Here is a 56,017-nt window from a genome sequence, read left to right as displayed (position 1 = left end):
GCAGATCGGCGGCGACGGCCAGGACCGGGCGGTCGAAGAACGCGCGGGGCAGCGGGTCGGTGGGATCGGCGGTGGTGGCACGCATGACGAGCCAGCTTAAGCCGATCGGGCCCGCGTGGTGGAATGGGCCGCCGAGACCTCGAATCGGGAGTACGCGTGGTTTTCAAGAAGTTCATGGCGAGCATGGGTGCGGGCGGCGCGTCGGTGGAGACCGACCTGCACGGCACGGAGACCACGCCGGGCGGCGTGGTCGAGGGACGGATCCGGATCCAGGGCGGCAAGGTCGATCAGCGGATCGAGGGCTTGTTCGTCGGATTCCAGGCGGTCGTCGAGGTGGAGACCCAGGACGGCGAGCAGCGGCGGAACGTGGAGTTCGGTCGGCAGCAGGTGGGTGGCGAGTTCGAGCTGCGTGAGGGGGTGACGCACGATCTGCAGTTCCGGCTGCCGGTGCCGTGGGAGACGCCGCTGACCACGTTCCGCGGCGTGCAGTTGCGCGGGACCACGATCGGCGTGCGGACCGAGCTGGCCATCGATCGGGCGATCGACAAGGGCGATCTGGATCCGATCTCGGTGGGCGCGTTTCCGGCGCAGGCGTTGATCCTGGACGCGTTCGGGAATCTGGGCTTCCACTTCAGGGCGGCCGACCTGGAGCAGGGGCGCATCCACGGGGTCGATCAGCGGTTGCCGTTCTACCAGGAGATCGAGTTCACCCCGCCGCAGGCGTATGCGCGTGGCATCAACGAGGTCGAGTTGACCTTCGTGTCGGCCGAGCACGCGACCGAGGTGATCCTGGAGATCGACAAGAAGGGCGGCGCGCTCTCCGGTGGGAGCGACGCGATCCGGCGGTTCACCGTGGATCACGGCACGGCGCAGCAGACCGACTGGAACGCCTTTCTGCACGGCTGGTTCCAGGAACTCGGACAGCGTCGCGGCTGGTTCTAGGACGGTCGGGGTCGGGCGGTCCGTGGGTCACGCGTCCAGGAGGTCGTGGACCCGGGCCGCCCAGTCCGCCTCGAACTTGGCCCGGGGCATGCCGGTCGCCCTGCCGATCGCCGCGTCCACCGCGGCCGGGGACGGGTCGGCGTAGACGGCGGTGACGAAGCCGTACACGGCCGGCGAGCCGCCGATCTCCTCGATCCGGCGGATCGCCAGGTGGGCGAGTTCGTAGGCGGCGGCGTTGCCGACGGTGTCGGCCTGGTACAGCTCGTTGTCCGTGGGCAGTTTGCCGCTGAAGCGGTTCGCGGCGAGGTAGGTCCTGGCCTCGTACAGCTCGTCGGTGCCCAGCAGGGTTCGGCCGCGCAGCGCGAGCCAGTCGGCGAAGCCCTCGACCACCCACACGGGTTGGTCCTGGTTGGGCACCTCGTTGCGTAGCGGGGTGACCAGCGCGTGGGCCATCTCGTGGCGCAGCAGTTCGCCCAGGCGCTGCGGGTTGGGCGAGGTGAACCAGCCCGAGGTGGTGTCCAGGACGATCCGTGAGCCGCCGAAGCGTCCCTTGCCGGCCGGGTCGATGGTGCGCAGGGCGTAGGTGAGGCCGGATTCCTCGCCGTGTTCGCCGGTTCGCCCGCCGTACAGCCGGTAGAAGGTGTCGCGGTCGGCGACCGGGACGATCACGAAGCCGGGGGCGGTGCCGGGTGGGCCGCCGTCGGCCCAGATGTCGATGTCGGCGCGCGCGGCCTCCTCGGCGTCGTCGGCGAGTCGTTCGGCGCCGGCGGAGGTGGCCGGGTCGGCGAGGACGACCACGTGGTCGCGGCGGACCACGGTCAGGTCGGCGTGGTCCCACGGGGCGGGGTAGTCGCGGGCATACGCGTAGCCGGCCCCGTCGTAGGGGGTGCCGTCGACGGCGGTGATCAGGAGTGGCGCGCCGGGGCCGGCTCGGATGACGGTCCAGCGGTAGCCCTCGCCGACGGTGGCGGTGTCGGCGGCGGAGATCCGGTGGTCGAAGGAGACGTCGACGTAGGCGGTGATCCGGTCGTCGGAGACCGGCATGGTCTGCACGGTCTCGACGCGGTAGCCGATCCGGTCGAAGGACATCCGGCCGAGGTTGACGAACAGCCGCAGTTGGCCGGTGACCAGGTCGGGGACGTCCGGGTCGAGGTCCGCGGTGAAGCTTTGTTCGTCCCGGTCGAGCAGCGCCCGGGTGCGGCGGTCGGCCAGGGTCTGGATGTCGGCGGTGGCGATCGTGGGGCCGTGGGCGGGGGCCACCGGGGTCGCGGTGCCCGGGCGTGGTCCGCCGATCGCGCCGTCGCCGCCGCGGGGCCGCGCGCTGCCCGGGTCGCTGAGGGTGACGCCGAAGAGAATCAGCGCGGTGACGGCGAGGACCAGCGCGATCAGCGGCGCGGCGAGTCGGCGCACCACCGATCGCGGCCGGGCCGGTGTGGCTCCCGGTATCGCCTCGTGGCGGTCGGCTCGGTCGGCGGGCTCGGCGGATATGCCGGACGGAGCGTCGTCGGCGCAGTCACCGCTGTCGTGCGTCGGCTGGGTCACCCCGGATGCCTCCCCCTCGTTGGCGCGAGGATACCTATGCGATCTTCGCTGGTTCGGCCGACCGTGAGAATAGGCTCGTTCGAACGAGGTGCCCGGCACGCGGTCGGGTGCCGCCCAGCACGATCGGAGCCCCGGCGTGACCGAGCCCAACAAGCCGTCGATGCCCTACGACTATCTGCCCGAGCGGCCGTCGTTCGCGGTCACCAGCCGGGACCTGACGGATGGTCGGACCCTGCCGACCGCTCAGGTCAGCGGCGTGATGGGGGCGGGCGGCGAGGACGTGTCGCCGCAGTTGTCCTGGTCCGGGTTCCCGGCCGGCACCAAGAGCTTCGCGGTCACCTGCTTCGACCCGGACGCGCCCACGCACAGCGGCTTTTGGCACTGGGTCGTGGTGGACGTCCCGGCGGACGTCACCGAGTTGGCGACCGGCGCGGGTACGGCCGACGGCAAGGCGCTGCCCGCGGGTGCCTTCCACGTGCGCAACGACACCGGCGGTGCGGGCTACGTCGGCGCCGCGCCGCCGCCCGGGCACTACCCGCACCGGTACGTCTTCACCGTGCACGCGCTGGACGTGGACCGGCTGGGCGTGGACGAGAACGCGACGCCGGCCTTCGTCGGCTTCAACCTGTTCTCGCACACGCTCGCGCGGGCGGTGCTGGTCAACACGTACGCGCAGTGACCGCCGCGCCGGCTGCGGCCGAGCACTTTCGGCCGGCTTGGCGCGAATTCCCGTCCGGTAATTGCGTTGTCCCGGTGATCGTCGAAAAGGCACAGTGGTCGAGTTGTCCGTACTGACGGTTCGTCGAGTCGAAGGGTGCGCATGAGCGTCGCAGCACCGCCCCAAAGCTGAGCGCGTGGTCGCGCCCGGCCGGTTCGGTGCGCGTCCGGGTGCGCTCGCTTCTCCCCTCGTCGACCAGGTGAGGGGAGGTCGCATGCGGGAGACGTTGGTGCTGAACGCGACGTACCAGCCGCTGGCGACGGTGTCGTTCAAGCGCGCGCTCGTGTTGGTACTGCAGGAGAAGGCGGTCGTCGAGCATGTCGCTCCCGGCCGGGTGGTGCGGGCCGCGACTTTGGAGATTCCGCTGCCGCGGGTGATCCGGTTGCTCAAGTTCGTCCGGGTGCCGTTCCGACAACAGGCCGCGTGGTCGCGTCGGGGGGTGCTGCTTCGGGACAATCGGCGCTGCGCGTACTGCGGTGGGCGGGCGACCACGGTGGACCACGTGTTGCCGCGTTCGCGTGGTGGCGCGGACTCGTGGCTGAACACCGTCGCCGCGTGCGGGAACGACAATCAGCGCAAGGCGGCCCGGACGCCGGTCGAGGCCGGGATGCGGTTGTTGTTCGAGCCGTACGAGCCGTCGGCGACCCGGGCGCTGGTGCTCGCGTTCGGCGTGGCGGATGTCGAGGGCGCGCAGTGGTTGGCCGAGCCGGTACGGCCGCCGGTGCTCGCGATGGGCGCCTGACGCCGGACCGCGGGTGAGGACCGGGCGAGGCCGCCGGGGGCTGCGTGTCCCCCGGCGGCCTCGTCGTCCGCGGGCCCGGTGGTCAGACGGTCTTGCGGATCCAGGCCGCCCAGTCGCTGCGGAGTCGGTCCGGTGCGACGCCGAAGGTCGCGGTCAGCGCCTCGTCCACGGACACGTGGCGGCCGGTGACGACGTCCGTGTAGAACGCGCACACCCGCTCCGCGCCGAAGGTCCGGGCCAGGTAGCGCACCATCAGGTGGGCCAGGTTGTAGGCGTTCTCGACCCGATCCTCGTCGCTGGTCTCGAAGTCTTCCTCGGCGGGCGGTGTGCCGGTGAATCCGCCCCGGTCGATCAGTGCGCGGATGTTGTGGGTGACCACCGGTGCGAGCGGCCGGTCGGCCTCCGCCTGCCAGTCGGCGAACCCTTCGGCCAGCCAGGTCGGCAGTTCGGCATCGCGGCCGGACCGGGCCAGGGGGGCGACCAGGGCATGCGTCATCTCGTGCCGGAGCAGGAGCGGCGCGAAGGCCGCGTCGCCGGCCAGTTGGTCGTCGTCCACCACCATGCGCACGCCGCCGACGGGTCGGTCGGTCCCGGGCATGGCCAGTGCGTAGCCCGCCGCCCACTCCTGCACGTCGTCGCTGCTGTACAGCCTGCCGAAGGACGCTCGCGACGAGGTCAGCACGAGAGCGAAGCCGGGCGAGGTGCCGGCGCCGCCCTTCCAGGCGCCGAGCGTGTACACGGCGGCCTGTTCGGCCAGGTCCGCGCTCCGGCGCAGCGCGGCCGCGTCGGGCCCGGGGGCCATCAGCAGTACGTGCGGGCGCCGTTCCACGCGCAGGTCCCACAGGTCCCACGCGGCGGGGTAGCCGGCGAAGCCCGTCTCGGTGTCGGCGTCGCCGGCGCCGGCCAGGTCGACCAGGGTGCACGGGTCGTCGGGACCGGTGCAGCGGGCCTTCCAGACGTAGGTCTCCGGGACGGGGCTCAGGTCGACGCCGGTGATGGCGTGCTCGAAGGCGACGTTCGCGCTGACCGTCACCGGCCAGGCGGCGGCGGTGCCGGCCCGGTCCGGGCTGGAGCCGTCGGCGGTGACCGTCCTGCCGGCGCCGATCGGCCGCCAGCGGGCGGTGTCGAAGGGCACCTTCCGCAGGTTGGTGAACAACCGGCGCTGGCCGTCGAACAGGGTCGGGTCCTGCCGGTCGACCCGGGCCAGGAAGGCGGCTTCGTCGCCGCGCTCGAAGGCCGCCGACCGGTTCGTGACCAGGGCGGCCAGCCGGGCGTACGCGCGGTTGCCGATCCGGTCGGAGTACGCGGTCGCGTCTCCCGGCCCGGGTGCGGCGGGTGTGCCGGGGGCGGCGTGGTCGGCGGCCGGGTCCGACGTCGACCCGTCGTGGCCGAGCAGTCGTTCGGCGCTGTCGAGTCGGACGAACCGGCCACCGGTCGAGAGTGCGCCGAGCACGAAGGAGAACGAGAGCAGGCCGCCGAGCAGTGCGACGCAGATCGCCCACGGTCGGGAGCGCCGTGGTTCGACGGCGTGCGGCCATACACCGTACGGGTCGTACGGGTGCACGTCAGTTGCCCACCTTGGTCTTGACGTACTTGGCCCAGTTGCTCTCGAAGGTGTCCCGGTCCAGGCCGGTCGCCTCCTTGAGCGCGGCGTCCAGGGCGGCCGGGGTGGAGTCCTTGTAGACGGCGACCACGAACGAGTCGGCCTTGGCCGCGCCGTACTTCTCCGCGATGTAGCGGATGGTGAGCATGCTGTAGTGGTAGCCGACGGTCGAGGTCTTCACGTCGGGCGAGTTGACCTCGGCGTCGGTGGGCAGCTTGCCGCTGAACTTGCCCGCCCGGACCTGCTCGCGGGCGTCCGGCTGGAACCACTCGGCGAGCGAGAGGTCGGTCCAGGCGAGGTATTCGGCGAAGCCCTCGGAGACCCACAGCGGCGGCCCCTCGCCGCCGCGTTCGAACTCGGCGACCATCGCGTGGCCGAGTTCGTGTCGCATCAGGTGGGTCTGCTGTTCGCTGTCGCCCTTGGTGAACATGCTGTCCGAGCCGTCCAGGGTGATCCGGCTGCCGGCCATCGGCTGGTCGCGGCCGGTCGGGCGGGCCGGCGGCATGGTGCGGCACACGCCGGTGACGTTGGGCAGGTCGTTGCCGGACAGCGCACGGGTGAAGGTGTCGTGGTCGGGCGTGATGTAGACGACGTAGCGCTGCGGCGTGATGGTCGGGCCCTTCCACACCGCCAGGTTCTTCTTGAGGGCGCTCTCCGCACGGTCGGCCCAGGTCGCGGCCTTCGCCTTGTTCTTGGCGGGGACGGCGAGCAGCACGTGTGGGCGTTCGATCAGCGCGAGTTCGCTCTCGTCCCAGGGCGCGGGGTAGGCGTTGCCGCCGCCTCGGGTCGAGCCGCCGACGATCTTGGTGATCAGCAGCGGGGCGTCGATCGAGGCGCGCGAGAGGGTCCAGATGTAGCGCTCGGCGATCGGCTCGCTGTCCACGCCGGTCACCTGGTGGGCGAATACGACGTTGACGTCGCGGGTGAGCGGGCCCGCGTCGGTGCCCGCGTCGATGGCCGCGGTCGGTGGCCGGAATTCGACGCTGGTGAACGGGAACAGTCGCAGGTTGGCGAACAACCGGCGCTGGGCGGCCAGCAGTTCGCCGGCGGCCGGGTCGATGCCGGTGACGAACGCGTCGGCGTTGCCGGCCTTCAGGGCCTGGGTGCGGTTGTCGGTCAGGAAGGCCACGTCGGCGACCGCGATCCGGGTGACCGGGGCCTTGTCCTCGGTCTTCGAGGAGGTCTCGGCACCGTTTTGCTCCGCGATCGGCGCGGCGGCCGGGGAGGTGGGGGTGTCGAAGACACCGCCGACGGCGAGGGATGCGAGCAGCGCCAGGATCGCGAGCACGCCGGCGGCCGCGGCGAGCAGGTGGCGACGGGCGTTGCGGCGCTGCTGGTCGGGCGGCGGGATGAAGGGCAGGGGGCCGTAGAAGCCGACTTGGGCGTCGGGGAATCCGGGCGTTCGGGAAATCGGCGCGTACGGGGGTGCGGCGAGTGTCGCGGGCGCGACGGGCTGCGCGGCGGCGGGCGCGGTGGCAGGGTCGTCGCCGCCGGCGCCGGCGGCGGGTATCCGCTCCGGGTGGACCTCGGCCGTCGCCGGGTCCCGGCCCTCGGGCCGGCGTTCGTGCTCGCTCTCGGACTCGGTGGGTCCACTGGTCGATGCGCCGCGCGGCGGATGTGCGCCGTCGGCGGCTGTGGGCATGTCGGACATGCCAGTCCTCCCCTGGACCGCCGGCCCGATGATTCCGCCCCCGGCCCCGAATCGGCGATCCGATCATGTGTTCGCCGAGGTTATCGACGTGCCCGGACACCGTGGGCACGGGGTCCGCACCCTGTCGTACCCGCTGCTCGTGCATCGGCGGCCGGCCGACTCGGCCGGTGCGTGGTCCGCCCGTTCGGCCTCGAATCGGGCTCGGTCCGGACCGGTTGCCGCCTCGACCGCGAGGCGGCGACGGCGGCGGGGCCTCGGACCCGTGGCCCCGCCGTCAGGAGCCGGTGCCCGCCTCGACGGTGTCGGCGTCGGGTTCCGCGGTCGGGGTCGGAGTCGGGTCGGCGAGATCGAGGAGGTGCCAGGAGTCGGGGACGTGGTAGCCGGGCACGTCGTAGGAGGCCATCGGGTCGGCGGCCAGGCCCTCGACGCGGGTGCACGAGCCGTCCGGGTGGACCAGTTCCTCGGTGTACCGGAAGTGCAGGTGGCCGTGCGCGGCCAGGGCGGGTCGGTAGGCGTCCACCAGGCACTGGACGCGTTGTTGGTTGGGCACGCAGCGCGGGTCGCCCTTGCGGTTGAACTCGGGCGCGGTACGCAGCGGTTTGTCGTGGGTGAGCAGGATGTCGACCGGCGCGGGGTCGGCCAGGACGGCCTCCACGTCCGCGTCGGTGGCCTCCTCCTCGGGGAACCACAGGCTGCCCGCGAAGTCGCGCACGTCGCCGGGCGGGCGACCCGCGCCGCGCCGGAAGCTCTCCTTGCGCAGTGCCTTCTCGTAGCGCCGGCGCTCCTCGGCCAGCCGCTGCTCGCGGTCCAGCGAGAGCGCACCGCCGAAGGCGAGGAAGTTGGTCCCGCGCCAGGACCAGCGGTGCCCGCGGGGCGCGTAGCGCACCCGGGGGCGCACGATCGCGAAGCCGTGTTCGTCCCGCCGGTCGCCGTAGGACTGCATCAGCAGCGAGGTCTTGTCGTGGTTCCCGTCCAGGAAGTACACGTCGACGCCGCGCGAGCGGGCGGCGCGGTTGACCTCGTCCAGGTAGCGCACGCCGGACGCCTCGTGCTCCCAGAAGCCGAAGTCGCCCAGTTGGAAGACCAGATCGACGTCGAGCCCGGCGGCGGCGTCGAGCAGCCGCCGCACGTGCCCGGTATTGCCGTGCGTGTCTCCGGCCAGCAGGATCCGCATGGTGACCCCCGCCCTTCCGCCCCGTCTGCACGTGCGTGAACGCCCCGAAATCCCATCATCGGCGATCGGGCGGCGACTCGTCCGGGGTATTTCCCCCGGATCTACGCGCCGGGTGGCACAAAGGGCAGACCGGGGGTGGCGCCCGCGGTGATCAGTCGGTCCACCGCCGCGTTGTCCAGGTGGTCGGCGACCAGATCGCCCAGCGCGTCCAGCCGGCGCTGCCGGGCCGCCTCGAACGAGGTGTCGGGCGAGACGCGGAACCGTCGGCCGGCCAGTTCGGCGGTCCGGGTCAGGAACGCCCGGCGGAATCCGTCGTTCTCCAGCGCGCCGTGCCACAGCGTGCCGGTCACCGCGCCGACCCGGCAGCCGTCCAGCGCGCTGCCGTCGGCGGCGGTGAACACCGGCTCGCCGGCCTCGACGTCGACGATGCCGTGATGGATCTCGTACCCGGTCACCGGCTCGCCGTCGGCGAAGCCGCGTGCGCGGGCCAGCGTCTTGTCGGCGGCGAAGCGTATCCGGACCGGGAGCAGGCCCAGACCGGGCACGCTGCCCGCGCGGCTCTCCACGTCGTCGTGGATCCACCCGCCGAGCATCTGGTAGCCGCCGCAGATGCCGAGCACGGGCCGGTCCTCGGCGACGCGGCGGGCCAGCGCGGTGTCCAGGCCGCGTTCGCGCAGCCAGGCCAGGTCGGCGACGGTGGCCCGGGTGCCGGGCAGTACCACCAAGTCGGCGTCGGCGATCTCGCCGGGCGTGCTCACGAAGCGCACCACGACGCCGGGTTCGACGGAAAGCGCGTCGATGTCGGTGAAGTTGCTGATCCGCGGCAGCCGCAACACCGCGACCCGCAGGATGTCCGGCCCCAGCGGCGGCTCGGGCGTGCCCCGGTCGGCGTCGAGCGCGAGCGAGTCCTCCACGTCCAGCCACAGGCCGCCCAGGAACGGCAGCACGCCCAGGACGGGACGCCCGGTGAGTTCGCGCATTCGCTTCAGCGCCGGGTCGAGCAGGCGCGCGTCGCCGCGGAACTTGTTGATCACGAAACCGCAGACGAGCGCCTGGTCCTCGGCCGAGAGCAGCGCGAGGGTGCCGAAGAAGGACGCGAAGATGCCGCCCCGGTCGATGTCGCCGACCACGAGCACCGGCAGGTTCGCGGCCCGGGCCAGGCCCATGTTGGTGATGTCGCGGTCGCGCAGGTTGATCTCGGTCGGGCTGCCCGCACCCTCGCACACCACGACGTCGTAGCGCGCCCGCAGGTCGGCCAGCGACTCCAGCACGGCCTCGAACAAACGCGGCTTCAGGTCCCGGTAGTTCAGCGCGCCGACCTCGGCGATCGGCTTGCCCAGCAGCACGACCTGACTGCTCATCAGCCCGCCGGGCTTGAGCAGCACCGGGTTCATCACCGCCTCCGGCTCGATCCGCGCGGCGGCGGCCTGCATCGCCTGGGCGCGGCCGATCTCCGCGCCGTCGGCGGTGACCATCGAGTTGAGCGACATGTTCTGCGCCTTGAACGGCGCGACCTTGACGCCCTCGCGGGCGAGCCGTCGACACAGCCCGGCGACCACGACGCTCTTGCCCGCGTCGGAGGTGGTGCCGGCCACCAGGAGGGCGCCGTTCATCGCATGGCCTTTCGGAGGCGGGGTGCCGTACGGGTCCGGGCCGAGGGCGCGCCGGTCATCGACGCGTCCTGCGGGTGCGCGTCGCGGCGCGGGCGGCGACGACGGCGACGGCCAGTGCCGCCGAGGCCAGGCCGACGGCGGCACTGAGTCGGTTCGCGCGGTGGATGTCGGTGGGGCTCGGCGGTGGGCCGTCGCCGAGCGCGGGGCGGTCCTCGGTGCGGCCGGCGTAGACGTTGCGGCCCCCCAGGCGCACGTCCAGGGCCCCGGCGGCGGACGCCTCGCAGCGGCCCGCGTTGGGGCTGGGGTGGCTGCCGCCGTCCCGACGCAGCACCGCCAGGGCGCGGGCGGGGTCGCCGCCGACGACGGGGGCGGCGGCGACGGTGAGCAGGCCGGTGAGGCGGGCGGGCAGCCAGTTGGCCGCGTCGTCCAGGCGGGCCGAGGCCCAGCCGAAGTTCTCGTACCGCGGCGTGTGGTGGCCGACCATCGCGTCGAGGGTGTTGATCGCGCGGTAGCCCAGCAGGCCCGGAACGCCCGCGACGGCGCCCCAGAACAACGGGGCGACCACGGCGTCGGAGGTGTTCTCGGCGACCGATTCGACGACGGCGCGGGCGATGCCCTTGTCGTCCAGGCGGGCCGGGTCGCGGCCGACCAGTCGGGGCAGCGCGGCTCGGGCGGCGGGCAGGTCGCCGGCCACCAGCGGGGCGGCGATCAGCCGGGCCTCGCGGCGCAGGGTGGTGCCGCCGAGGACGGCCCACGTGCAGCCGGCGGTGACCACGGCGTCGGCGAGGGGGCGGCCGGCGACGGCGCGACGCAGGGCCAGGCCCAGGCCGACGCCGGCGCCGACGCACAGCGCCGTGTAGCCGAGGCCGCGGGCGCGGTCGTCGCGGTACAGGGCCTGTTCCAGCCGACCCGCCGCACTCCCGAAGCCGGCCACGGGGTGACCTCGGCGGGGGTCGCCGAAGGCGGCGTCCAGGACGACCCCTGCGGCGAGACCTACGGCGTGCGACGTGACCGGCATGCCGGGCATCGTTTCACGACACCGCAGGTCGGCGGCGAACCGGGCCCGGGCCCGATCCACGGGGATCCGCCGGACAGGGCCTAGCCGACCGCCGGTTCCGCGCGGCGCGGCCTGGGGACGAGTTCGCCGCCGCAGTTGGGGCAGGTGTCGTCCATCGTGGCGCTGCACGGTTCGCAGAAGGTGCATTCGTACGAGCAGATCCGGGCCGGATCCTGCGCACCGAGTGCCACCTCGCATCGTTCGCACTGTTCGCGCATCTCCAGGGCCATCCGGCCACCTCCCCGATTCGAGGGGGCCAGGGTAGGGGAGGTCGAACCGGCAATGCCGTCGTCACAACAGCAGCCGCACCACCGCGACCAGGCCCACCACGACGATCACCGCGCGCAGTGCCGTGGGCGGCAGCCGGCGGCCGACCTTGGCGCCGATCTGGCCGCCGATCACCGAGCCGCACGCGATCAACAGCACCACCCACCACGCGACGTCGGCGACGAGCATGAACACGATCGCCGCGACGCCGTTGACGATGCCGGCGAGCACGTTCTTCACCGCGTTCATCCGCTGCAGGTTCTCCGCGATGAACACGCCGAACAGCGCCAGCAGCAGGACGCCTTGCGCCGCGCCGAAGTAGCCGCCGTAGATGCCGGTTCCGAACACGGCCACCCACAACAACGCGCCGCCGTGCCGGGGCCCCTCCGACGCCGAGCCGTTCTCCGCCCGCCGGGCGGCCAGCCGCTTGGCCAGGCGCGGTTGCAGCACCACGAGCACCAGCGCGAGCACGATCAGCGCCGGCACGATCGCCTTGAACGCGCTGTCGGGCAGCGTGAGCAGCAGGATCGCGCCGGTCAGGCCGCCGAGCAGCGAGGCCAGCCCGAGCCGGATCAACCGGGGCCGCTGGCCTTCGAGTTCGCGCCGATACCCGATCGCGCCGCTGATCGAACCCGGCACCAGGCCGATCGTGTTGGACACGTTCGCGGTCACCGGCGAGTAGCCGAAGGCGAGGAGTACCGGGAAGGTGATCAGCGTGCCGGATCCGACCACCGTATTGATCCCGCCGGCCGCGATACCCGCGGCGAAGATCGCCAACGCTTCCCACCAGTCCATGTGCACCCGCTTCGCCGCGACGATCCTGGCGCCGGGAGGACGTCGAGCGTCCCCGCGGCCGTAACGCCAGAGATCATCGCAGCCGAGGCCGGCAGCTCATCGCGGCGGGCGATGACCCCGCTCGATGTGCGGAGGTTCGACCTCGCCGGCCGGCGGTCCACCCCGGCGCGGCGGCTCGGCCGACGGCGGGGGCACGGCGGGCGGCTCGGCGGACGGACGCGGTGCCGAGGATGCGCCGTTGGCGATCGGCGCCTTGCGCCCCGGCGGGACGGGCGTGCCCGAACCGGGCCAGGCCGGCTCCTCCTCGACCGGCACCTGCGGCACGCGGTGTGCCGGGCCGGAGCCGTTCGTGGCGAGATTGCCGACCGCGTCGCCGATGCCCTCCAGTGCGCGGGTGACCTCGCTGGGCAGGATCCACAACTTGTTCGAGCTGCCCTCGGCGATCTTCGGCAACATCTGGAGGTATTGGTAGGCGAGCAGCTTGTTGTCCACCTCGCCCGCGTGGATCGCCTCGAAGACGGTCTCGATCGCGCGCGCCTCACCCTCGGCCCGGATCACCGCGGCCTGGCGCTCACCCTCGGCGCGCAACACGGCGGCTTCCTTGTCACCTTCGGCGGTGAGCACCTGCGAACGCTGGTGGCCCTCGGCGGTCAGGATCGCCGCGCGCTTGTCCCGCTCGGCGCGCATCTGCTTCTCCATCGAGTCCTGGATGGAGGGCGGCGGCTCGATCGCCTTGAGTTCGACCCGGTTGACCCGGATGCCCCAGCGGCCGGTCGCCTCGTCGAGCACGCCGCGCAGCCCCGCGTTGATCTCCTCGCGCGAGGTGAGGGTCTGTTCGAGGTCCATGCCACCGATGATGTTGCGCAGCGTGGTGATGGTGAGCTGCTCGATCGCCTGGATGTAGTTGGCGATCTCGTAGGTGGCCGCGCGCGGGTCGGTGACCTGGAAGTAGATGACGGTGTCGATCTGGACGACGAGGTTGTCCTCGGTGATCACCGGTTGCGGCGGGAACGGCACGACCTGCTCGCGCAGGTCGATCATCTGCCGGATCCGGTCGATGAACGGTACGAGGATGTTGAGTCCGGCGTGCAGCGTGCGGGTGTATCGCCCGAAACGCTCCACGATGGCGGCACTCGCCTGGGGGATCACCTTGACCGTCTTGACCAGGGCGACGACCACCAGCAGTACGAGTACGACCAGGACGATGACGGCGGTGGCCTTCACGATCTCTCCCGAGGTCCTGCTTGCCTGCGGTTGCCTTTGAAATGCAAGGCTGTGTCGAGCCTAGGGGTTCGCGGGCCGACGTGGGACGTCAACACGATCGGCGCAATCGATCGGGCGTCACATCACCACTGCGGTGGCGCCCACGATGTCCGCTACGTCCACCCGAGCCCCGGGTTCGAACACGGCGGTGGAGTCCAGGGTGCGGGCCGACCAGACCTCGCCGGCCAGCTTGATCCGGCCGCCGTTCTCGTCGACGCGTTCCAGGACCACGGCGCTGGTGCCCTTGAGTGCCTCGATGCCGGTGCGGGTTCCGGGCGAATTGTTGTGCCGGACCACGATCGGGCGCACGAACACGAGCAGTGCGATCGACACGAGGGCGAACACGATGCACTGGATCAGGAAGTTGCCACCGGCGCCGGCGGCCGCGGCCGCGGCGGCGGCCCCGACCGCGAACATGCCCATCTCCACGAAGGAGCTGAGCACCCCGACGATGCCGAACGCCCCGACCGCGATGAGCCACCACATCCATGCGTCCACGTGTTCATCGTAGATCGTGGGCGCGCCGAGCAGCAGATGCTTCTCGGCCGAAAACGATCAGCCGGGGAAGCGGCTCGGGTCAGCCCTGCGTCTCCGGTGCCTCCGGCATCGGCAGCCCGCGGGCGGACCAACGCCCGTACTGCTGCTCGACGATCAGCGGCAGACCGAAGCAGTGCGAAAGGTTGCGCGAGTTGAGCGTGTCGGCGATCGGGCCGGCCGCCATCACCCGTCCCTGACGGATCATCAGGATGTGCGTGAAGCCGGGCGGGATCTCCTCGACGTGGTGGCTGACCAGGATCATCGACGGCGCGTACGGGTCGGCGGCAAGCGTGCCGAGCCGGCGGACCAGGTCCTCGCGCCCGCCCAGGTCGAGCCCGGCGGCCGGCTCGTCGAGCAGCAACAGCTCGGGGTCGGTCATCAGCGCACGGGCGATCTGCACCCGCTTGCGCTCGCCTTCGGACAGCGTGCCGAACCGGCGCTCGACGTATTCCGCCATGCCCAACTGGTCGAGCAGCCGGCGGGCGCGCTGCTCGTCCTCGGCGTCGTAGCGCTCGTGCCACTTGGCCGTCATCCCGTAGGCCGAGGTCAGCACGATGTCCAGCACCCGCTCGCGGCGGGGCAGCTTGTCGGTGAGCGCCGCCGAGGCCATCCCGACCCGCGGTCGCAGCTCGAACACGTCGACCGTGCCCAGCTTCTCGCCCAGCACGGCGACCGTGCCGGTGGTGGGGAACAGATAGGTGGACGCCAGTTGCAGCACCGTGGTCTTGCCGGCGCCGTTGGGGCCGACGACGATCCAGCGTTCGCCTTCCGCGACCGACCAGGTGACCTGGTCCACCAGAGGGCGACCGTCGCGCACCACCGATACGTCAACCAGTTCGAGAACGTCGCTCATCGCCTGCCAGCTCCCCATCGTGCGCTACGCCGCCGGACGGCATCCCCTTGTGTGGGATCACCGCCTCGCTCCGTGGTCCGCGTTGTTGCACCCGGTCCGGGAGAAACCTATGACACCGAGCGACCTCCGGTCGTGTCCGGGAGCGTTGTGACGCCCCTTACGCTTGTCCGCATGCTTGCCGAACCTCGCTCCGGACTTCTCGTCGCATGGGGCAATGCCCTGCTGGCCGGGCGCGTACCGCCCGACGACGCGGTGTCCGAGATCGTCGGAACGGACGAACCGCATCGGGTGACGGGCGTACCGGGCGAAAACATGCCCGTCGGCCTGTCGCTGGCCCTGGGTCGGCTGCGAGCGCTGGGCGTGACCGGTCTGCGGCTGGCCCTGCCGGTGTCGGGTGATCCGCTGGCGCTGCCCGGCCCGCCCGCCTTCAACGACCTGGCGCTGGACGCGGGCGAGGCGGCGATCACGGTCGGCGCCCCGGGCGCCGCGTACGGCCTGGTGCCCGGGGTGACCCGGCACGGCTCGAACGGCGACGCCACCGTGCGGGTCGCCTGGCAGATGATCGAGGTGAGCGACCGGCCCGCCCCGGGACCGTTCCTGGCCGAGGCGGAGCGCGAGCTGGCCGAGGCGATGCGCGACGCGATCGAGGATCTGACCCGACTGGACGTGGCCGGCGGCGGCCCGGCGGCGCAGCGCGCCCTGGCCGGGCTGTACCGCAAGGACTCGGACACCCGGGTCGCACCCGGCCATCCGGGTCGCGCCGGCCGGGTGCTCGACCAGGCGCGGCGCATCCACGCGGTGTTGACCGTGGCCGGTCGCGAGGACGGCGCGGCGGTCAGCGCGGCGGAGATATCCGCCCGGCTCGGCGCGCTCGCCCCGCTGGAGCGGGCCTGTCGCCGGGCGATGGTGGCGGCGTACGGCGCGGCCCTGGAGCCGGACCGGGCCTGAGCCGCACTCGGGCGCGAGCTTCACCGGCTCCCGCGCTTGCGCTTGGTCTTGGGGTCCAGGCGCCGGAGCATGAGCAGCGCGATCAGGCCGTAGACGGCGATCTGGCCGGTCAGGATGCCGATGTTGCGGTACCAGACCTTCGGGTCGTGCTTCCACAGCGGATCCGGCGACTCGCCGGGATTCCGCGGCAGTTGGGTGGCCAGATCTATCGTGCTGCCGGCCGCGGCGAAGGCCCAGCGGGCCGGGGCCAGCCAGGAGATCTGCTCGATGCCGGCCTTGCCGTTGAGCGGGAACAGGCCGCCGCACAGCACCACTTGCACGATGGCGATCACCACGAGCAGCGGCATGGCCAACTCCGCGCTGCCGATCGAGGCGGAGACCACCAGGCCCACCGCCATCGCCGCTATCGCGGACAGCACCACCGCGATGCCGATCTCGATGATCGGCGGGCTGATCACCACGCCCTTGGCGGGCAACTTCTCCCCGACCAGGGCGACCGCGGTGAGCACCACGCCCTGGAGTGCGGAGATCATCCCGAGCACGATCATCTTCGAGCCGAGGTAGGCGGACACCGAGAGCCCGGCGCTGCGTTCGCGCCGGTAGATGGCGCGCTCCTTGATCAGCTCGTTGACCGCGGTCGCGGTGCCCATCAGGCCGCTGATCACGAACAGCACGAGCAGTTTGGTGGTCGCCTCCTGGTTCGAACCCGGCGGCGACCCCTCCGGGCTGACCAGCTTGCCGGGGATCACCCGGCACAACATCCCCAGGAACAGCGGCGCTATCGCCAGCAGCGCCAGGTATTTGCGGTCCGAGGCGATCACCGCGAGGTAGCGCCGGGAGAGCGTGCCGAGTTGGGAGAACCAGCCCTGCGGCTTGGGCGGTTTCGCCTGCGGTCGCTCGCCCTGTTCGGCGTGCGCCCGGTCGCGGCCCACCTCTATGTATCGGCCGTAGAGTTCCGAACGGCGGAACGGACCCTCGTAGTCGCGGTCCGGCTCGTCGTCGAACATCTTGAAGACCTCGGGCCAGTCGCCCTTGCCGAAGAACGGCAGCGCCTCGTCCGGCGGTCCGAAGAAGGCGATCCGACCGCCCGGGGCGAGTACCAGCACCCGGTCGCAGACGTTCAGGCTGCGGGTGCTGTGGGTGACCACGATGACCGTGCGGCCGTCGTCGGCGAGTTCGCGCAGCTTCTCCATCACCGAGCGTTCCAGGCCCTCGTCCAGGCCGGAGGTCGGCTCGTCCAGGAACAACACGGACGGCTTGGTGAGCAGTTCGACGGCCACGCTCACCCGTTTGCGCTGGCCGCCGGAGAGGCTGCTGACCTTGGTGTCGGCGTACGGCGCGGTGGCGCCGCGCGGCATCTTGTCCAGGCTCAGCTCGGCGATCACCTCCTCGACCCGGCGCTCGCGCTCGGACGCCTCGGTGTCCTCGGGGAAGCGCAACTGTGCGGCGTAACGCAGCGCGGTGCGCGCGGTGAGCTGGGCGTGCAGGATGTCGTCCTGCGGCACCAGGCCGATCCGCTGGCGCAGTTCGGCGTTGTTCGCGTAGAGGTCGCGGCCGTCGTAGAGGATCTTGCCGCTGGCGGCGCGCCGGCTGCCGGTGAGCGCGCCGAGCAGGGTGGACTTGCCCGCGCCCGAACCGCCCACGATGGCCAGCAGATTGCGCTCGGCGAGCGGGAAGGAGACGTTGTCGAGCAGGACTCTTTTGCCGGCCGTGACGGTGAGGTTCTGCACCTCCAGCGACACCTCGCCGGTGTCGATGAACTCGCGCAACTCCTGGCCGTCGAGCCGGAAGGTGGCGTGCCCGATGCCGACCAGGTCGGCTTCGCCGAGCAGCGCGTGTTCGATCGGCTGCCCGTTGAGGTAGGTGCCGTTGTGGCTGCCCAGGTCGACGATCTCGCGCCGGCCGCCGGGCGTGGTGCGCAGCTCGGCGTGGTGCCGGGAGACCATCAGGTCGGTGAGCACCAGGTCGTTGTCCAGCGCGCGGCCGATCCGCAGGGTGCGCACCGGGAGCGGGATGACCATGCTCGGCGCCCGGTCCACGCTCGGGCGCGGATCCGCGGGCGGCCCGGCACCGATCTGCGCGCGACCCAACGGGCGTGCGCGGTCCGGCACTTGCCGGGGCGGCTCGGGCACATAGGGCGGTTCGGGGGTGCGCGGTGGTTCGGCGCGGCGCGGCGGCGGTTCGCTCCGGCGCGGCGGCTCGGGAATCTGTACGTGGTCGTGGTGCACCACGCGCGGCGGCACCACCTCGGTGGCGGTCGACTCCGGCGCGAGGCGCAGCGGGTCGCCGTCGTCCGGGTCGCCGAGCAACACCTCGCAGCCCTGGCCCACGACCACGCGATGCACCCGATTGCCGCGCATCCACGAGCCGTTGACGCTGTTGCCGTCGACGAACTCCCAGCCGTCGGCGCCCACTCGCAGGACCGCGTGCCGGCGCGACACACGGCGATCGTCGAGCACGATCGCACAGGACGGGTCACGACCGACGATGTGTTCCCGCCCGGGATCCAGGATCACGGGCGTTCCGGCGCTGGTGCCGACGGTCAGGTGCGGCACTGCCGGTCCTTCTGGCGCGTAGCTGTCCCCCACTCTTGGAGAGTGTAGGGACGCGGGGGCCGCTCGGGCAGGCTTTCTCATCCTTGAGGGCAGGGAAACCACTCTGACGGAGGATGACAACCACGCCCGGACCGCACTCGCGGGTGCGCAGTACGGCCGAATCCGTTGACGCGCGCGTCGGTGCGCTCGATAGTCGAGTTTGTCCCGCTCATCCGGCAGTCGGGTCGCACGTGACAGGAGCGGTTGTGTCCTGGAACCAGCAACAGCACAACGCACCGCAGCACGACCCGCCTTCGGCCCGACCACCGGCGGGCCCGGCGCCGTGGGGCGGCGTGGCCCCCTGGCTGCACGCGCTCGGCGCGGTGCTCGCCGCGTTCGTGGCGATGGCCGTGGCGGCGTGGCTGGCGTTGTGGTTGCTGGGCGCGAACAGCCTGCCGTCGAGCACGATGCCCGCGCTGATCGCGGCGGTGATCGCACTGGCGGTGGGTGGCACGGTCGACCTGAAGGGCGCCGAGGAGGGCACTCCGAGCAACGACATCCTCAGCCGACTCACCGGCGACGTCTCGCTCGCGCAGGGCAGCGGCAAGGTCGACATCATGCTGCTCGGCATCGGTTTGATCGGCGCGCTCGTGCTGGGCTGGTTGTTCCTGCGTCCGCTGCGTCATCGGCTGGTGATCGGCGCGCTGGATCTGGTCGTGCACGGCGTGCGGGTCCTGGTGTTCACCATGGCCGCGCTGGGCGTGGTGGTGTCGCTGGGCAAGGACTCGCTGCCGATCGACGAGTTCGTCTCCCAGGTGAGCGGCGGGCAGGCGCAGGATCTGATCGGCATCTTCGATCTCGGCGCGGCGGCCCGGTTCGAGACCGAGGTGAGCGGCACGCTGGTCTTCGGCGCGTTGTGGTTGCTGATCACCCTGCTGGCCACGGTCGCGGTGTCCGCGCGCGGGCCGCTGCCGCTCGGGTGGCTGCGGCACCGCGCGGTGCTGCGGGCCCCGATCGCGGGTCTGCTCGCGGTACTGATCACCGCGGTGGTCACCGGGATCGTGGGCACCCCGTTCGTGGCCGCCGCCGCGCCCGCGCCGAAGCGGATGATCGGCGGCATGTTCTTCGCGCTGCCCAACGCGGTCTGGTTGCTGGCCTCGCTCGGCCTGGGCATCCCGTGGAAGGCCACGACCAGCGCGCCGACCGAGGTCGGCGGTTTCTCCTTCGGTCTGCCCGGCCCGCTGGGCAAGTTGGTCAAGGCTTCCGCCGGGGACGGTCTGCCGATCCGGATCGACCGGCTGGCCGAGTTCGACTCGCGGGCGTGGTTCGTCCCGCTGTTCTCCGCGCTGTTGCTGCTGCTCGGCGCGACCGTGATGGCGCTGCGCGCGCCCGCGTCGGTGCGTCCGTTGCAACACGCGTGGCGGTTCGCGGTCACCCTCGCGGGCGGCCTGCTGGTCGTCGCCTATCTGATGCAGCTCCAGCTCAAGGTCGCGGTGAACATCCTGGGCGGAGTGGTGTCTCCGGGTGCGTCGGTGTCGCTGCACGCGGACTACCTGTGGACCCTGGTGCTCGGTCTGCTGTGGGGCGGGTGTGCCGGCTTCATCGGCGGCGCGGTCGCCGACTGGGTGCGCTACCGCCGGACCGACCCGGTCGCCCCGGCTGCGGCCTCGGGCCCGGCGCGGCCCACCCGTGCCGCGCCGCCGCCGCACCGGCCGCCGGCCGCGCCGTATCCGCCCGGCCGCCCGGCGCACCCCGGCGCGCCGCGCCCGCCCGGCGCGGCGGCGCCACCGGGCCCGCCGTATTCGAACAGGCCCGCCCCGGCGTATCGCCCGCCACCCCCGCCCGACCCGCAGGCGCCGACCCGGGACGGCCCCTGGCCTGGGTAGATTCCGCCGCCGTGCGGCCGGCCGCGGTGTTCGTACCGTGGACCGGTGACGCGCGTGCCCTCGAACGGCCGGTACCGTGAAGCATCATGAATGCGCCGCGCACTCTTCTCGTCAAGATCTTCGGCAAGGACCGGCCGGGGGTGACGTCGAGCCTCTTCGAGATCCTGGCCGGCCACTCCGTCGAGGTCGTCGACGTCGAGCAGACCGTCACCCGGGGCCGGCTCACGCTGTGCGTCCTGATCACCACGCCGACCGACGAGGGCCGGCTGCGGGCCGGCGTGCACCGCTGGGCGGACGGCGAGCGGCTGGAGGCGGAGATCCTCTCCGGTGTCGGCGACAACCGTCCGCGCGGCGAGGGCCGCTCGCACGTCACCGTGCTGGGCCACCCGCTGGAGGCCGCCGCGTTCGCCGGGATAGCGCACCGGATCGCGGCCACCGGCGCCAACATCGACCGGATATTCCGCCTCGCCAAGTACCCGGTGACCGCGATCGAGCTCCAGGTCTCCGGCGTCGAGACGGACAAGCTGCGCCTGGAGCTGGCCACCGAGGCCGCCGAGCGCCGGGTGGACGTCGCGGTCCAGCCCTCCGGCCTGCGCCGCCGGGCCAAGCGGCTGATCGTGATGGACGTGGACTCGACCCTGATCCAGGGCGAGGTGATCGAGCTGCTGGCCGAGCACGCCGGCTGCCTGGACGAGGTGGCCGAGGTGACCGCCGCCGCGATGCGCGGCGAGTTGGACTTCGCCGAGTCGTTGCGGGCCCGGGTGGCGCTGCTCGCCGGGCTGGACGAGGACGCCATCGCCAAGGTCCGCGAGCAGGTCGTGCTCACCCGCGGTGCGCGCACCCTGGTGCGCACGCTCAAGCGGCTCGGCTACAAGGTGGGCATCGTCTCGGGCGGATTCACCCAGGTCACCGACGCGCTCGTGGAGCAGCTCGGGCTCGACTACAGCGCGGCCAACACCCTGGAGGTGGTGGACGGCAGGCTCACCGGGCGGGTGGTCGGCGAGATCGTCGACCGGGCGGGCAAGGCCCGGCTGCTGCGCGGCTTCGCGGCCGACGCGGGGGTGCCGTTGACCGCCACGGTCGCCATCGGCGACGGCGCGAACGACCTGGACATGCTCAACGCCGCCGGCCTGGGGGTGGCCTTCAACGCCAAGCCGGTGGTGCGCGAGGCCGCCGACACCGCGGTCAACGTGCCGTTCCTGGACACCGTGCTGTTCCTGCTGGGCGTGACCCGGGACGAGATCGAGGCGGCGGACGCGGCGGACGCGTAGCCGGCCCCCCGCGGAACCGAATCCGGGCCCGCCCGGTCGCACCACACACGGTGCGACCGGGCGGGCCCGGACGTCGGGGGTCAGGTCGCCGGCGTGCTGAAGCGAACCAGGTGTGCCGAGCGCTCCTGAAGGTCGGCCCACGCGGTGTGCAGGCTCAGCACCGCGACCGCCGAGGTCGGGTACTTCTCCCGCAGGCGCACCAGCGTGTCGTCCTCGCCGCTGCCCGCCAACGCGTTGACCAGCGTGGCCACGCCCGGGTTGTGCCCGATCAGCAGCAGTGTGTCGACCTCGTCGGGGGTCTCCTGGACGAGGTAGAGCAGCGCCTGCGCGCTCGCCTCGTACACCCGCTCGTCGTAGACGGTGTGCGGCTTGTGGTCGTAGGCCTTGCCCGCGAGCCGCCAGGTCTCCCGAGTGCGTACGGCCGGCGAGCACACCACCAGATCGGGGGTGATGCCCTGGTCGAGCAGTCGGTGCCCGGTCTCGGCCGCGTCCTTGCGGCCGCGTTCGGCCAGGGGTCGCTCGTGGTCCGGCCCGTCGGGCCACTCGGCCTTCGCGTGCCTCATCACCACAAGATTGCGCTGTCGGTGGGATGCCATGGGTTCAGCCTCTCAGACATCGGCCGTTGTGCACTGCCGGTCGGCACCGCAGGACTCGATCGAGGAGGAGCGGGCACGCGCCGACCGGGCCGGGCGACCGCGCCCCACGCACGACGGGTCGGGACCGAGTATCCGGTCCCGACCCGTGCTTTCCTCGGATCTACGGGGTGGTGGTCGTCACGGTCGTCGCCGGCCCCGCACCGGCGACCGTGCGCTCGACAGTCAGCCGACCGGCGGGCGCGGGATCCGGCGCGAGCCGGACACGCTCTCGTCGTAGCCGTTGCCGCCCCGGTGGCGACCCGTCTCGTATGTCGGTGTGCCGTAGCCGCCGGCCGAGGCGTACGCGGGGACCGGCTCGGCGGCCGGGGCCGGCGCCTCGATCGCCTCGTCGCCGTGGTCCATCTGCGGCAGCCAGCCGAGCCAGCGGGGCAGGTACCAGTTGCGGTCGCCGAGCAGGGTCATCACGGCCGGCAGCAGCAGACCGCGGATGATCGTCGCGTCCAGCAGGACCGCGACCGCCAAGCCGACACCGAACTGCTTCATCGACTGCATCGACAGGGTGCCGAAGACCCCGAACACCGCGACCATGATCGTCGCCGCGCTGGTCACCACCCCGGCGGTGGTGCGGATGCCGTGCGACACGGCCGACTTGGTGTCCATGCCCTTGTCGTACGCCTCACGGATTCGCGAGACCACGAACACGTGGTAGTCCATCGAGAGGCCGAACAGGATCACGAACAGGAACATCGGGATCCAGGAGACGATCGCGCCCGGTGCCTCCGTGCCCACCAGCGAGTCGCCGTAGCCCTCCTGGAAGACGAGCGTCATCACACCGTAGGCGGCGCCCACCGACAGCAGGTTGAGCACGATCGCGGTGACCGCGATGGCGATCGAGCGGAACGAGACCAGCATCAGCAGGAAGGCGAAGCCGAGCACGAAGGCGAAGATCGGCAGTCGCGTGTCGTCGAGCTTGTCGTTGAAGTCCACCGACCCGGCGGTGTTGCCGGTCACCGGGGCGTCCACGCCGTCCAGCTTGCCCAGCGTGTTCGGGATGACCTTGCCGCGGAGCGTGTCCAGGGCCTTGTTGCTGGTGGAGTCGTTGCCGCCGCCGGCGAGCGGGACCGAGACCTTGAAGACGTTCGTGCCGCCCTGCCGCTCGACCTCGATCGGCTCGTGCATCTGTCCGGTGGCGACCGCCTCGGCACGCAGCTTGTCGAACGCCGCCGCGAGCCTGGGGTCGTCGGGGTTGGTCGCCTTGACCACGATCTGGGCGGGCGCCGGGCCGCCGGGGAACGCCTTCTCGATGTGCTGGTAGGTCTGCACGATGGACAGCGAGGTCGGCAGTTCCTTGTCGATCGGCAGTTCGGAGGTCTTCATGCCGATCGCGGGGACGGTCAGCGCGATCAGCAGACCGCCGGCGAGCACCGCGGTGCCCTTGGGCCGGCTCAGCACCACGCCCAGGATCTTGCCCCACGCCTTGCTGCCCTCGGTGGGACGGCGCATCTTGGCGAGCCCGGGAATCTTGCCCAGGTCCACCCGGTCGCCCAGCATCGACAGGATCGCCGGGAGCACAGTGAGCGAGCCGAGCACCGCGGTGAGCACGACCAGGATGGTCGCGGAGGCCATCGACTCGAATTCGCTGAGTCCGGACAGGAGCATGCCGGCCATCGCGACGATGACGGTGATGCCGGAGATCAGCACGGAACGGCCGGAGGTGGCGGCGGCGATCCGCAGCGCGGTCTCCGGGTCGCGTCCCTTGGCCCGCTCCTCACGCTCACGGCGCAGGTAGAACATGCAGTAGTCGACGCCCACGGCCAGGCCGATCAGCAGCATCACCGACTGGGCGCTGTCGCCGACCGGCATCAGCCGACTGCTCAACGCGAGCAGACCGCCCGCGGCCACGAACGCGGTCAGGGCCAGGGCCACCGGCAGCAGTGCCGCGACCACGGCGCCGAACGCGACGAGCAGGATGCCCAGGGCGAGCGGGACGGCGGTCCATTCGGCCCGGGTGAAGTCCTTGGCGATGGTGTCCTGGAACCACTTCTCGCCGCTGGCGTCGCCGAACTGCTCGACCACCACGTCCGGGTGCGCCTTGCGGGCCTCGGCCACCGCGTCCAGCACGGGCTGGATGTTGTCGGCGGCCTTGTCCTCCTCGCCCGTCATGTCGAACTGGATAAGCACCGAATGCTTGTCCGAGGAGATGCCGCCGTCACCGGCGAACGGAGAACGCATGTGCTCGGTGGCCGGGCCCTTGCCGCCCTTGACCTGGGTGGCGTTGACCCGGTTGATCACATCGTCGACCGCGGCGCGGAACTTCGTGTCCTCGGTGACCAGCTTGTCGCTGCGGACCAGCACCATCTCGCCCGCGGGCTCCTTGATCCCCGCGTCGTCGATGATCCGTGCGGCCCGGCCGGACTCCCCCACACCGCGCTCGGCCTTGCTGATCTCCTTCGTCCCGCTCATGTTGCCGATCACGACGGCGAGGACCACGAACAGCAGCCACCCGAATACCGCCGTCTTGCGATGCTGTGCACTCCAGCCACCGATCGAGGCGGCGAAATTACGCCTGGATGCCATTGGTCCCCGCTCCTGTGTGCTCCGCTTCGCCGAGGGTCTTCCTCGACACACACGAAGGTATTGGCGGGCGACCGGGGGCCACATCCTGCGAACCGGTGTCTTGATCGGGGGGCAGGCACCCCTGCGTAGTAGGGCTGGCCCCACCCCTGAGAAGGAGCCGGGCGGGCGATCGGTCGGGGCACGACCGGATACATGTAAGGGGAAGCTTTTTCCCCGATGCCGCCGACCTGCGACAACGCCCGGTACGGCACTCGGGGGGAAGGTCATCCTCGGTGCGGGTCCCTACGCGTGCACAACGCCCGACCGGTCACCGGGAGTTCCCGCTCGCCCCACCCCGGCCGGCCCCCGGTCGCCGTGCGACCCGCTCCACCCCACCGGTCGGCCCGGCCGGGCGGGTCTGCGAAACTCGTCCCCATGGCTGCTACATCTGGCGAATCCTCCAAGGAGCGGTACGAGCGGGCCATGGCCGCTCGCAAGGCCCGCGAGGAGCGCGCCCACGCGGAGGAAGTCGCGCGCTCGACCGCGCGCAACGAGATCCTCGCCCGCAAGGCCGCCGAATCGGGCGCGACCGACGAGCTCCGGCAGACGGTGCTCGCGCCGCCGGACCCGAACAAGTCCTCGGCCAGGCAACTCGGCGGCATCCTGGGCATCATGCTGCTGATCACCGTGCTGATCGGCATCGCCGCGACGATCGCCGCCGCGACCGGTTGACGAGGGTTTTCGCCCTCCCGCCCACCGTGCCGTTCGCGAACGGGGCCGCGGTGCACAGGCGGCCCCGCGTGCCCGTCCGCCCTCCCGGCCGACGACGACACAGCCCGACCGCCACGACCGGGTGGGTCGGGCGATCGGGCTGCGGGAGACGTTTCGAGCGTTACGCGCCGATCGCGTGCAGGCCGCCGTCGACGTGGATGATCTCGCCGGTGGTCTTGGGGAACCAGTCGGACAGCAGTGCGCACACGCCCCGGGCGGCCGGGTCCGCGTCGCGCAGGTCCCAGCCCAGCGGGGCCTTCTCGTTCCAGACACCCTCGAACTTCTCGAAGCCGGGGATGCTGTTCGCGGCCATCGTCTTGACCGGGCCCGAGGAGATCAGGTTGACCCTGATGTTCTTCTCACCCAGGTACTTGGCCAGGTAGCGCGAGGTCGATTCGAGCGCGCCCTTGGCGACGCCCATCCAGTCGTAGCCCGGCCACGCCACCTGCGCGTCGAAGTCGAGGCCGACGACCGAGCCGCCGGCGCCCTTGTTCGCCTCGATCAGCGGCAGGCAGGCCATCGTCAGCGACTTCAGCGAGTACGCCGAGACCTGGACGGCCGTGGCCACGTCGGCCCACTCGGTGTCGAGGAAGTTGCCGCCGAGCGCGTCCTTGGGTCCGAACGCGATCGAGTGCACGACGCCGTCGAGCGAGGGCACGTGCGCGCGCACGTTGTCCGCGAGGGACGCGAGGTGTTCGGGGTTCTGCACGTCCAGCTCGATCACCGGGGCGGGCTTCGGCAGCCGGTTCGCGATCCGGTTGACCAGCGAGAGCCGGCCGAATCCGGTCAGTACGACCTCGGCGCCCTCCTCCTGGGCCCGCTTGGCGACGTGGAAGCCGATCGAGGCGTCGGTGATGACGCCGGTGACGAGAATGCGCTTGCCCGCAAGCAGGTCGCCCATGAGTTCAGTGCCCCATTCCAAGTCCGCCGTCCACAGGGATGACGGCTCCGGTGATGTACGACGCAGCGTCCGAGGTGAGGAACTTGACCACGCCTGCGACCTCGTCCACGTCGGCGTAGCGCGCGAGCGGGATCTCCTTGAGGATCTGCGCCTTGCGCTCCTCGCCGAGCACCTCGGTCATCGCGGTGTCGACGAAGCCGGGCGCGACCACGTTCGTGGTGATGTTGCGCGATCCCAGTTCCCGCGCGATCGAGCGGGCGAAGCCGACCAGGCCGGCCTTGGAGGCCGCGTAGTTGGCCTGACCCGCCGAACCGAGCAGCCCCACCACCGACGAGATCAGCACGATGCGACCCTTGCGGGCCCGCAACATGCCCTTGCTCGCCCGCTTGACCACCCGGAACGTGCCGGTGAGGTTGGTGTCGACGACGCTGGTGAAGTCCTCTTCGCTCATCCGCAGCAGCAGCGTGTCGCGGGTGATGCCCGCGTTGGCGATCAGCACCTCGACCGGGCCGTGGGCGGCCTCGACCTCCTTGAACGCCTGCTCGACCTGCTCGCCGTCGGTGATGTCGCAGCGCACCCCGAGCAGGCCCTCCGGGGGCTCGCCGGAGCGATACGTGATCGCGACCTTGTCGCCGTCGGCGGCGAAGGCCCGGGCGATGGCCAGGCCGATGCCCCGGTTTCCTCCCGTGACCAGTACGGACCGGCTCAACGGATCACTCCTTCGTCTTCGTCCTCGAACGTGCTCGCCGCACCCTCGCGCGGGCCGACGGCTTGCGTCACGATGACGCTATCGGGCTACCCCGGGGTAAGGGGAATCCGGTCCGGGACAGCGTCCGCGGATCGATCGTTGTGGGAACCCGACAAGAGCGCACGATAACCGGAACGAGCCGCTCCGCCGACCGAATCCGGCCGGCCTGCGTCCGGCAGGTTTGGTTCCGCTTGTCCGGGCGCAAGACCCGTCCGACGCACGACCGTCCGGCCGGAAAACCCAGGAATGCCGGCGACATCGTGTCTGGTTGACTGAACGACGCGAGCCGACAGGCCGAACGTATGGAGGAATGGGTGCCCAACGAGATCGATCCGACGTTCCTCGCCTACCCCCTTCGGGAGCTGGCCGCCGCGGCCCTGTCCCGAGCCGGGGAACTGGGCGCCGAACACGCGGACTTCCGCTTCGAGCGGGTGCGAGACGCGTCCTTCCGGTTGCGCGACGGGCGCACCGACTCGTCCGTGGACACCACCGACGTGGGCTTCGCGGTCCGCGTCGTGCACGACGGGGCCTGGGGCTTCGCGGCGGGCGTCGACCTGACCCCGGAGGCCGCCGCGTACGTCGCGGAGCAGGCCGTGGCGGTCGCGCGGGTGTCCCGCTCGGTGAGCGAGGCGGCCGGCGCGGGCGAGACGGTCGCGCTGGCGAAGGAGCCGGTGCACGCCGACAGGACGTGGATCTCGACGTACAAGGTCAACCCGTTCGAGGTGCCCGAGGCGGAGCGGATCGCGCTGTTCGCGCGCTGGAGTCGGGAACTGCTCGCCGCCGACGGCGTGGACCATGTGGACGCCACGTGCATGGTCGTCCAGGAGAACAAGTTCTACGCCGACTCGGCCGGCACCACCACCACGCAGCAGCGGGTGCGGATCCACCCCCAGCTCACCGCGATCGCGGTGGACCGCGAATCCGGCGCGTACGAGACGATGCGCACCATCGCGCCGCCGGTCGGCCGGGGCTGGGAGTACGTCAAGGGCGAGGGCTGGGACTGGGAGGAGGAGCTCGCGTCGCTGCCGGGCCTGCTCGCCGAGCGGGTGCGGGCGCCCAGTGTCGAGGCGGGCGAGTACGACCTGGTGATCGACCCGAGCAACCTGTGGCTGACCATCCACGAGTCGATCGGGCACGCCACCGAGCTGGATCGCGCGCTCGGCTACGAGGCCGCCTACGCGGGCACCTCGTTCGCCACCTTCGACAAGCTGAACAAGCTGCAATACGGCTCGCCGGTCATGCACGTCACCGGCGACCGCACCGTGCAGCACGGCCTGGCCACGATCGGCTTCGACGACGAGGGTGTCGCGACGCAGAGCTGGGACCTGGTCACCGACGGCATCCTGACCGGCTATCAGCTCGACCGGCGGATGGCGCTGATGCAGGGCCTGGGCCGATCCAACGGGTGCGCCTTCGCCGACTCCCCCGGCCATGTCCCGGTGCAGCGGATGGCCAACGTCTCGCTCCGGCCGGGCTCGGACGACCTGTCCACCGCCGAGCTGATCGGCCGGGTGCACCGGGGTCTGTACATCGTCGGCGACAAGTCGTGGTCGATCGACATGCAGCGGTACAACTTCCAGTTCACCGGCCAGCGCGCCTATCTGATCGAGGACGGCCGGATCGTCGGGCAGGTCAAGGACTTCGCCTACCAGGCGACCACGACCGACTTCTGGGGCTCGATGGAGGCCGTCGGCGGCCCGGGCACCTACGTCCTGGGCGGCGCCTTCAACTGCGGCAAGGCCCAGCCCGGTCAGGTCGCGGCGGTCAGCCACGGTTGCCCGTCGGCGCTGTTCCGCGGTGTGAAGGTCCTCAACACGGTTCAGGAGGCGGGTCGATGAGCAGCGGGCAGACCGTGGTGACGCGGCCGAACGAGACCGTCGAGCGCGCGCTGGCGCTGTCCAAGGCGAACGGCTGCGTGGTGATCGCCGAGGAGACCTCGGCGGCCAACCTGCGCTGGGCGAACAACGCGCTGACCACCAACGGCGAGACCCGCGGTCGGCGGGTCACCGTGGTGGCCACCGTCGCGGGCACCGAGGGCACCGCGTCCGGGATCGTCTCGCGCAGCGGCGTGACGGTGGATCGACTGGAGGGCCTGGTCCGGGCCGCGGAGGCGGCGGCCCGGGACGCCGGTCCGGCCGAGGACGCGCGCGAGCTGCTCGGCGCGGGCGGCGGCCCGGACGGCGGCTTCGCCGAGGCGCCGGCGCAGACCTCGATCGGCGTGTTCGCCGACTTCGCGCCCGAGCTGGGCGCGGCGTTCGGGCGGGCCCGGGAGAGCGACCGGCTGCTGTACGGATTCGCCTCGCATCAGCTCACCTCGACCTATGTGGGCACCTCGGCCGGACTGCGGCTGCGGCACGACCAGCCCACCGGGCACGTCGAGTTGAACGCGAAGTCGGCCGACCTGACCCGGTCGGCGTGGGGCGGGGTGCCCACGCGCGACTTCCGGGATGTGGACCTGGGCACGATCGACGCGGAGTTGGCGCAGCGGTTGTCCTGGGCGAGCCGCACGATCGACCTGCCGGCGGGCCGCTACGAGACGCTGCTGCCGCCCACGGCGGTCGCGGACCTGATGGTCTACATGTACTGGCAGGGCAGCGCCCGGGACGCGCACGAGGGCCGTACGGTCTTCAGCAGGCCCGGTGGCGGCACCCGGATCGGCGACCGGCTCAGCGAGCTGCCGCTGACGCTGTACAGCGACCCGGGCTACGCCGGGTTGGAGAGCGCGCCGTTCACCATCGCGCACGCCTCCGGCGACGCGTCGTCGGTGTTCGACAACGGACTCGCGCTGACCCGGACGAACTGGGTCACCGACGGTGTGCTCACGTCGCTGATGACCAACCGGCACACCGCCGAGCTGACCGGGCTGCCGGTCGCACCGGAGATCGACAACCTGATCCTGGACGGGCCGGCCGACGGTCCGAGCCTGGCGGACATGGTCGCCTCGACCGAGCGCGGGCTGCTGCTGACCTGCCTGTGGTACATCCGCGAGGTGGATCCGCAGACGTTGTTGCTGACCGGGCTCACCCGGGACGGGGTGTACCTGGTCGAGGGCGGCGAGGTGGTCGGGGCGGTGAACAACTACCGCTTCAACGAGTCGCCGGTGGACGTGCTCGGGCGGGCCGTCGAGGTGGGTCGCACCGAGCGCACCTACCCGCGCGAGTGGGGCGACTGGTTCACCCGCGCGGCGATGCCGCCGTTGCGGGTCCGCGATTTCAACATGTCCTCGCCGAGCCAGGCGCAGTGACCCGACGGACGGCGGGCGGCCCTGCGGCCCGCCGTCCTCGAACGCCGACGGGCCGGGTTCGGTCCGTCGGCGTTCGTGTCCCCGCAGCGGGCCTCCCGGAGCCGGTGCCCCGGAGCGGGTGTCCCGGCCCGGGTCGCCGTCCCCTGCGGGGAAAAGCGCTGTCCCCGGACGGGTCTCCGTGCTTTCGTTGGGGGTCATCATGAACATCGTCAAGATTTCGAAGTATCTGTCCCGACACCTGCGGCATCAGCCGGAGCGGCTCGGGATCACCCTGGACGAGGCCGGCTGGGTCGACGTGGACGTGCTGCTCGCGGCGTGCAACGCCCGGGGGATGGCGCTGACCCGGGCCGAGTTGGAGCAGGTGGTCGAGGAGAACGACAAGCGACGGTTCGCCTTCTCCGCCGACGGCACCCGGATTCGGGCCAGTCAGGGGCACACCGTCGCGGTGGACCTGGGTCTGGTGGAGACCGTGCCGCCCGCCGTGCTCTATCACGGCACCAATCCCAAGAGCGTGCCGGCGATCCTGGCCGAGGGCCTGCGGCCGATGGACCGGCACGACGTACACCTGTCCGCCGACACCGAGACCGCCCGCCGGGTGGGCGCGCGACGCGGGCGACCGGTGTTGTTCGTGGTGCGCGCGGAGCGCATGGTCGCGGCCGGGCACGTGTTCCGTCGTTCGGACAACGGCGTGTGGCTGGTCCCGGCGGTGCCGCCGGAGTTTCTGGAGCGGCTCGGCTGACCCGGTGCCGCGATCCCCCACTCGGGTCAGTTTGCGGCAAAGGTCCCGCCCCCGGTCTCGGTCCGGCCCACCAGCGGGCGTACCGTGAAGGGCCGGGACGGGTGTGCGGACGTGGTCGGAGACGGTGGGATCGTGAAGAACGCCAAGGGCTCGGTGTACCAGATCAGTGGTGCGCGCAAGGGGCTGACCGAGGACGTGGCCGGGCGCCAACGCCGGTACGTCGTCTCGATGTCCGTGCGTACGGTGTGTTTCGTCGCCGCGGTGTTCACTCCGTCGCCGTGGCGGTGGATCTTGATCGCGGGCGCGCTCTTCCTGCCCTACATCGCGGTGGTACTGGCCAACGCCGGTCGCGAGCCCACGTCGAACGCGCCGGTGCAGTCCCAGGTGGTGCCGCCGCTCGCGCCCAAGGCGCTGGAGCCGCCGCCGGGCGCGGTGCTCACCAGCGCCGAGCGGGAGACCCTGCACACCCATTCGGAAGACTCCTGGACGATGCCCGCCGGAGCCCCCTCGGCTGCCGGCCCGGAGCCCACCGACCTTTCCTCGCACACGAATTCGGATACACACGGTGACCCCGGAGGCGCCGATCGGGGCCGGGTGGGCGACCCGACGGGCGCCCCTTCGCAGCCCGTCAAAAATTAGCGCCAAGCGCTACGCGGGTTGGTGCTTCAACCGCATGCAGGACGTGCCATACTTCGAAACGTGCTCCGTATCCCCCGTCGGAGCGACCGACGCGATGCCGGGCGGCTCCCCCCGTGGCTGCCCGGCATCGCCCGTGTCCGGGTCTTTTGACTGTCAGGCAAGTCGGTCCGTACCGGGTTTCCGCACCAGCCTGTTGCTTACTGAGCGCAGCGCTCCGGTTGGCGCCTGACACGGGGTCAGATCTCTGTCGAATGTCTTTCGGGTGTCTGTCGGGTGCGCGTTCGACACGGCGTGCGACGCACCGCGGCCGGGCGGACGACCCGGTCTGCGACACTGGTGGACATGTTCCCCACCCCCGCCGATCCCGACCGTGCGATCTGTTCGGCGAAGGCCTGTCGCGCCGACGCCGTGTGGGTCCTGGCGTGGAACAACCCCAAGTTGCACACCCCCGAACGGCGCAAGACGTGGCTGGCGTGCGACGAGCACCGCGAGCACCTGTCCCAGTTCCTGGCGATTCGCGGATTCCTCAAGGACACCATCGCGTTCGCCGATTGGCACGAACCGCGGCCGCCGGCCGGCGCGGGCTCCTGAGCGATCCGGGCAGCGATCCGGGCAGCGATCCGGGCGCAACGAACTCGCCTGCGGACGCGGCGGGTTGATCGGCGCGGTGGGTCGATCGGGGCGGCACGGCCCGGCGATGCCCGGGCACGGCGGGCAACGGGCGCGTCGGGGACGGCGGTTCACCATCGCGTCGAGCGCACGCCGTCCCGCCCCCGGGCCGAGCCACGCCCGCCCGCGTCGCTGCGGCCGGCTCAGCCGCCGATCGCCGACATCGGCCGGTCCGGCTGGAGGAACTCCGGGGCGTCGATGCCCGCACCGGCCTTCTTCGTCCACATCGCGGCCCGCCAGCGGTCGGCGATCTCCGCGTCGTCCGCGCCGCCGCGCAGCGCGGCCCGCAGGTCGGACTCCTCGCGAGCGAACAGGCAATTGCGGATCTGTCCGTCGGCGGTCAACCGGGTCCGGTCGCACGCGCCGCAGAACGGGCGGGTCACCGACCCGATCACGCCCACCGTGCCCGGACCGCCGTCCACGACCCAGCGCTCGGCCGGGTTGCTGCCCCGCGCGTCCTCCGGGTCGAGCCGGAACGCACCGCGCAGCGCGGCCAGGATCTCGCCGGCGGTGATCATCTCGGCGCGCTTCCAGCCGTGCTGGGCGTCCAGCGGCATCTGCTCGATGAAGCGCAGCTCGTAGCCGCGTTCGAGGCACCACGCGAGCAGCGCGGCGGCCTCGTCGTCGTTGACCCCGCGCATCAGCACGGTGTTGACCTTGACCGGCCCCAGGCCCGCGTCCACCGCCGCGGCGAGCCCCGCGAGCACGTCCGCGTGTCGGTCCCGCCGGGTCATCGCCTTGAACCGGACCGGGTCCAGGGTGTCCAGCGAGACGTTGACCCGGTCCAGGCCGACCTCCTTCAGCGTCCCCGCCAGCCGGGCCAGCCCGATCCCGTTCGTGGTGACCGAGAGCGTGGGCCGCGGCTCCAGGGCCGCGGCGGCCCGGACGATCTCCACCAGCTCGCGGCGCAGCAGCGGCTCGCCCCCGGTGAACCGGACCTCGCGCACGCCCAGCAGGGTCACCGCGATCCGGACCAGGCGGGAGATCTCCGCGCCGGTCAGCAACTCGGGCTTGGCCAGCCAGTCCAGCCCCTCTTCGGGCATGCAGTAGGTGCACCGCAGGTTGCACCGGTCGGTCAGCGAGACCCGCAGGTCGGTCGCCACGCGGCCGAATCCGTCGACGAGTCCTCCGGTGTGGTGCTGTGTGCTCACCTTCGAACCCCTTCTCCTGGTTTCGGCACATCTCGTACGTTCCGGCAAGTTCCCAGGCTACGCAGGTCACCCGAGTCGGTAGGCCCTCCAGATTACGAGCGGGGCGGGCGATCGGTTGCAGTGGCGTATCCCACACGGGCATCGACAACCGCGAGTCGAATACCGGACGTGATCCACGAGAGGATCCAGGCTCACTACGAGGAGGCTTCACCGGTGAGACACGCAGCGGGCAGCGGTCCACAGCCCGACGAAGGGGGCACACCCGACGGAGCGCACTTCCTGGACACCTCGTGGCAACAGCACACCATGGGTACGGCCGGCACCTCGGGCGCAGCCGGCACACCGGCCCCATCCGGCAGGTTCGACGCGGCGACCACGCCGGTACCGGCCGACTGGTACCAGCGCGAGCAGCCGGCCGCCTCCGCCGCGCCGGCCGCGGCCGAGCCGGCCCGATCCGCCCGTCAAGGCGACGGAGACGACCCGGAGCCGCCGCGGCGCAGCCGCCGAGGGCTGGTCGTGTGGGCTCTCGCGGGCTCGCTGGTGCTCGGCGGGCTCGGCGTCGGGGCGGTGCTGTTCCTCGGGGGTGACGACGACAAGAAGGACAAGGCGGGTTCGGTCGGCGCGCAGGTGCCGCCGGCGCCCACGACCGCGCCGAACACGACCGCGGCGCCCACGACCGCACCCACCACCAAGGCGACATCCTCGACCAAGCCGTCCTCGACCAAGTCGGCGAGTTCGTCCGCGACCGCGAAACCGCCGGCCAACGACGTGGACTCGCCCAAGGACCCCAAGGCGCTCAAGCCGGCCGCCTACGCCGCCTGGAAGCGGATCGACACCGCGATGGCCGCGGAGGGCATCACCCTCAACCTGAACTCCGGCAAACGCGGCTGGGCGCACCAGCAGCGGCTGCTCGACGAGAAGATCGCCGAGGTCGGCTCCCGCGAGGAGGCGCTGCGCTGGGTGCTGCCGCCGGAGAAGTCGATGCACGTCCAGGGCGTCGCGATCGACATCTACCCGGCCAACGCCCAGGCGTGGCTGCAGGCCAAGGGCAGCAAGTACGGCTGGTGCCGGATGTACGACAACGAGGAATGGCACTTCGAGTACAACTCCACCTACACCTCCGGTTGCCCCAAGCGCCTCCCCAGCGCCACGGAGTGACCGGGCCCGCCGCACCCGCGGGCGCGGGGCCATGGGAGTGACCTCGCGATACTCGCTTCCGCTCCGATCGTTGTACGCCGTGTCCGCCGACGAGTCTCGGCGGGCGCGGCGTCGGGGCGTGGGATCTCGGGGCCGTCGTGACGGAGAGGTTCTCCCGTGCGAGGTTTGGCCTTGATCGCTCCCAGCCCCGACCCCCATCACCGCCGCCCGTTCGGCATGGTGCGATTGCCCTATCCGGTGGCCGAGGCGGCGCCGCGCATCCCCGTCGCCCTCCCGCCCGCGTCGCCGCCGCTGCTCGCGGCGCCACTGCCCTGGTACCGGGCCGACTGGCGCTGACGCGCTCCCGGGCGAGCGCTCACGGCCGGTACGGCAGCGAGGGAACGTCGTAGCAGTTCGTGGTCATGTCCGGCACCTGGCCGACCCAACCGCCGGGCGCCGCGTCCTGCCAGCGGGCCACGTCGAAGCAGGTCCGGGTGGGCGCGGCGACCCGGTCGGCCGGTTCGGCCTTGAAGTCGACCGGGATCAGCAGACCGTGCGCGTCGTAACCCTCGGGGCGGTTGACGAAGCCTTCGACGCACGCCCGGGTGACGTTCGCGCCGCACGAGGCGATCGCGTCGGTGAGCCACATCGCCGAGGCCCAGCCCTCCAGTTCCCACTGGGAGAGCTTGTCCTCGCGGTCGGGGTAGTACTTCTTCATCGCGGCCCGGAACTCGGCCACCGCGGGCTGTGCGGTGTCGGTGTAGCCGCGGCTGTTGCTCGTCGCGTAGATGCTGTCGCGGCAGGTCGGGGACGCCTTGAAGTCCTCGCCGACGCGCGCGTTCCAGTTCTGCACGTTGGTCACCTTCGCGGTCACCCGCAGTCCGGCGCCGTCCATCGCCTTGCACAGTTCGACGTTGCCGCGCGTGTCCACCGCGTCGAAGACGATGTCGACGCCCTTGTCGCGCATGTCCACCACGGCGGCGGCGAAGTTCGGCAGGGCGAAGTCGACCTGTTTGTCGAGCACGGTGTAGCCCTCGGCGCGCAGCCCGGCGGCGATGGTCTGCGCGTAGCGCGCGGAGTCGGCCTGGTTGTACGACACCACGGCGGCGGTGCGCGCGCCGAGCTTCTCCTTGAAGTGGCGGTAGACCTCGGTGCTCGCGTACAGGTCGCCGTTCCAGCCCACCTTGCCCTGGCGCGGGGCCCGCGATCCGTAGATCGAGTACAGGTGCGGATAGGTCTCGTACGCGGTGCCGATCGGTTGACCGCCGACGTCGGGGACACCCTTGTCGCTGACGTATCCGGCGGCGTTGTAGCTGTAGATGCTGTTGCCCGCGAAGGCGAACACCTTGTCGTCCTCGACGAGTTTGCGGGCGCAGCGCTGGTTGGCCACGCCGTATCCGGTGTCGTCGCACGCGGACACCCGGATCCTGCGCCCGTTCACGCCGCCGCGGTCGTCGAGCGCCTTGAACCACGCCTGGGCGCCGTACATCGGCCCGGAGAAGGTCTCGTTGCCCAGGATGCCCTGGACGGTGTCGATCATCCCGACGGTGATCCGGGTGGGGCTCACGCCCACGTCGGACGCGGTGTTGGCGTTCGGCGCCGACGCGCCGGTGCCCACCGGGGCCGGTTCGCGGTCGTGGAAGTCGCGTTCCGGCAACCGTGAACCGCACCCGGCCAGTACGCACAGCAGCAGGGCCACCGAGGCGCACGGCACGCCCCGTCGGTGGAAACGACGTCGCATGCGTGCTCCTCGGTGGCCCGGTGGTGGCGGCTGTAGGCCCGTTCGGGGGTGCGGGTCAGGCCTTGGGGCAACCCTCGACCACGGTGCCCGGCTTGAGCGCGGTGACCAGGGTGCAGACGGTGGTCAGGCTGACCTTCCAGGTGCCGTCCTGCTTGACGGCCTGGCCGTTCTGGCCGGGCAGCGCCGGGTTGCCGGCGAGCAGGATGTCGAACGACACGGCGGCCTTGTCACCGCTGATCTTGACCGCGGTGGTCTTGGAGGTGACCTGCTTGGCCAGCGGGTCGTTGGCGAGGGTGTCGACGAGCGAACCCACCTTGTCCGCGTTCTCCAGGACCGCCTTGCGGTCCGCGAGCGGCGTGGCGTTGTCGAACAGCTTGTCCCAGTTGTCGGCGACCTTCTTCTCCTCGCCGGTCAGCGTGGTGCCACCGGCGGCCGGCGGTGCGCTGGAGGCGCCGCCGGGCGCGGCCGGCGTGCTCGCGGCGGGCGCGGGCGTCGTCGCCGCGGGGGCGGCCGGCGCGGACGCCGACGGTGACCCCTTCGCCTTGTCGTCCTTCTTGTCGTCGTCGCTGCTGCAACCGGACATCACCAGCACCGCCGCCACCGGCAGGGCCAGCCATGCCCGACGCGTCCCCTTGCGACGACCGACGCCGGAACCCGTTGTCGCCCGCTCGTTGATCATGTCCACGCTCACGTGCATTCACCACCCGTTCCGCCGGTCGCCCGGCGTCCTGTTGCTGTTGATGTAGCCAGGTAGTACCTGGGTTACCGGCAAGTCATGTTGCCACGTGCGACTCGGTATCCAATCGTGTTCCGAGCCGTATGACCAGATCCCGGAGAACTACGCTGAGGCACGGATACGCGATCGGGCGGACTCGACGGGTGGACCCTATGGCAGGTTCGACGGACTCGGCAGGTTCCACGGGAAGGGCGAACTCCCCTATCGAACGACAGCGTACGACCGACGCGGCGGCGACCCTGGAGGGTTTGCGGCGGTTGTTGCGCACGCATGGCGGCTGGCTGGTCGGGTTGTGCGGCGCGCTGCTGTGCGCGCTGGGTTGGTACGGCGTGTCGGGTGAGCGGTACGAGGCCCGCCAGTTGCCGTATCTGGCCTCGGCCACCATCCCGGGCGCGGCGCTGATCGTCGCGGGTGCGGTGCTCGTGGTGGGCACCCGGCGCGGTGCGTCGGGCGAGTCCGGTGCGGTGGACGCGGAACTGCGCGAGATGGTGGGCCGGTTGTACGAACTGCTGGTCGAGCCGGTGCCGGTCGCCGAGGCGGGACAGCCGGAGCCGGCCGCGGCGGCGTGGGTCACGGTGCCGGGCGGAGCGCGCTACCACCGGCCCGAGTGCTCGCTCGTGCTGGGCAAGAACGGCGTGTTCCCCGTGGACGAGGCGACCATCCGGCTCAAGGACCTGCGGCCGTGCCGGTTGTGCGACCCGGGACCGGTCTCGGCACCGTCCGGCGGGGTCGACGACTCCGGTCCCGGCGGGCCGATCGCGCCGGCGACCGGCGGCTGAGCCTCGTGCTCACTCTGGAACTGGCCCTGGCCGGACTGGGCGTGGGCGCGATCGCGGCGCTCGCGGCGGTCGGGATGATCACCTCGTACCGGGCGACCGGCGTCTTCAACCTGTCCTTCGGCGCGCTGGCGATGATCGTCGCCTACCTGGTCTGGCAGCAGGTGCGGGTGTGGGGCTGGCCGCTGTGGGCGGCCGTACTGCTCGACGTGGGCGTGGTGGCGCCCGCGCTCGGCCTGGTCCTGGAGCGCTTCGTCTTTCGCGGGCTGCACCGCGAAGGGGCGGGCCCGGCCCGGATGCTGGTCGCCTCGCTGGGCGTGTTCGTGCTCCTGGTCGGCATCGCGACGCTGACCTGGGGCACCCAGGCGCGGCTGGATCCGCCGTCGATCGTGCCGACCGGATCGGTCGGGCTGCCCGGCGACACGTCGGTGCCGACCGGCACGCTGGTCGAGTTGGGCGTGGTGATCGCGGTCGCCGTGCTGGTGGCCGGGGTGACCCGGTACACCCGGTTCGGCGTGCGACTGCGCGCGGTGGTGGACCGGCGGGCGCTGGCCGAGCTGGCGGGGGTGCCGGCCGACCGGGTGGCCGCGGCGGGTTGGGCCTTCGGGTCGATGCTGGCCGGGTTGACCGGGGTGCTGCTGGCACCGCACCTGCGGCTGGATCCGTACGGACTGACCCTGCTCGTGCTGGAGACGATCGGCGTCGCGGTGGTCGCCCGGCTGGCCAGTCTGCCGGTGGCGATCGTGGCGGCGTTGGCGATCGGGGTGGGGCAGAGCGAACTGTCCCGGCTCGAACTCGACTCGTGGGGGCTGATCCAGGCACTCCAGGCGAACCTGTTCGTGGTGGTGATGCTGGTCGCGCTGCTGGTGTTGCCGCGGATGATCGAGGTGGGCGGCTCGGACGGCACACGCGCGGCGACCCGGCTGGGGACCGGGCGCGGCGAGAGTGCGCCGGCGGGCTGGTGGGTGCCGTTCGTCGCGGTCGCCGCGGCCCCCCTGGCCCTGGGCGCGGAGCATCTGCGGATCGCCCAGCAGGTACCGGCGCTGGCGATCGTGTTCGTGTCGTTGGTGATGCTCACCGGGTACGCGGGGCAGATCTCGCTCGGCCAGGCCGGGTTCGCGGGGCTGGGCGCGCTGTTCGCCGGGCAGCTCATGGGCCGGCAGGTCCCGGGCCTGCTCGCGCTGTTCCTGGCCGCGCTGCTGGTGGTGCCGGTCGGCCTGTTGACCGGGTGGCCGGCGATTCGCCGGCGCGGGTTGACGCTGGCGCTGACCACGTTCGCGGTGGCCGCGGTGGTCAGCCGGTTCGTCTTCGCCCAACCCCGCTTCGGCACCGACGCGGTGCTCGATCACCCCTGGCCCTTCGAGGGCGAACGGGCTTTCTACGCCCTGGAGTTGGCCTGCCTCGGCTTGGTCCTGCTGGTGATCCGCCGGTTGCATGTGAGCCGACTCGGCCGGATGCTGGTCGCGGTCCGTGACCACGAGGGGGGCGCGGCGGCGGCCGGGGTGGACGTCGCGTCCGCCAAGGTGTTCGTCTTCGCGGTCGGCGCGGGGGTGGCCGCGTTGGGCGGCGCGCTGCTGGGGATGGGCGGCCGGGCCTTCGACGCGGCGGCCTTCGATCCGGTGCTGGGTCTGGTCTGGTTCGCGGCGGTGGTCGTGTTCGGCGTGGACAGCGCGGCGGGGGCGGTGTTGGCCGCCGGCCTGGTGGTGGCCCTGGACGCGGCGACCACGGCCGGCATGTCCACGATCGTGGTCGGCGCCCTGGCCGTGCTCCTGTCCCGGATGCCCGGGGGCGTCCCGGCCACGGTGTTGCGCCTGGTCGCGGGTCGCCCGGCCGCGCCGGTGGAGCCGATTCCGGTCCGCCTCACGCCGCTCGGTCGCACGCTGCGTGCGCGGGTGCGGCCGTGAGCGGGCCCGGGTCGCGCGCGGCTCCCGGCGAGGATGCGCTGCGGGCCGCCGGGATCGTCCGGCGATTCGGCGGCTTGCGGGCCGTGGACGGGGTGGATCTGGTCGTGCCGGCGGGCCTGGTGACGGCGGTGATCGGGCCGAACGGGGCCGGCAAGAGCACCCTGTTCGACTGCCTCGCGGGTGGTCGGGTCGACGCCGGGCGGGTCCACCTGGGCGGACGGGACGTCACCCGGCTGCCGGCGCATCGGCGGGCCCGGCTCGGGTTGGCCCGTACGTTCCAGGTGGTGTCGGTGTTCCCCAGCCTGACGGTGGTGGACAACCTGCGGGTGGCGGCGGAGAACCGGTCCGGGGCCTCGGCGCCGGCCCGACTGCTGGGCCTGCCCGACCCGGCCCGGGGGCGGACCAGGGTCGCGGTCGAGGCGGCGCTGCGCCGGCTCGCGTTGACCGAGCACGCGCACACGCCGGCGGGCGAGCTCCCGGCCGGGATCCTGCGCATGGTCGAACTGGCCCGCGCCCTCGCGGCGTCCCCCTCGGTACTGCTCCTGGACGAGCCGGCCAGCGGACTGGACGACGCGCAGGCCGACCGGCTGCGCCACGAACTGCGCGCGCTGGCCGCCGACGGTCTGGCCGTCCTGCTGGTCGAACACGACATGGACCTGGTCTTCGGCGTCGCCGACACGGTGCACGTGATGGCCGCGGGCCGGATCGTGGCGTCCGGCACGCCGGCCGAGATCCGCGCCGACGCGCGCGCCCGGGAGGTGTACCTCTGATGCCGATCGCCCTGTCGGTCACCGGACTTCGGGTGCGTTACGGCCCGATCGAGGCGCTGCACGGCGTCGACCTGGAGTTCCCGGCGGGCGCGGTGACCGCCCTGGTCGGCCGCAACGGCTCGGGCCGCAGCACGCTCTTGAACACGCTGGCCGGCCTGATCCGCCCGAGCACCGGCCGGGTGTTCTGGAACGGGGTGGACATCACGGAATGGCCCGCCGACCGCCGGGCCCGCGCGGGCCTGACGCTGATCCCCGAACGCGGCGGCGTATTCGCCGGTCTGTCGGTGGCCGACAACCTGAAGCTGTTCGCCGACGGCGGCGACATCGGCCCCGCGCTGACCGCGTTCCCGGTCCTGGCCGACCGGCTGACCCAGCGGGCCGGCACCCTCTCCGGCGGCGAACAACAGATGCTCGCGGTCGCCCGCGCCCTGCTCACCCCGACCCGGCTCCTCCTCCTGGACGAACTCAGCCAGGGCCTGGCCCCCCGGGTCGCCGCCCACCTCTACCGGGTCGTCACCACCCTCGCCGCCGCCGACCGCACGGTAATCCTGGTCGAACAACACACCGGCGAAGCCCTGACCCGCGCCGAGGTCGTCTACACCCTCAGCCGAGGCACCGTAACCTTCCGCGGCGACCCCACCGAATACCGATCCCACCCCACGACATCCCACCGCACATAGCCCCCCAACAGGGTCAGCGGGGCATCACCCTGCCGCGAAGGACGACCGCGTGGGGGGCGGCCAGGACGCCGACGTCGGTGCGCGGGTCCGCCGCGTAGACGACCAGGTCGGCGGAGGCGCCCTCGGTGAGGGCCTCGCGGCCGAGCCAGGTGCGGGCGGACCAGCAGGCGGCGGAGAGGGCGTCGAGGGCGGGGATGCCGGCCGCGACCAGTTCGGCCACCTCGTCGGCGACCAGGCCGTGCGGCAGCGAGCCGCCCGCGTCGGTGCCGACGAAGATCGGGATGCCGGCGTCGTAGGCCGCCCGGACCGTGGCGTAGCGGTTCGCGTGCAGCGCGCGCATGTGGGCGGCGTAGGTCGGGAACTTGCCGCTCGCCTGGTCGGCGATGCCGGGGAAGGTGGCGATGTTGACCAGCGTCGGCACGATCGCCACGCCGCGCTCGGCGAACAGCGGGATCAGGTCCTCGGTCAGGCCGGTGGCGTGCTCGATGCAGTCGATGCCCGCCTCGATCAGGTCCGGCAGCGAGTTCTCGGCGAAGCAGTGGGCGGTGACCCGGGCGCCCTCGGCGTGCGCCGCGGCGATCGCCTCCTTGAGCGCGTCCAGGGGCCACAGCGGGGACAGGTCGCCGGTGTCCCGGTCGATCCAGTCGCCGACCAACTTGACCCAGCCGTCGCCGCGCCGGGCCTCCTGGATCACGAACGCGGTCAGGTCGCCGGGCTCGATCTCGTGCGCGTAGTTGCGGATGTAGCGCCGGGGTCGGGCCAGATGGCGCCCCGCGCGGATCAGCCGAGGGAGGTCCTCCCGGCCGTCGATCCAGCGCGTGTCGGCTGCCGAACCCGCGTCCCGCAACAACAGCGCACCCGCGTCCCGGTCGGTCCGCGCCTGACGCTCGGACGTCGCGGCGTCGACGGCCCCATGCTCGTCGATCCCGACGTGGCAATGCGCGTCGACCAGACCGGGAAGCACCCAGCCCTCCAACGTCGCATCGACCTCGACCGACCCGGGCCGATCGAAGGTGACCCGCCCACCCACGACCCACATCTCGTCCCGAACCTCGTCCGGACCAACCAGCACCCGGCCCTTCACGTGCAACACGGTCATGCCGAGACCCTACGCCCGCCCCCGCCACGAACCCGCACGCCTCCGGGCGGCACACCCACCCGTCGCCCCCGGGCCGGACGCTGCGGTTCCCACTCCGCCCGCGACCCGGGCCCACCCGCCTCACCCCCGACTCAGCACCCCCCGCTGCACCGCCGTCGCGACCGCCGCCGTGCGCGAATCAACGCCCAACTTCGCGTAGATGTGCACCAGATGCGACTTCACCGTCGCCTGGCTCAAAAACAACGCCCGGCTGATCGCCAGGTTCGACAACCCGTCCGCGACCAGACTCAACACCTCGACCTCGCGGCTCGTCAGGCTCGGCAGCGGATCGCGCAGTCGGCTCAGCAGGCGGCCCGCGATCCGCGGTGCGAGCGCCGATTCGCCCGCCGCCGCAGTACGCACCGCGGCGGCCAGCTCCTCAGGCGGGGCGTCCTTCAACAGATAGCCCAACGCCCCCGACTCCACCGCCGCCAAGATGTCCGCATCGGTGTCATACGTCGTCAGCACCAGCACATGCGGCGCATCCGGCAACGCCGTGATCGCCGCCGTGGCCGCGTTCCCGTGCATCCCGCCTTCCCGGAACCGCAGATCCATCAGCACCACGTCCGGCGCCAGCGAACGAGCCAACTCGATCGCCCGCTCGGCGCTGTCCGCCTCGCCCACCACCACGAAGTCCGGCTCCGCCGCCAACACCGCCCGCAGCCCGGCCCGCACGATCGGATGGTCATCGGCCAACAACAACCGAATCACCGCGCCGTCCCACCCTCCGAACCCGAACCCGCCGCCACCGGCACCACGGGCACCACCGGCACCGCGGCCACCACCGGCACCGAAAACGTCACCGCGATCGCCGCCCCCTGCCCCACTCCGGACTCCACGGTCAGCACTCCACCCAACTCCGCCGCCCGAGTCCGCATGGCCGCCAACCCGAACCCGGTACCACCCGACCCACCCTCACCACCGCGCCCGGGCCCGCCGAGCCGCCCCGCCGGATCGAACCCCCGCCCGTCATCCACCACGTCCAACGTCACCGACGCGTCCATGTGACTCAGCGTCACCTCCACCCGGGACGCCCCCGCGTGCCGCACGGTGTTCCCCAGCGCCGACTGGGCAATCCGCAGCAACGCCACCTCGACGGCGGTCGGCAGTCCCACCGCGTCGCCCGTGTTGTGGAAGCGCACGTCCAACTCGGCCTCGGCCGCCGTCCGAGCGCACAGTCGCTCCAACGCCGCCGGCAACGAGGACCCGTCCAACTCCGGCGGCGCCAAAGCCCGCACGAACCGGCGCGCCTCGGCCAGATTGTCCGTCGCGGTGATCCGGGCCAGCCGCACGTGCCGATCCGCCGCGAGCGGATCCGCCGGCAGCGCCCGCTCCGCCGCGCGCAGCAACAACTGGATGCTGCTGAAGCCCTGCGCGAGCGTGTCGTGGATCTCCCGGGCCAACCGCTCACGCTCCGCAAGCACCCCGGCATGCCGCTCGGCCGCAGCCAGCGAGGCACGCGCCGCAACCACGTCCTCCACCAACCGGCGGCGCTCCTCGCTCTCCCGCTGGAGCGCCTGATAGCCCAGCACGGTCGCCACCGCCACCGCCGCACCCAGCACCGGACCGAGCACCATGCCCACCGCGAACTCGCCGCGATGCATCCCGTACCCCACGATCGCCAGCACCGTCAGCCCGGCCACCGCCGGCACCGCGAGCCGCACCGGCAACAAATGCGGAACCAGGAAGAACAGCGGGAAGGCAAACCAGATCCCCTCCGCCGTCAGCGCGTAGAACCCACCCCACGCCAGCGTCAGACACCCCAACCACACCATCGACGCACGCCGTGAGGGCCCCACCGAAGGCAGCAGATTGCCGGCCGCGTACACCCCGGCCGTGACCACCACACCGACGACGATCAAAGCGGCCCGCGCGCTCGACACGTCGGTGCCGACCAGCGCGCGCAGCGCCGCGAGGGCGAGCAGCAGCACCACGAGCCCGTGCATGCAGGCACGGAGTGTGCGGGGGACCTGGGTCGGGGCGATGGTGAGGTACATATCGGGTCAAGGGTAGACGGGGTGGATGTAGGTGGCATCGATCGAAAGGTTGACCCGGGGACGAACAGCCCGATCGATGACGCGGCGGCCGTCGTGGACAAGAGTCGAGAACAGAAACAAGAACCAGGACAAGAACCGGAACAAGCACAAGCGTCGAGTCGTCCCGCACACCGCACTGCCGGACAGCCGGACAGCCGGACAGCCGGACGACCCGCCCCCCGAATCATCCGTCACACAAGGAGACCCCGACCCCCCGTGTTCGTAGCGCTGCGAGACCTCGTCTTCGCCCGAGGGCGATTCGCCCTGATGATCGTCACCGTCGTGCTGATCACCGCGCTGGTCGGCCTGGTGTCCGGGTTGACCGTCGGGCTCGGCCGGGCCAACACGTCGGCCGTCGACGCGCTGCCGGCCGATCGGCTCGCGTTCGCCGCGCCCGCGTCCGGGGAGGGCATCTCGTTCGCGGACTCGGCCGTGGACGAAAGCCAGTGGCGGCGCTGGGCCGAGCAGCCCGGGGTGCGCTCGGCGGCGCCGCTGGGCATCGCGATGACCCGGCTCGGCGTCGGCGAGCGCACCACTGCCGCCGCCGCGTTCGGCGTCGAGCCCGACGGGCCGCTCGCGCCGAAGGCGTTGGCACCGGGCACCGTCGTCCTGTCCCGGCCGCTGGCCGACGACCTCGACGTCGGGGTCGGCGCCCGGCTCACCGTCGGCGCCGACACGTCGCTGACCGTCGCCGCCGTGGTGTCCGGGTCCTCGTACAGCCACGCGCCGGTGGCCTGGACCACCCTGGCCGACTGGCAGCCGCTGCGCCCGGGCCCGCAACGCGGCGGGCCGCACGCGACGGTGATCGCGCTCGATCTGGCCGGCGCGCACACCTCGGCGGCCGACCGGGCGATCGGTACCAAGACCACCTCGATCGACGACGCCAGGAGCGCGATCGGGTCGTTCACCGCCGAGAACGGGTCGCTGCAACTGATGCGCGGCTTCCTGTTCGCGATCTCGGCGCTCGTGGTCGGCGCGTTCTTCACGGTGTGGACGATCCAGCGGGCCGGCGACGTCGCGGTACTCAAGGCGCTCGGCGCACCCACCGGCTATCTGCTCCGGGACGCGCTCGGCCAGGCGTTCGTGGTGCTGCTGGTGGGAACCGCCCTGGGTACCGGCGCCGCCGCGCTGTTCGGCGCGGTCGCGCCGGCGGGCGTGCCGTTCGTCGTGGACGCGTCCACCACGCTGTTCCCGGCGGCCGTACTGATCCTGCTCGGCATGGTCGGTGCCGCCCTCGCCATTCGCCGGGTCACCGCCATCGACCCGCACACCGCGCTGAACAACACCCGATGAACACCGGCACCGGCGAACCCGTGAAGCACTCCGCAAAACGCTCCGAGAGGCACCCCGAGAGGCATCCGATGCACCCGACCCACCCCTCCCCCGGTCTGGAACTCGCCGACGTCACCCTCACCTACCCCGACGGCGAATCCCGGCTGACCGCCCTGGACCGGGTATCGCTGCGCGTGCCACCGGGCACGCTGACCGCCGTGGTCGGGCCGTCCGGGTCCGGCAAGTCCAGTCTGCTCGCCGTCGCCGCGACGCTGACCCGGCCGGACGAGGGCCGAGTGCTGATCGCCGGTGCCGACGCCGCGACGCTGTCCGCCGCCGAACGCGCCCGGTTGCGCCGGACCACGATCGGGATCGTCTTCCAACAGCCCAACCTGCTCGCGTCGTTGACCTGCGTCGAGCAACTCCAGGTGATGGCGCACCTGGCCGGACGCAGCGCCCGTCGAGCCCGCGCCCGAGCCCTGGACCTGCTCGACCGGGTGGACCTCGCGAAGCACGCCGAACACCGTCCGCACCGGCTGTCCGGCGGCCAACGGCAACGCGTGAACATCGCCCGGGCCCTGATGAACGAGCCGAGCGTGCTCCTGGTCGACGAACCCACCAGCGCCCTCGACCACGAACGCGGCGCCGCGATCGTGGCGTTGCTCGCCGAGCTGACCCGGGCGAACGGCACGGCCACCGTCCTGGTCACCCACGACCACAGTCATCTGCCGTACGTGGACCACGCGTCGGAGCTGATCGACGGCCGACTGAACGCCCTCACCACCCACCCGGACGCCATGACCCACTGACCCGGACACCTCGGCCCACCACCCGGCAACCGAAACCGCTCCGCCCGCCTAGACCCCCGCCTCCGGCCGCCACACACTCGACCCGGATCGCCCCTGTTCCCCCACCCGCTGCCCGGCCCGCTCCGTATCCGGCCGCCACGCACTCGACCCCGTCGACGTCCCCGGCAGGCTCGGCGAGCCCGGTCCGTCCGGACCGCCGGGAATCACCGGCCAGTTCGGGTCGACCACCGCGCCGCCCTCCGGATTCCGGCGATCGAAGTACTGCTGGAGCGAAGCCGCCTGCTCCGCGTACCAGCGGCTCTGCTTCTCGTGCAGCGCGGACAGCGAATCGGCGGCCAACTCCGGGAAGCGCGCGCCCAGATCCTGCGCGAGCAACAAACACGCGAGCGCGTCCCCGTCCGCGGTGTGCGCGTCTGTGAGCACCACCTCGTAGAACGCGCTGGTGGCGGCCAGCGTGCGCTTGCCCTTGCGGTAGCGGTCCAGTTGCTTGTCGATCACCAGTGGGTCGATAATCGGTGCGGTGTACGGGAGTTGCGGCAGATTGTGGCGGTGCAACTCCGTCTGCAGGATGGTCAGGTCGAACGGCGCGTTGTAGATCGCGACCGGGGTACCCGCCGCGAGGTACTCGGCCATCGCCGTACCGATCTCCGCCAGACACAGGGCGGGCGCACGCCCCTCCGCCCGGGCCTGCTCGGTGGCGATCCCGTGGATCGCGGTCGCCTCGGCCGGAATCTCCCGCTCGCCCGGGTCGAGCAGCCAGGACCGGCGGGTGCCGGCCGCGTCGACCAGCGCGGCGGTGACGATGAAGTCCGTGTGCGGGTCCACACCGGACGTCTCCACGTCGAACGCGGCCATCGGCCCGCGATGCCAGCCGTCGTGATTGCCGCGGGGCGGCGCGGCGGGCTTGGGCTCACCGCAGGTCGCGCAATACGTCACCCATTTACCGTCGTTGCGCACCAACAGGCCGTCGCCGGCCTTGACGTAGGTCGTGCAGGTGGCACAGGTCGCGCCGAACTTGTTCGTAGCCATGGAGTGCTCATTTCCGATCGCGGATCAGATTCACCTCGTCACTGCGCGAAACGCTAGTGCCCGGGTACGACGCGATCCGCGCGCCGGGTGGCCAACCGGCGCAACAACGGGCGTTCGGCGGTGGTCCACGCGGTACTGGTGAGCAGATACAGGCCGGCCGCGAGCGGCACGACGGCCGCGGTGAGCACCGTGCCGAACGGCATCCAGCGCACGAATGCGGGCGCGTCCGGGACGGCCGACGCAGCGCGGTGCTGCAGGTACGCCACCCCCGCGATCAGGGCCAACAGGCCGACGAGCACCGGGGTGTGCGCTCCGCCGAGCCCGGTCATCGGGTGCAGGCCGAGCGGCGCGCCGGCCAACGTGTGCTCCAACAGGTCGTGGTCGCCGCTGAACAGACGGTAGGTCAGGAACAGGAACGGCAGGCCGGCCAGCGCCGGCAGGATGCCGGCGAACATCGAGGTGCCGGACTTCCGGTGCAACGCCACCAGTTCGCTCCCGAGCCGCTGCGGGTCCTTGGCGTGCTTGGCACGCAGCCGACGGATCTCGGGGGCGAGCCGGGCGCGGGCCACCTCGGCCCGGGCCTGCGCGTAGCCCAGCGGAACGAGGGCGAGCCGCACGCATGCGGTGAACACGACCACGGCACCGGCCACCGAACCGGTGCCGAGCAGCGGCGCGAGCGCGTCCGCGAGGGTGAGCAGGACGTCGTGCGCGACGCCGAGAACAGGGATGCCGAACATGGAAGGGCCTTCCGTGACGCGGGAATCAGGGCTGCGTCAGGCGGCGTGCGCAAGTTCCGGTACGGATACCGAACCGTCGAAACCAAGGCCGATTCCTCGGAACGAGGGCCGAACCGTCGGACCGGGCACCGAATCCTCGGACCGAGGATCGAACCTTCCGAACGAAGGGCCGAATCGTCGGACCGCAAATCGGGCTCAGCAGGCCGCCGGGCCCGTTCCCGGTGCTCGCGGCCGCGCTCGGCCCGGCCCGTCGGGATCACGGGAGGGCAGAAAGGCCAGCCGATCGGCCTGTTCGCGCAACACCGCGCCACGCACCCGCGCCCGCTCGGCGAACGGCGCCCACGAAGCGGTGCAACCGGCCAGGGCGAGCACCACGGTCACCGCGACGGCGACCAGCCCGGGCAGGGCCCCGTCCACGAACATCCCGAACCCGACCAGCGCGAGCAACGTCGCGAACAGCGACGTCGACGCGGTGGCGGAGTTCGAGTGCATGAGCGGAATCCTAATCCACCCCACACCGAACCCGTGCGGCGACCGAAATCCGGCGACCGATCCCGTCGACCGATCCACGCCCTCCACGCCGGCGATCAAATTCACGCTCACCGCCCCCGTCCACCGATCCACGCCCGCCGACCCCGACAGCCGATTCACGCCCCACCCACCCCGGCAAACGATCCATGGTGAGCCCGGACACACGTTCGTGCCAGGATGACCCCCGTGCGCGTGCTGCTAGGGGACGGCTTCGGAGTGACGTCACGTCAGATCGCAATGGCGATCGGGCGATCAGGGCAGGACGTGGCGGTGCTCGCACCGCCCGGTCGGCCGGTTCTCGGCCGCCCGCGGTCGGTGTCGGTGGTGCACGAGGTACCGCCCTTCGGCGCGGACCCCTGGGCGTGGCTGGCCCGAACCGAGGCGGTGCTGCGCGCCGAGCCGCACGAGGTGCTGCTGCCCACGAACGCACACGTGGCGGTACTCGCCCGCGAGCCGGAGCGCATCACCGCGCACGGGGTGGCCCTGGCCGTACCGCCGTTCGCCGCGCTGCGCCGGGTCGCGGATCGGGCGTCGGCGGCGAACACGCTCACCGAGATCGCGATGCCGCAGCCGGCCGGGACGGTGGTGGTGCACACCGCCGAGGAGTTGCGCCAGGTCGCCGACCCGCCGCTCCACGTGAAGACGCTGCCGGCCGCGTACCGGGTCGAGCGACGCGAGCAACTCCTGCGACTGGCCGACACGTTGGAGCAGGACGGCGCCTTCCTGGACGGCGCCGGCGTGCTGGTGCAGGAGCCCGCCGACGGCCCGGTCCTGTCCGCCCAGGCGGTCTTCGAGCACGGCCGGCTGGTCGCGGTGCACGCGTACGAACACCTGCACGGGAGCGCGGTCAGACGCAGCGTGGTGCTGCCCGAGGTACGCGAGCAGATCGCGATGCTCGGCGGCCACCTCGGCTGGCACGGCGGCCTGTCGCTGGACGCGGTGCGGACCGCGCACGGCCCCGCCTGGCTCGACGTACGTCCCTATCTGACCGAGCCGGGCAACGCCGCCGCCAGTGGCACCGACCTGGTCGCGGCGCTGATCGCGGTCTCCCGAGGCGAGGCGCCGGCGTCGATGCCGTGGGGTCGTCCGGACGTACGCACCCGGCAGGCGCCCGGCGCACTGACCAGCGCCGCCCGCGCGGGCCGGCGTCGGGCCGGCCGCGAACTGGTCCGCGTCGTGCTGCGCCGCGGTCCGTACCGGGACACGGTCGAGGAGGCCCTGAGCCTGCGTCGCGAACCGCGCCGAATCGGCGGCGCACTCCTGCTGACCACCGCCCTGCTGACCGCTCCCGGCCGCACCCTGGCCCGGATCGACGCCCGGGAGACCCGCGAGGCCCTGTCCCCCACCGCCTGGCGTCGAATCCTGGCCGGCCCCCCGCCGCGCGTGCCCTGACCGACCACCGCACGCCACCCGAGGGCGACTTTGCCACCGGGCGCCCTCACCCCAACAGCGACTCCACCAGCGCCCGTACCGACAACACGAACAGCCGATCACCATCGGTGACGTTGCTCAGGCTCGCCGCCAGTTCCGGGTCCTCGATCGCCAACTCGCCCCGCCAGTGATCCACCGCCGGCGGTTCGGCCGCGCTGTTCTCCAGGGCCCGCTCCAGCATCACGAAGCCGGCGATCTGGTACTGCACCGCCTGTACCGCCTCGCCCGCCCGTGCGCCGTGCAGCCCGGCCGCCGTCATCTCGTGCACCAGCGCCTTGCGGGCGGGCAACATCATCACCGATTCCAGGCCGCGCTCGCGGACCAGACCGACCAGGTGCGGGCGGTCCAGGATCATCCGCCGACACGATCGAGCGATCGACACCACCCGCTCGACCGGCGTGCTCCCGTCCACCGAGATGGCGCCCATGTCCGCGATCACCCGGTCCACCAGTTGATCCACCAGCACGTCGCGGTTGCCCACGTGCCAGTAGATCGAGGTGACGGCGACGCCCAACTCGGCGGCCAGCTTGCGCATGCTGAGGTTCTCGATACCGGATTCCATGACCAGACGCATGGCGGTGTCGAGCACGGTGTCTCGCGTGATCCTGTCCATCACGTCCCATTCTCGCGTCCGGACCGGCCCGCCCGATACACGGGCAACCGCGCCGAAGGTCTTTACCTCGCCGACCCACCGGTGTAACAGTGTTACAGAGCAACCAACACCACTGCGCACGGAACCGCGAAACCGGCGAGGCCGCCGGTCCGCGCGCAGCCCTCGCACGAGCGGAAGAGGTGAGGTACGTGGCACGCATTCGATACGGCGCCCGGCCGGCGGAGACGCTGAAGAAGTCCTCCCGGGAGCGGTCCAGCCTCCCGGAGATCTGGTCCACCGGTGTGATGGCGATCTGGGAGACCGATCCCGAGGTGATCGCGGCGATCCTGCCGCCGCCGCTGGTCCCCGCGGACCGGCCCCTGGTGCGGGTGAACATCTCCGGCTGCGACATCAACGGCTACCCGCTCGGCGCGGGCGCGGTCGCGGTCCGCTGCAAGCACGGCGACATCGAGGGCGACTACACGCTCACCATGCCGATGACCACCGAGCGCGCGGTGATCGGCGGTCGCGAGGTGTTCGGCGAGCCGAAGAAGCTGGCCGACGTCAAGGTCGAGCGGGACGGCGACCGGGTCGTGGCCACGGTGAACCGGATGGGCGTCACCTACGTCGAGGTGCGCGGCACGGTGGTCGAGGAACTGGCCACTCCCGAGCCGCGACAGACGCTGAGCTTCTATTACAAGTTCCTGCCCGCCGTGGACGGCGACGGCTTCGACGCCGACCCGATGCTGGTGCACGTCACCCGCAACGAGCGCACCCGCACCGCCCACCGCCTGGACGGCGAGGTGATCCTGCGCGATTCGGACTTCGACCCGGTCGCCGACCTGCCGGTGCGCAAGCTGATCTCGATCACGCTCAGCGAGCGCACCTCGGACCAGCAGGGCTTCGTCGCCGAGCACGTCAAGGCCGACCTGGTGCTGCCGTACATCCACCAGCGCTACGACGACGTACAGCAGATCACCGACGACCCGCCGCCTGCCGCGAAGTAGCCACCCCGGCAAGGCAATACGAGCCGGGCAGAACAGGCCGGGCCAAGCCCCGGCAGAGCAGCGCAAGGCGGCAACGACAACAAGGGATCGTGACACATGCTGCAGGAATTCGACGGCAGAGTCGCCGTCGTCACCGGCGCCGCGAGCGGCATCGGACTCGCGATGGCCGAGCGGTTCAGCGCCGAGGGCATGAAGGTCGTGCTCGGCGACATCGAGCAGGGCGCGCTGGACAAGGCCGTCGCGCGGATCACCGAAGCGGGCGGTGACGCGATCGGGCACATCGTGGACGTGTCGGTGCGCGAATCGGTGTTCGGGCTCGCCGACGCCGCGTTCGAGCACTTCGGCGCGGTGCACGTGCTGTGCAACAACGCCGGGATCGGCTCGGGCTCCGAGGGCAAGATGTGGGAGCACGACCCCAAGGACTGGGACTGGTGCTTCGCCGTCAACGTGTTCGGCGTCTTCAACGGCATCCAGGCGTTCGTCCCGCGCATGCTCGCGCAGAACACCCCCGGCCACATCGTGAACACCTCCTCCGGCGACGGCGGCATCGCGCCGCTGCCGAACGCGTCGGTGTACGCGACCACCAAGGCCGCGGTGGTGACCATGACCGAGGCGCTGTACGCCCAACTCGGCCAGGTGCGCGCGCAACTCGGCGCGTCCGTGCTGTTCCCCGGCCCCAAGATGTTGCGCACCGGCCTGTGGGAGTCCTACCGCAACCGGCCCGAGCGGTTCGCCAAGTCGGTGCCGCGCAAGACGCCGTACAACACGCTCGACGCGTGGGAGAAGGCGATGCGCGACTCGGGGCAGGAGATCGAGTTCACCCCGGTCGAGTCGGTCGCGGCCGACGTGCTCGAGGGCATCCGGGAGAACCGGTTCTGGATCATGCCGGCCAGCGAGCACAGCGACGGACAGATCACCGCGCGGTCGCAGAGCATGCTCGCCCGCAGCAACCCCTCGTACCTCGAAACCTTCGTCCTGGACAAGTGAGTGACGATGACCGAAAACACCGAGCAGAGCAGCCAAGCCGACCCGAGCGAACTCACCACCCCCTACACGATCATCTCCTCCGACACCCACGCCGGGCTGCCGACCGAGCTGTATCGCGACTACCTCGCCACGAAACACCACCCCGCGTTCGACCGGTTCATGTCCGAGCGCGAGGCCCAGCTCAAGGCGATCACCGACCTGGGCGTGCGCAACGAGGACTTCGCGGCGAACTGGTTCGAGACCAACGAGGAGGTGCTGCGCAGCGGTTGGGAAGTGGACCGGCGCGACCTGGAGTTGGACAAGGACGGCGTGGTCGGCGAGGTGATCTTCCCGGACGCCGACGCGGTCGAGTCGCGTACCTGCGTGCCGTTCGGCGCGGGTCTGGGCCTGTCCGGCGACATGGATCCGGAGCTGGGCCTGGCCGGCGCGCAGGCGCACAACCGCTGGCTGGCCGAGTTGTGCAAGACCAGCCCGGAACGGCGGCGCGGGGTCGCGCTGATCCCGATCACCGCCGCGATCGAGGACGTGCTCGCGGAGATCCGCCGGATCAAGGCGGACGGCCTGGGCGCGGTGATGATCCCGGCGATGTGGATGAACCAGACGCCGTACCACGACCGCAGATACGACCCGGTGTGGGCGCTGTGCGAGGACCTGGAGCTCCCGGTGGTCACCCACTCGGGTCCGGCCGACCGCGAGGCGTACGGGAACCACCTGGGCATCTACGTCACCGAGGTCACCTGGTGGCCGTCCCGGCCGTTGTGGTTCCTGCTGTGGTCCGGCGTGTTCGAGCGCTTCCCGCGGCTGCGGTTCGGGGTGACCGAGGCGGGTTGCTGGTGGGTGGGCAACCTGCTGTGGTTCACCGACCGGCTGCTGCTGGGCTCGCGCGGCGCGGCCAAGTTGGCCGGCTTCGAGGAGATCAAGCTGCTCCCGAGCGAGTACTTCGACCGCAACTGCTTCATCGGCGCGTCCAACACCAAGCGGCGCGAGATCGGCATGCGCTACGAAATCGGTGTCGGCAACATCTGCTGGGGTAACGATTTCCCGCACCCCGAGGGCACCTGGCCCGAGACGCTCAACATCCTGCGCAAGACCTTCTCCGACGTCCCGATCGCCGAGACGCGGGTGATGCTCGGCGAGGCGGTCGCGGATGTGTACGGCTTCGACCTGGCCGCCCTCAGGCCGCATGCCGAGCGGGTCGGGGTCACCCCCGCGACACTCGGTCAGGTGAACGAGGACGGGTCGGCGAAGGACCTGACGACCAAGTGGGCCGCCGCCGCCGAGATCGGCCGGCACTGGCTCACCGGACACGACACGGGCGCCGCGATCAACCCCAACGCGGAAGCCCTGGAGGTCTGATCCCCCATGACTGACAGCACCACCCCGCTCCCCGTCCCGAGCGGCCCCCCGACCGGTGACCACCCCGAGCGGTACACGGTGATCTCGGCCGACTGCCACGGCGGCGGCGAGATCCACGGCTACCGCGACTACCTGCCCGCGCGCCTGCACGCCGAGTTCGACACGTGGGTGAGCGGCTACGAGATTCCCTACGAGGACCTCAAGGGCGATCTGGGTCCGCGCAACTGGGACTCCGACCGACGCATGCGCGACCTGGAGGCGGACGGGGTGGTGGCGGAGGTCGTCTTTCCCAACACCGTGCCGCCGTTCTTCCCCAAGCCCTCGCTCACCGACCAGCCGCCGGCCGCGAACGCGGGCGATCTGGCGCTGCGTTGGGAGGGACTGAAGGCGCACAACCGCTGGATGGTCGACTTCTGCGCGGCGACGCCCGGACGCCGGGCGGGCATCGTGCAGATCATGCTGCACGACATCCCGGCCGCGGTGGAGGAGATCCGCTGGGCCAAGGAGGCCGGGCTCACCGGCGGCGTGCTGCTGCCCGGCACCCCGCCCGGTTCCGGTCTGGTACCGATGTTCGACTACGCGCACTACGAGCCGTTGTGGCGGGTGTGCGAGGAGTTGGGCATGCCGGTGAACCACCACACCGGCTCGGCCGCGCCGCCGGCCGGGGACACCGACGTGGACAAGGTGGTGTTCCTGACCGAGGTGTCCTGGTGGGCGCACCGCGCGTTCACCCACCTGGTGGTCTCCGGCGCGATGGATCGCCACCCGGAGCTGCAGTTCGTCTTCACCGAGCAGGGCACCGCCTGGATCCCGGAGGAGACCCGGCGGCTGGACTACTACTGGCACCGGATGAGCACCGCGGTCGGCTCGCAGGAATACGAGTGGGGCAGCGCGCTGGTGGGCCGGATGGACCTCAAGCCCAGCGAGTACTGGGCCCGCCAGTGCCACGTCGGGGCCAGCTTCCAGCGCCCGGCCGAGGCCAAGCTGCGCTACCAGGTGGGCGTGGACCGGATCATGTGGGGCAGCGACTACCCGCACAAGGAGGCCAGCCATCCGTTCAGCCGCGAGGCGCTGCAACTGACCTACAACGGCATCGACCCGGTCGAGGTCGCGGCCATGGTCGGCGGCAACGCGGCGAAGTTGTACGGCTTCGACCTGGCGGCGCTTGCCCCGATCGCGGCGCGGGTGGGCCCCCGGGTCGACCAGGTGTGGGCACCGCTGGCGGCCGAGGACATCCCGGTCGGCGCGGACAAGTGCCCCGCGTTCGTGGGCGCGCTGAGCGTCAAGCCGTAACCGCGGCCACCCGGCGGCGATCCCGGCGTCCGAGATCGGAACCCATCGTTTCGATCCGGTCGACGCCGGGACCGCCGCGATGTCCGGGCGGGCGTGCCAACCGTGCGGGTGTGACGCCTTGCACAGGGCTTCCAACCGTCGAGCGGGCGATTTTTCCGGTGCATCGAGTCCGCACGCTTTAGAGTCCGAGCCATGACTCGACCGGACTGGGCTCCAGAGCACATCGACATCACGCGCGCCAGCGTGGCCCGCGTCTACGACTACGCACTCGGCGGCGCGCACAACTTCGCGGTCGACCGCGAGGCCGCCGAACTGGTCACCCAGGCGATGCCCGAGCTGCGCGACGTGCTGCGCGGGAACCGGGTGTTCCTCACCCGCGCCGTGCACCACCTGCTGGATCTGGGCATCCGGCAGTTCCTGGACCTGGGCTCGGGCATCCCGACGGTGGGCAACGTGCACGAGATCGCGCACAAGGCCGATCCGGACGCGCGGGTGGTCTACGTGGACAACGACCCGGTCGCGGTCGCGCACAGCCAGGCCCTGCTCGCGAACAACCCGAACGCGACGGTCGTGGGCGCCGACCTGACCGACCCGGCCAAGGTGATCGATTCGCCCGAGGTGCGCAGGCTGATCGACTTCTCCCAG

General features: G+C 71.7%; 54 protein-coding genes (2 of these 54 only partly in view). 27 read left to right on the top strand and 27 right to left on the bottom strand.

The genetic code is table 11. The annotated features are described in order from the left end of the window. Positions 1–85, bottom strand: the 5' portion of a protein-coding gene (locus ACH4U8_RS19200; protein WP_360305422.1) for a DNA-3-methyladenine glycosylase. Its footprint begins 593 nt before the window's first position; only the first 85 of its 678 coding nucleotides appear in the window; it begins with the start codon at positions 83–85; its stop codon lies off the left edge, out of view. A gap of 71 nt (positions 86–156) precedes the next feature. On the opposite strand from ACH4U8_RS19200, the gene ACH4U8_RS19195 reads away from it, so the two are divergent. After that, positions 157–942, top strand: a complete 786-nt coding sequence (locus ACH4U8_RS19195) for a sporulation protein (RefSeq protein WP_395778878.1) — start codon at positions 157–159, stop codon at positions 940–942. Between the two features lie 27 nt (positions 943–969). Here ACH4U8_RS19195 and ACH4U8_RS19190 read toward each other — a convergent pair whose 3' ends face one another. Next, positions 970–2,484, bottom strand: a complete 1,515-nt coding sequence (locus ACH4U8_RS19190; protein WP_395778876.1) for a hypothetical protein — start codon at positions 2,482–2,484, stop codon at positions 970–972. A 136-nt stretch (positions 2,485–2,620) separates the two neighbouring features. Here ACH4U8_RS19190 and ACH4U8_RS19185 point away from each other — a divergent pair, with 136 nt between their 5' ends. Together ACH4U8_RS19185 and ACH4U8_RS19180 are read left to right on the top strand one after the other, a co-directional pair. Further along, positions 2,621–3,163: a YbhB/YbcL family Raf kinase inhibitor-like protein gene (locus tag ACH4U8_RS19185; RefSeq protein ID WP_360305416.1), complete on the top strand. Its 543-nt coding sequence runs from the start codon at positions 2,621–2,623 to the stop codon at positions 3,161–3,163. A 253-nt stretch (positions 3,164–3,416) separates the two neighbouring features. Continuing rightward, entirely contained in the window at positions 3,417–3,944 is a 528-nt protein-coding gene (locus tag ACH4U8_RS19180) for an HNH endonuclease (protein WP_360305414.1), read from the top strand. An 82-nt stretch (positions 3,945–4,026) separates the two neighbouring features. Here ACH4U8_RS19180 and ACH4U8_RS19175 read toward each other — a convergent pair whose 3' ends face one another. The 10 genes from ACH4U8_RS19175 to ACH4U8_RS19130 form a co-directional block, all read right to left on the bottom strand. Further along, positions 4,027–5,508 carry a peptidase MA family metallohydrolase gene (locus ACH4U8_RS19175; protein ID WP_395778874.1) on the bottom strand — a complete coding sequence of 494 codons (1,482 nt, stop codon included), beginning with the start codon at positions 5,506–5,508 and terminating at the stop codon, positions 4,027–4,029. Between the two features lies 1 nt (position 5,509). Further along, positions 5,510–7,198, bottom strand: a complete 1,689-nt coding sequence (locus ACH4U8_RS19170; RefSeq protein WP_395778872.1) for a hypothetical protein — start codon at positions 7,196–7,198, stop codon at positions 5,510–5,512. A gap of 274 nt (positions 7,199–7,472) precedes the next feature. Then, complete coding sequence (locus tag ACH4U8_RS19165; protein WP_360305408.1) at positions 7,473–8,372, bottom strand: metallophosphoesterase; 900 nt, start codon at positions 8,370–8,372, stop codon at positions 7,473–7,475. A gap of 101 nt (positions 8,373–8,473) precedes the next feature. Then, a complete protein-coding gene (locus ACH4U8_RS19160; RefSeq protein WP_360305406.1) occupies positions 8,474–9,985 on the bottom strand; it encodes a cobyric acid synthase in 1,512 nt (503 codons plus the stop codon). A 55-nt stretch (positions 9,986–10,040) separates the two neighbouring features. Next, positions 10,041–11,003 carry a cobalamin biosynthesis protein gene (locus ACH4U8_RS19155; RefSeq protein ID WP_395778870.1) on the bottom strand — a complete coding sequence of 321 codons (963 nt, stop codon included), beginning with the start codon at positions 11,001–11,003 and terminating at the stop codon, positions 10,041–10,043. Between the two features lie 80 nt (positions 11,004–11,083). Beyond that, complete coding sequence (locus ACH4U8_RS19150) at positions 11,084–11,272, bottom strand: DUF1272 domain-containing protein (RefSeq protein WP_360305402.1); 189 nt, start codon at positions 11,270–11,272, stop codon at positions 11,084–11,086. 61 nt (positions 11,273–11,333) lie between these two features. Further along, positions 11,334–12,104 carry a sulfite exporter TauE/SafE family protein gene (locus ACH4U8_RS19145; RefSeq protein ID WP_360305400.1) on the bottom strand — a complete coding sequence of 257 codons (771 nt, stop codon included), beginning with the start codon at positions 12,102–12,104 and terminating at the stop codon, positions 11,334–11,336. Between the two features lie 96 nt (positions 12,105–12,200). Continuing rightward, entirely contained in the window at positions 12,201–13,328 is a 1,128-nt protein-coding gene (locus ACH4U8_RS19140; RefSeq protein WP_395778868.1) for an SPFH domain-containing protein, read from the bottom strand. 117 nt (positions 13,329–13,445) lie between these two features. Then, the gene (locus ACH4U8_RS19135; RefSeq protein ID WP_360305497.1) at positions 13,446–13,853 is read right to left on the bottom strand and encodes an NfeD family protein; all 408 of its coding nucleotides are present in this window, start codon (positions 13,851–13,853) and stop codon (positions 13,446–13,448) included. Between the two features lie 91 nt (positions 13,854–13,944). Continuing rightward, positions 13,945–14,757, bottom strand: a complete 813-nt coding sequence (locus tag ACH4U8_RS19130; protein ID WP_360305396.1) for an ABC transporter ATP-binding protein — start codon at positions 14,755–14,757, stop codon at positions 13,945–13,947. Between the two features lie 171 nt (positions 14,758–14,928). On the opposite strand from ACH4U8_RS19130, the gene ACH4U8_RS19125 reads away from it, so the two are divergent. Next, on the top strand, positions 14,929–15,705 hold the full coding sequence (locus ACH4U8_RS19125) for a hypothetical protein (protein WP_360305394.1): 777 nt from the start codon (positions 14,929–14,931) through the stop codon (positions 15,703–15,705). 20 nt (positions 15,706–15,725) lie between these two features. On the opposite strand, the gene ACH4U8_RS19120 is transcribed toward ACH4U8_RS19125, so the two are convergent. After that, a complete protein-coding gene (locus tag ACH4U8_RS19120) occupies positions 15,726–18,260 on the bottom strand; it encodes an FHA domain-containing protein (protein WP_395778866.1) in 2,535 nt (844 codons plus the stop codon). 245 nt (positions 18,261–18,505) lie between these two features. On the opposite strand from ACH4U8_RS19120, the gene ACH4U8_RS19115 reads away from it, so the two are divergent. Together ACH4U8_RS19115 and serB are read left to right on the top strand one after the other, a co-directional pair. Further along, the gene (locus tag ACH4U8_RS19115; RefSeq protein WP_395778864.1) at positions 18,506–20,125 is read left to right on the top strand and encodes a streptophobe family protein; all 1,620 of its coding nucleotides are present in this window, start codon (positions 18,506–18,508) and stop codon (positions 20,123–20,125) included. An 86-nt stretch (positions 20,126–20,211) separates the two neighbouring features. Then, a complete protein-coding gene (gene serB, locus ACH4U8_RS19110; protein ID WP_360305388.1) occupies positions 20,212–21,396 on the top strand; it encodes a phosphoserine phosphatase SerB in 1,185 nt (394 codons plus the stop codon). 80 nt (positions 21,397–21,476) lie between these two features. Here the strand turns inward: serB and ACH4U8_RS19105 are convergent, their stop codons facing one another. Further along, positions 21,477–21,992, bottom strand: a complete 516-nt coding sequence (locus ACH4U8_RS19105) for a SixA phosphatase family protein (protein WP_379987988.1) — start codon at positions 21,990–21,992, stop codon at positions 21,477–21,479. Between the two features lie 222 nt (positions 21,993–22,214). Beyond that, the gene (locus ACH4U8_RS19100; RefSeq protein ID WP_395778862.1) at positions 22,215–24,569 is read right to left on the bottom strand and encodes an MMPL family transporter; all 2,355 of its coding nucleotides are present in this window, start codon (positions 24,567–24,569) and stop codon (positions 22,215–22,217) included. A gap of 414 nt (positions 24,570–24,983) precedes the next feature. On the opposite strand from ACH4U8_RS19100, the gene ACH4U8_RS19095 reads away from it, so the two are divergent. Further along, a complete protein-coding gene (locus ACH4U8_RS19095) occupies positions 24,984–25,280 on the top strand; it encodes a hypothetical protein (RefSeq protein ID WP_360305382.1) in 297 nt (98 codons plus the stop codon). 160 nt (positions 25,281–25,440) lie between these two features. On the opposite strand, the gene fabI is transcribed toward ACH4U8_RS19095, so the two are convergent. Continuing rightward, positions 25,441–26,220, bottom strand: a complete 780-nt coding sequence (fabI, locus tag ACH4U8_RS19090) for an enoyl-ACP reductase FabI (protein WP_395778860.1) — start codon at positions 26,218–26,220, stop codon at positions 25,441–25,443. 4 nt (positions 26,221–26,224) lie between these two features. After that, entirely contained in the window at positions 26,225–26,929 is a 705-nt protein-coding gene (gene fabG / locus ACH4U8_RS19085) for a 3-oxoacyl-[acyl-carrier-protein] reductase (protein ID WP_395778858.1), read from the bottom strand. Between the two features lie 341 nt (positions 26,930–27,270). Here fabG and ACH4U8_RS19080 point away from each other — a divergent pair, with 341 nt between their 5' ends. The 5 genes from ACH4U8_RS19080 (at position 27,271) to ACH4U8_RS19060 (ending at position 32,181) form a co-directional block, all read left to right on the top strand. Then, on the top strand, positions 27,271–28,806 hold the full coding sequence (locus ACH4U8_RS19080; RefSeq protein ID WP_379987987.1) for a TldD/PmbA family protein: 1,536 nt from the start codon (positions 27,271–27,273) through the stop codon (positions 28,804–28,806). After that, on the top strand, positions 28,803–30,212 hold the full coding sequence (locus tag ACH4U8_RS19075) for a metallopeptidase TldD-related protein (RefSeq protein ID WP_395778856.1): 1,410 nt from the start codon (positions 28,803–28,805) through the stop codon (positions 30,210–30,212). Before ACH4U8_RS19080 ends, ACH4U8_RS19075 begins: the two co-directional genes overlap by 4 nt. Before the next feature lie 199 nt (positions 30,213–30,411). Continuing rightward, positions 30,412–30,951 carry an RNA 2'-phosphotransferase gene (locus ACH4U8_RS19070; RefSeq protein WP_395778854.1) on the top strand — a complete coding sequence of 180 codons (540 nt, stop codon included), beginning with the start codon at positions 30,412–30,414 and terminating at the stop codon, positions 30,949–30,951. A gap of 132 nt (positions 30,952–31,083) precedes the next feature. Further along, positions 31,084–31,590, top strand: coding sequence for a DUF3099 domain-containing protein (locus ACH4U8_RS19065; RefSeq protein WP_360305372.1), 507 nt, complete (start codon positions 31,084–31,086; stop codon positions 31,588–31,590). A gap of 342 nt (positions 31,591–31,932) precedes the next feature. Next, complete coding sequence (locus ACH4U8_RS19060) at positions 31,933–32,181, top strand: hypothetical protein (RefSeq protein ID WP_395778852.1); 249 nt, start codon at positions 31,933–31,935, stop codon at positions 32,179–32,181. A 221-nt stretch (positions 32,182–32,402) separates the two neighbouring features. Here ACH4U8_RS19060 and moaA read toward each other — a convergent pair whose 3' ends face one another. Next, positions 32,403–33,410, bottom strand: coding sequence for a GTP 3',8-cyclase MoaA (moaA, locus tag ACH4U8_RS19055; RefSeq protein ID WP_360305369.1), 1,008 nt, complete (start codon positions 33,408–33,410; stop codon positions 32,403–32,405). 213 nt (positions 33,411–33,623) lie between these two features. Here moaA and ACH4U8_RS19050 point away from each other — a divergent pair, with 213 nt between their 5' ends. Both ACH4U8_RS19050 and ACH4U8_RS19045 read left to right on the top strand, forming a co-directional pair. Next, entirely contained in the window at positions 33,624–34,568 is a 945-nt protein-coding gene (locus ACH4U8_RS19050) for a D-alanyl-D-alanine carboxypeptidase family protein (protein WP_395778850.1), read from the top strand. 171 nt (positions 34,569–34,739) lie between these two features. Next, positions 34,740–34,904 carry a hypothetical protein gene (locus tag ACH4U8_RS19045; protein WP_360305365.1) on the top strand — a complete coding sequence of 55 codons (165 nt, stop codon included), beginning with the start codon at positions 34,740–34,742 and terminating at the stop codon, positions 34,902–34,904. A 19-nt stretch (positions 34,905–34,923) separates the two neighbouring features. Here ACH4U8_RS19045 and ACH4U8_RS19040 read toward each other — a convergent pair whose 3' ends face one another. Beyond that, positions 34,924–36,288, bottom strand: a complete 1,365-nt coding sequence (locus ACH4U8_RS19040; protein ID WP_360305363.1) for an ABC transporter substrate-binding protein — start codon at positions 36,286–36,288, stop codon at positions 34,924–34,926. A gap of 55 nt (positions 36,289–36,343) precedes the next feature. Then, positions 36,344–36,979, bottom strand: a complete 636-nt coding sequence (locus ACH4U8_RS19035) for a hypothetical protein (protein ID WP_360305361.1) — start codon at positions 36,977–36,979, stop codon at positions 36,344–36,346. A 302-nt stretch (positions 36,980–37,281) separates the two neighbouring features. On the opposite strand from ACH4U8_RS19035, the gene ACH4U8_RS19030 reads away from it, so the two are divergent. The 4 genes from ACH4U8_RS19030 to ACH4U8_RS19015 are packed head-to-tail and all read left to right on the top strand — an operon-like array spanning position 37,282 to position 41,154. Continuing rightward, the gene (locus ACH4U8_RS19030) at positions 37,282–37,803 is read left to right on the top strand and encodes a hypothetical protein (RefSeq protein ID WP_395778848.1); all 522 of its coding nucleotides are present in this window, start codon (positions 37,282–37,284) and stop codon (positions 37,801–37,803) included. A gap of 5 nt (positions 37,804–37,808) precedes the next feature. Then, a complete protein-coding gene (locus ACH4U8_RS19025; protein WP_395778846.1) occupies positions 37,809–39,704 on the top strand; it encodes an ABC transporter permease in 1,896 nt (631 codons plus the stop codon). Continuing rightward, a complete protein-coding gene (locus ACH4U8_RS19020) occupies positions 39,701–40,474 on the top strand; it encodes an ABC transporter ATP-binding protein (RefSeq protein ID WP_379987980.1) in 774 nt (257 codons plus the stop codon). Before ACH4U8_RS19025 ends, ACH4U8_RS19020 begins: the two co-directional genes overlap by 4 nt. Beyond that, positions 40,474–41,154 (top strand): ABC transporter ATP-binding protein, encoded by a 681-nt coding sequence (locus ACH4U8_RS19015; RefSeq protein WP_395778844.1) that lies wholly within the window; start codon positions 40,474–40,476, stop codon positions 41,152–41,154. The genes ACH4U8_RS19020 and ACH4U8_RS19015 overlap by 1 nt, the downstream gene beginning before the upstream one ends. Positions 41,155–41,167: 13 nt before the next feature. On the opposite strand, the gene ACH4U8_RS19010 is transcribed toward ACH4U8_RS19015, so the two are convergent. The 3 genes from ACH4U8_RS19010 to ACH4U8_RS19000 all read right to left on the bottom strand — a co-directional run bounded on the left by ACH4U8_RS19010 (position 41,168) and on the right by ACH4U8_RS19000 (position 44,190). Then, entirely contained in the window at positions 41,168–42,253 is a 1,086-nt protein-coding gene (locus tag ACH4U8_RS19010) for an amidohydrolase family protein (protein WP_379987978.1), read from the bottom strand. Positions 42,254–42,373: 120 nt separating this feature from the next. Next, the gene (locus ACH4U8_RS19005) at positions 42,374–43,003 is read right to left on the bottom strand and encodes a response regulator transcription factor (RefSeq protein WP_360305349.1); all 630 of its coding nucleotides are present in this window, start codon (positions 43,001–43,003) and stop codon (positions 42,374–42,376) included. Then, positions 43,000–44,190, bottom strand: a complete 1,191-nt coding sequence (locus tag ACH4U8_RS19000) for a sensor histidine kinase (RefSeq protein ID WP_379987992.1) — start codon at positions 44,188–44,190, stop codon at positions 43,000–43,002. The genes ACH4U8_RS19005 and ACH4U8_RS19000 overlap by 4 nt, the downstream gene beginning before the upstream one ends. Here ACH4U8_RS19000 and ACH4U8_RS18995 point away from each other — a divergent pair. The 3 genes from ACH4U8_RS18995 to ACH4U8_RS18985 all read left to right on the top strand — a co-directional run bounded on the left by ACH4U8_RS18995 (position 44,105) and on the right by ACH4U8_RS18985 (position 46,409). Beyond that, entirely contained in the window at positions 44,105–44,305 is a 201-nt protein-coding gene (locus tag ACH4U8_RS18995; RefSeq protein ID WP_379987977.1) for a hypothetical protein, read from the top strand. The genes ACH4U8_RS19000 and ACH4U8_RS18995 overlap by 86 nt on opposite strands. Before the next feature lie 239 nt (positions 44,306–44,544). Next, on the top strand, positions 44,545–45,621 hold the full coding sequence (locus tag ACH4U8_RS18990) for an ABC transporter permease (RefSeq protein WP_360305345.1): 1,077 nt from the start codon (positions 44,545–44,547) through the stop codon (positions 45,619–45,621). A gap of 68 nt (positions 45,622–45,689) precedes the next feature. Next, positions 45,690–46,409, top strand: coding sequence for an ABC transporter ATP-binding protein (locus ACH4U8_RS18985; RefSeq protein ID WP_395778842.1), 720 nt, complete (start codon positions 45,690–45,692; stop codon positions 46,407–46,409). A 48-nt stretch (positions 46,410–46,457) separates the two neighbouring features. Here ACH4U8_RS18985 and ACH4U8_RS18980 read toward each other — a convergent pair whose 3' ends face one another. The 3 genes from ACH4U8_RS18980 to ACH4U8_RS18970 all read right to left on the bottom strand — a co-directional run bounded on the left by ACH4U8_RS18980 (position 46,458) and on the right by ACH4U8_RS18970 (position 48,667). After that, positions 46,458–47,438 carry an exonuclease domain-containing protein gene (locus tag ACH4U8_RS18980; RefSeq protein WP_360305341.1) on the bottom strand — a complete coding sequence of 327 codons (981 nt, stop codon included), beginning with the start codon at positions 47,436–47,438 and terminating at the stop codon, positions 46,458–46,460. Positions 47,439–47,491: 53 nt separating this feature from the next. Beyond that, complete coding sequence (locus ACH4U8_RS18975; protein WP_395778840.1) at positions 47,492–48,175, bottom strand: YidC/Oxa1 family membrane protein insertase; 684 nt, start codon at positions 48,173–48,175, stop codon at positions 47,492–47,494. A gap of 195 nt (positions 48,176–48,370) precedes the next feature. Beyond that, a complete protein-coding gene (locus ACH4U8_RS18970; protein WP_360305337.1) occupies positions 48,371–48,667 on the bottom strand; it encodes a DUF6412 domain-containing protein in 297 nt (98 codons plus the stop codon). A 225-nt stretch (positions 48,668–48,892) separates the two neighbouring features. Here ACH4U8_RS18970 and ACH4U8_RS18965 point away from each other — a divergent pair, with 225 nt between their 5' ends. Then, positions 48,893–50,098 carry a hypothetical protein gene (locus ACH4U8_RS18965; RefSeq protein WP_395778838.1) on the top strand — a complete coding sequence of 402 codons (1,206 nt, stop codon included), beginning with the start codon at positions 48,893–48,895 and terminating at the stop codon, positions 50,096–50,098. Positions 50,099–50,144: 46 nt separating this feature from the next. Here ACH4U8_RS18965 and ACH4U8_RS18960 read toward each other — a convergent pair whose 3' ends face one another. Further along, positions 50,145–50,750, bottom strand: coding sequence for a TetR family transcriptional regulator (locus ACH4U8_RS18960; RefSeq protein WP_360305333.1), 606 nt, complete (start codon positions 50,748–50,750; stop codon positions 50,145–50,147). A gap of 188 nt (positions 50,751–50,938) precedes the next feature. Here ACH4U8_RS18960 and ACH4U8_RS18955 point away from each other — a divergent pair, with 188 nt between their 5' ends. From ACH4U8_RS18955 to ACH4U8_RS18935, 5 genes are all read left to right on the top strand, one after another. Continuing rightward, entirely contained in the window at positions 50,939–51,736 is a 798-nt protein-coding gene (locus ACH4U8_RS18955) for an acetoacetate decarboxylase family protein (protein ID WP_360305331.1), read from the top strand. A 96-nt stretch (positions 51,737–51,832) separates the two neighbouring features. Next, positions 51,833–52,723: an SDR family NAD(P)-dependent oxidoreductase gene (locus ACH4U8_RS18950; RefSeq protein WP_395778836.1), complete on the top strand. Its 891-nt coding sequence runs from the start codon at positions 51,833–51,835 to the stop codon at positions 52,721–52,723. Between the two features lie 6 nt (positions 52,724–52,729). Further along, on the top strand, positions 52,730–54,079 hold the full coding sequence (locus ACH4U8_RS18945; protein ID WP_360305329.1) for an amidohydrolase family protein: 1,350 nt from the start codon (positions 52,730–52,732) through the stop codon (positions 54,077–54,079). 6 nt (positions 54,080–54,085) lie between these two features. After that, positions 54,086–55,372, top strand: a complete 1,287-nt coding sequence (locus ACH4U8_RS18940) for an amidohydrolase family protein (RefSeq protein ID WP_379987971.1) — start codon at positions 54,086–54,088, stop codon at positions 55,370–55,372. Positions 55,373–55,564: 192 nt separating this feature from the next. Then, a protein-coding gene (locus ACH4U8_RS18935; protein ID WP_360305325.1) for an SAM-dependent methyltransferase crosses the window boundary here: on the top strand, positions 55,565–56,017 show its 5' portion. 372 nt of this gene lie beyond the right edge of the window; 453 of the gene's 825 nt are visible here — the first part of the coding sequence; the start codon lies at positions 55,565–55,567; its stop codon lies off the right edge, out of view.

Origin of the sequence: Embleya sp. NPDC020886 (assembly GCF_044333915.1) — a bacterium.
Lineage (GTDB): Bacteria > Actinomycetota > Actinomycetes > Streptomycetales > Streptomycetaceae > Embleya.
The sequence above is the reverse complement of the archived record's forward strand: the minus strand, read 5'-3'. Positions and strand labels throughout refer to the sequence as shown.

What these genes read in the sequence shown, in the direction of transcription:
- ACH4U8_RS19080 (WP_379987987.1), top strand. Translation starts at nt 27,271, where the DNA reads ATGGAGGAATGGGTGCCCAACGAGATCGATCCGACGTTCCTCGCCTAC.
- ACH4U8_RS18970 (WP_360305337.1), bottom strand. Translation starts at nt 48,667, where the DNA reads ATGCACTCGAACTCCGCCACCGCGTCGACGTCGCTGTTCGCGACGTTG.
- ACH4U8_RS19015 (WP_395778844.1), top strand. Translation starts at nt 40,474, where the DNA reads ATGCCGATCGCCCTGTCGGTCACCGGACTTCGGGTGCGTTACGGCCCG.
- ACH4U8_RS18960 (WP_360305333.1), bottom strand. Translation starts at nt 50,750, where the DNA reads ATGGACAGGATCACGCGAGACACCGTGCTCGACACCGCCATGCGTCTG.
- ACH4U8_RS19010 (WP_379987978.1), bottom strand. Translation starts at nt 42,253, where the DNA reads ATGACCGTGTTGCACGTGAAGGGCCGGGTGCTGGTTGGTCCGGACGAG.
- ACH4U8_RS18980 (WP_360305341.1), bottom strand. Translation starts at nt 47,438, where the DNA reads ATGGCTACGAACAAGTTCGGCGCGACCTGTGCCACCTGCACGACCTAC.
- ACH4U8_RS18950 (WP_395778836.1), top strand. Translation starts at nt 51,833, where the DNA reads ATGCTGCAGGAATTCGACGGCAGAGTCGCCGTCGTCACCGGCGCCGCG.
- ACH4U8_RS19145 (WP_360305400.1), bottom strand. Translation starts at nt 12,104, where the DNA reads ATGGACTGGTGGGAAGCGTTGGCGATCTTCGCCGCGGGTATCGCGGCC.
- ACH4U8_RS19130 (WP_360305396.1), bottom strand. Translation starts at nt 14,757, where the DNA reads ATGAGCGACGTTCTCGAACTGGTTGACGTATCGGTGGTGCGCGACGGT.
- ACH4U8_RS19180 (WP_360305414.1), top strand. Translation starts at nt 3,417, where the DNA reads ATGCGGGAGACGTTGGTGCTGAACGCGACGTACCAGCCGCTGGCGACG.
- ACH4U8_RS19105 (WP_379987988.1), bottom strand. Translation starts at nt 21,992, where the DNA reads ATGGCATCCCACCGACAGCGCAATCTTGTGGTGATGAGGCACGCGAAG.
- fabI (WP_395778860.1), bottom strand. Translation starts at nt 26,220, where the DNA reads ATGGGCGACCTGCTTGCGGGCAAGCGCATTCTCGTCACCGGCGTCATC.
- ACH4U8_RS19060 (WP_395778852.1), top strand. Translation starts at nt 31,933, where the DNA reads ATGTTCCCCACCCCCGCCGATCCCGACCGTGCGATCTGTTCGGCGAAG.
- ACH4U8_RS19150 (WP_360305402.1), bottom strand. Translation starts at nt 11,272, where the DNA reads ATGGCCCTGGAGATGCGCGAACAGTGCGAACGATGCGAGGTGGCACTC.
- ACH4U8_RS19095 (WP_360305382.1), top strand. Translation starts at nt 24,984, where the DNA reads ATGGCTGCTACATCTGGCGAATCCTCCAAGGAGCGGTACGAGCGGGCC.
- ACH4U8_RS19160 (WP_360305406.1), bottom strand. Translation starts at nt 9,985, where the DNA reads ATGAACGGCGCCCTCCTGGTGGCCGGCACCACCTCCGACGCGGGCAAG.
- ACH4U8_RS18985 (WP_395778842.1), top strand. Translation starts at nt 45,690, where the DNA reads ATGCACCCGACCCACCCCTCCCCCGGTCTGGAACTCGCCGACGTCACC.
- ACH4U8_RS18940 (WP_379987971.1), top strand. Translation starts at nt 54,086, where the DNA reads ATGACTGACAGCACCACCCCGCTCCCCGTCCCGAGCGGCCCCCCGACC.
- ACH4U8_RS18945 (WP_360305329.1), top strand. Translation starts at nt 52,730, where the DNA reads ATGACCGAAAACACCGAGCAGAGCAGCCAAGCCGACCCGAGCGAACTC.
- ACH4U8_RS19165 (WP_360305408.1), bottom strand. Translation starts at nt 8,372, where the DNA reads ATGCGGATCCTGCTGGCCGGAGACACGCACGGCAATACCGGGCACGTG.
- ACH4U8_RS19040 (WP_360305363.1), bottom strand. Translation starts at nt 36,288, where the DNA reads ATGCGACGTCGTTTCCACCGACGGGGCGTGCCGTGCGCCTCGGTGGCC.
- ACH4U8_RS19100 (WP_395778862.1), bottom strand. Translation starts at nt 24,569, where the DNA reads ATGGCATCCAGGCGTAATTTCGCCGCCTCGATCGGTGGCTGGAGTGCA.
- ACH4U8_RS19075 (WP_395778856.1), top strand. Translation starts at nt 28,803, where the DNA reads ATGAGCAGCGGGCAGACCGTGGTGACGCGGCCGAACGAGACCGTCGAG.
- ACH4U8_RS19155 (WP_395778870.1), bottom strand. Translation starts at nt 11,003, where the DNA reads ATGCCGGTCACGTCGCACGCCGTAGGTCTCGCCGCAGGGGTCGTCCTG.
- ACH4U8_RS19070 (WP_395778854.1), top strand. Translation starts at nt 30,412, where the DNA reads ATGAACATCGTCAAGATTTCGAAGTATCTGTCCCGACACCTGCGGCAT.
- serB (WP_360305388.1), top strand. Translation starts at nt 20,212, where the DNA reads ATGAATGCGCCGCGCACTCTTCTCGTCAAGATCTTCGGCAAGGACCGG.
- ACH4U8_RS19125 (WP_360305394.1), top strand. Translation starts at nt 14,929, where the DNA reads ATGCTTGCCGAACCTCGCTCCGGACTTCTCGTCGCATGGGGCAATGCC.
- ACH4U8_RS19135 (WP_360305497.1), bottom strand. Translation starts at nt 13,853, where the DNA reads ATGTGGTGGCTCATCGCGGTCGGGGCGTTCGGCATCGTCGGGGTGCTC.
- ACH4U8_RS19170 (WP_395778872.1), bottom strand. Translation starts at nt 7,198, where the DNA reads ATGTCCGACATGCCCACAGCCGCCGACGGCGCACATCCGCCGCGCGGC.
- ACH4U8_RS18975 (WP_395778840.1), bottom strand. Translation starts at nt 48,175, where the DNA reads ATGTTCGGCATCCCTGTTCTCGGCGTCGCGCACGACGTCCTGCTCACC.